The organism is Serratia sp. C2(1), assembly GCF_036352655.1.
Lineage (GTDB): Bacteria > Pseudomonadota > Gammaproteobacteria > Enterobacterales > Enterobacteriaceae > Serratia > Serratia inhibens.
The window spans coordinates 57,194-114,864 of record NZ_JAZFBA010000004.1 but is presented as its reverse complement, the minus strand read 5'-3'; the positions used below and the strand labels follow the sequence as shown (position 1 = coordinate 114,864).

Here is a 57,671-nt window from a genome sequence, read left to right as displayed (position 1 = left end):
GATCGCGCAGCGTTTTCGCCGCCCAACCGCCGGCCTGCCCGCCGCCGATAATCACGATGCCCGCCTGCACTGGCCGGCTCATAACGCCTCCGGTTTTTTCTGCTGGCGACGCGTGTCGTGGTCGATACCGCCTTCCACCGCCCACTCGGTGAACGACACCAGTGAGTGCTCCAATTCGCGCGGTTGCCAGTTTTCGGTCAGATAATCGTCGTTGGTGTAGTACTCGAATGCGCCGCCGGTCGGGCTGTTGACATACCAGAAATAGGCCGAGGAAATCGGGTGGCGGCCGGGGCCGATGAAGGTGCTCCACTTCTCTTTGTTCATGGCGATACCGCCGCCGATCACTTCGTGGATGTCGCGTACGGTAAAGGCCACATGATTGAGGCCACGCGGGCGATTGGGCAGTTTCAGCAGGAACAGGTTGTGATGGCCGCCGCGCGCCTGGGTCCGCAGGAACACCGCGCGATCGATATAGCGATCCGACACCTGAAAACCCAGCACGTCACAGTAAAATTTTTCGGTAGCGACAAGATCCTCGACGAAGAACACCACGTGACCGATGTTGATCGGTTGCGCCTGCGCATACACCGGGCTGGGCTGATCGATGCGGCGCACGTCGCCCCATTGGTTGATCGGCGATACCGGCAAATCGACATCGCGCTGTTGGCTGACGCTAAAGCGCAGCGTCATGCCGTTCGGATCGCGGCACTCCAGTTCTTCCCCCACCTGGCGGAAACCCGGCATCTGCGCCAGCAAGGGGGCCAGAGCCGCCAATTCGCTTGGGCTGTCGACGCCCCAGGTCATGCGGCGCAGGGTAGATCCGCCCTCGAACGCCGCCGGCAATGTTTCGCTCTGCAACGGATGCAGCACCACGCGCGCACCGCTCAGGGTAGTGAATTCGCGCCGGCGTTCTCCCCAATGCTGCTGCGCGGCCTGCAGGCCGAAGTCCTGCATGAATTTTTCGCAAGTTGGCAGATCTTCGACGCCAAATTCCAGCTTTTCGATTCCGGTTACGCTCATTATTGTGCCTCACGTTCTCACTGAATGCGTTTTTCAGGCATGATCGAACCCCGGCCCCCGATCGGTGTGGGCCTTATCCCTGCCTGAGTAAAAGAGTCGGTGCCGTCAGTTAACCGACGTTTGCCTGCGGCGGTGCGCCCAGGAAGCCGGAGATTTTCTCCGCTGCGTCCCGCACTTCCCTGCGTAGCCGCTCGCGATCCGCTTTCGGGATCTCATCGAACGGCACCATAATGCTGACCACGGCCTCAACCCGCTGCTCGCGGTTGAAGATCGGATAGACGATCGAAGAGATGCCGTGACGGAAAAACGACTCGCCGATCACATAGCCACGCGCCTTGTCCTGCTGGACCATCTGCCACAAGGTTTCACGATCCGCCGGGGTGCCCAGCCCGCTGCCCGGCAATTGTTCTTGCGGGTACAGCAGCTCGAACTCTTCGCGGGTGACGCTGGTCAGCAGCATGCGGCCGAGCGAAGTCTGGTGTACCGGCAGGCGAGTGCCGACGCTGACCTGATTGATTTGCGAACCGGCGGCGCTGACGCGGGCGATGTAGATCACGTCGCGCTCATCGCGGATCGCCAGATGGCTGCTGCACTGGCTGCGATCGCGCAATTGTTCGATCACCGGTTGGCCGGCCTGCGCCACGTCCAGCGAGGCGATATATTCAAAACCGAGCCGCAGCACCTTGATGCCCAGCGCAAAGGTGTTGGTGCGCGGGTTACGCTCCAGAAAACCCAGATGCTCCAGCGTTTGCACCACGCGGTAGGCGGTCGCCTTCGGCATATCGACCAGGCGATGTAATTCTGCAAAGGTCATTTCCTTGTGCTGCTCGCCAAACGCCAGCAGCAGCTGTAACCCGCGATCCAGCCCCGGGATCAGATACTTACACGCTTGATCGTCTGCCATGTGCTGCTCCTGGCTAAAATGTAGATTAGTTAAAGACAAAGCCGCCGTTGACCGGCAACAGTTGACCGGTCACGAAATTCGCCAACGGCGACAGCAGATAAAGCACCGTACCGTTCACGTCGTCGGGATGTTGCGCCCCGGCCAGCGCCCGGCCCTGTTCGTACAGTTGGTGGCGCTCTGCGGGGACATATTCGGTCGCTTCTACCCGCGTCAGACCCGGTGCGATAGCGTTGACGCAAATTCCCTGCGGGCCCAGCTCACGCGCCATCGAGCGGGTCATAGAGATAATCGCCCCTTTGCTGGCCACGTAGGCCATCAAGCGCGGTGCGCCCCACAGCGCGGTATCCGAAGCCACATTGACGATCTTGGCATGCGGGTTTTGCGCCAACAGCGGTACCGCTGCCTGGCTCACCAGCCAGGTACCGCGCACGTTAACCTGCATGACCCGATCCCACAGATCGATATCGTATTCCATCATGGTTTTACCGCCGACGCCGGTTGCCAGCGCCGCGTTGTTCACCAGCCCGTCGATCGTACCGCCTTCGGCAATGGCGCTGAACGTGGCGGCGATCGAAGCAGGCGACGCCAGATCGATAACCTGCGTTTCCACCTCGGCCCCCTGTTCACGCAGGTTGGCAGCGCTGTCCGCCAATTCATCCGCCAGAATATCGCACATCACCACCCGGCCGCCCGCCTGGGCGACGGCCCCGGCAAAGCTGCGGCCCAGACCGCGTGCCGCGCCGGTCACTACAATGCGTTTTCCCGTCAACAGGCCGTTCACTGCGCGACCTCCTGTTCGGCGAGGATCGCCAGCTGTTTTTGCGCCTCTTTCTGCATCATGCGGCGCAGGCGGGAAAGGCCGACGTCATGCTGATACAGATATTCACGGCCACGCGCGTTTGGCGCCATGTTCTCCAGCACGATGCGATCTTGTTCCAGTACGTCCCAATGCAGTGCTTCCAGACGGTTGCGATACATAAAGCGCCAGATGTCGCGCTGCCAGTCTTTGACCTTGCGGATACGCCAGAAGAACACCCGGCAATGATCTTTATCTTCCGGCACCACCATGCCGATGATCCAGAAGTGGCCACCCGGCCCAAAACGTTTTTTGTACGGGATCGACAGCCGCATCCAGTAGGCGCCGCTGCTGCCGAACTCTACCCAGTCAAAGTTAACGCCGATCTGGCCGTTCTTCTTGAAGATGAACCCGGTATCGGTCGGTTCCAGCGCCATATCCGCCTTGCGATCCCCTTCCGCCATCGAATGCGAAGAGGAGTGCAGGTAGGTGCCGTGCATCGGATCCATGACGTTTTCCAATGCATACTGATAGTTGCAGTCCCAGCTGGCGGTGCACAGGAAGTTGCTGTAGGAAACATCATCCGCCAGTTCTTCCGGGAAGGTCAGCTCCGACGGCGCTTCGTCGGCGGTGATGCCGAAATAAAGGAACACGGCGCCGTAGGCCTCTTTGGCCGGGTAAGAACGCAGGCATTTTTGCCCCACCAGCGGGCAGCGATCGACCGCAGGCACGTCTTTAACCGTACCGTCGCCGCCGACCTCCACGCCGTGATACCAGCAGGCGATGCGATCACCCAGATTCCAGCCCATCGAAAGACGCGCGCCGCGATGCGGACAACGATCTTCCAGTGCGTGGATCGCGCCTTCACCGTCGCGCCACACCACAATCTGCTGCTCAAGACGCGTAATGCCGACCGGATTATTGCCCACTTCCCAACTGGCCAGCACCGGGTACCACATGCCGCGCAGCCCCTGATCGAGATAGTCCTGCAAAGTCTGTGCGGAGGATGTTGTGTTTGCTGTCATTGCCTTCTCCCGGGCTGCTCAGTAACCGTTAACGTGAAGGAATTCGCGGAAAGTCGCCTCATTCCACGGCTGGCCGCTGCGATCAAACAGGCGGCGCTGGTTCAGCGCACTGACGATCTGCTCAAGCGCTTCCGCACCTTGCTCGAAGATCTCTTCCAACGCCGCGACCAGCGCGGTTTCGAAACCGTCCGGTACCCGGCTGCGGTTCTGCCAGATGACATTCTGGAACTGGCCCGGTTGGTGGATCTGACCGTTGCCGCCGACGCGTGCCGGGATCATCTGTTGGGTGTCCGGCAGCCAGGGATTGAAATCGGTGATGTGCTGCATGATTACTCCTCCGTGATAAAGGTGATTTGTATTTGATTGTCTATCACCCGGGTGGGATAGGTTTGCAGATCGCGGCCGCCTGGCTCACGCAGGCACTGACCGGTACGCACATCGAACAGCGCTTCGTGCAACGGACACTCGATCTTGCCGTCATCGACAAACCCTTGGCTGAGCAAGGCATAGGCATGTGGGCAAACGTCTTCCAGCGCGTAATAGTTGCCGTCGATCAGATATACCCCGACTTCTTTCCCTTCCACGTTGGCGGAGAAAGGAAAATCTTCTTTCACCTGAGACACTTCACAGACGTTCTTCCAGCTCATTGCTTCTGTCCTCTATCTGATTGTTTCATATATGAAACTCAGTTTCTTATTTAATACACTCACTATAAGTCTGGCGAAACTTTCGTCAAGGGAGCAAAGCGGCAAATGTTAATGAAAGGTTGTTTGAAAGTAACAAGTGTGGGAGGGATCACGAAAAAATGCACCGATATGAAAAACCGATATCAGGCGTGCGTTTCATAGTGAGTTTATATATTAGAAGGGGTGAATGGGGTCTGTCGTTTTGGTTGGCACGAGCAAGCCCCTAAAACAAAACGCCCCCGACCATCACGATCGGGGGCGTTTCATTATCGCTATTTAAACCTCACCCAGCGCGGCAGCTAACGGGGATTATTGACCCCTCAGCGGCCTTTCTTTTTGCGGCCGGGTTGGGCAAAGCGCTTGCGGGCAGCCGCATTGCCGGCGGGTTTCTCGGCGCTTTTCGGCGCACCGCCGGCCGGTTTTTTCACCGCAGGTTTGGCTTTCTTCGCCGGTTTCGCTTCTGAGGAAGAATCCTCAATCGATTTAAACAGTTCGACCAGTTCGTCGTCGGTTAAATCGCGCCATTCACCCGGCGGCAGCCCGGCCATGCTCACATTCATAATGCGAGTACGTTCCAGTTTCGTGACCTCATAACCGAAATGCTCGCACATACGGCGGATCTGGCGGTTAAGCCCCTGGACCAGCACGATGCGAAAAACAAACGGCGCTTCTTTCTTTACCTTGCACTTTTTAGTCACCGTACCCAGCATCGGCACGCCGGCCCCCAGCCCACGGATAAAATCGTCGGTCACCGGTTTGTTGACCGTAACCCGATATTCTTTCTCGTGATCGTTGCCGGCGCGCAGGATCTTGTTGACCAGATCGCCGTGGTTGGTCAGGAAAATCAGGCCCTGCGAATCCTTATCCAAACGGCCGATCGGGAAGATGCGGGTGCTGTGGTTTACGAAATCGACAATATTGTCTTTCTCGCCCTCTTCCGTGGTGCTGACAATCCCCACCGGTTTGTTAAGCGCAATGAAGATCAGGTTGTCTTCGTTGCGGGGTTCAATCAGTTGGCCATTGACCTTGACCACGTCCCCTGGAAACACTCGATCGCCAAGCGCAACGCGCTTGCCATTGATAAAAACGTTGCCTTGTTCGATATAACGATCGGCATCGCGGCGGGAGCAGATGCCGCTCTCGCTGATATATTTGTTAAGACGTATAGATGGTTTGCTGAGCATGGTTTCTCCGTAACCCCGGAATACACCCTATCGTTAAGGCGAACAGAAACCCGCTGTGTATGCCTTACTACGGTGCGATTAAGCGCGGCAGGCCAAAGTCAGCCCGCCGCTCAATAACATTATCGTCGTTTTAGGCGTGTTTCTTGGCCGCTTGCAGATACAGCATTTCCAGACCCAGCGTCGCCGCGGCCAGCGCGGTGATTTCGGATTGGTCATAGGCTGGCGCCACTTCTACCACGTCCATGCCGACGATGTTCAGCGACTGCATGCCGCGTACCAGTTTCAGCGCGCGATCGGAGGTCAGGCCGCCGATCACCGGGGTGCCGGTACCCGGCGCGAACGCCGGATCCAGGCAGTCGATGTCGAAGGTCAGGTAAACCGGCATATCGCCGACGATCTGTTTGATCTGCGTCAGCAGGTCGTCCACGCTGCGATCGTTAACCTGTGCGGCATCCAACACGGTGAAGCCGTTGTCGTGGTCGAACTCGGTACGAATGCCGATCTGCACCGAGCGGTTCGGATCAATCAGACCTTCGTTCGGCGCATGGAAGAACATGGTGCCGTGGTCGTATTTGCTGCCGTTGGCGTAGGTATCGGTGTGAGCATCAAAATGCACCAGCGCCAGTTTGCCGAAATGTTTGGCGTGCGCGCGCAGCAGCGGCAGCGTGACGAAGTGATCGCCGCCGAATGAAAGCATGCGTTTGCCGGCCTTCAGCAATTTCTCCGCGTGCGCCTGCAGCTTGTCGCTCATGTCCTGAGCGTCGCCGAAGTTGAACACGATGTCGCCGCAGTCAACCACGTTCAGACGATCGCGCAGATCAAAGCTCCACGGCCAGCGGTTGCCTTCCCACGCCAGATTGGTGGAAACCTGACGGATCGCCGCAGGGCCATGACGGCCACCGGCGCGGCCGGAGGTTGCCATGTCGAATGGAATGCCGGTGATGACCCACTCTGCATCGCTGTCATAAGGCATGAAATTCAGCGGAAAGCGCAGGAAACCAAAGGCGTTGGACACTAAGGAATTATCGGACTGATGGCCTAACGTGCTCATTGTAAACCCTCATATTTCAACGTGTCGCCGGCGGTAAAATCACACGGGCGTTGGCAAAAAAAAATCCCTCCCGCGTCGTTAGCCCGACGAGAAAGGGATTGATACGATGTCTGTTTCGGTACTGCTGATACGGCAGATTATCGCCGTATTTGGTTCGCGCTTCAAGCCCGCGCATCACTCCAACCACTCGTCGGTATCAGTATAGAAGAGTGGCGTGAAAGTACGGTGAACCACACCTTCACGCTCCCTTACTTACTCGTCTTCCAGATAGGTATAACCATACAAACCGGCTTCGAACTCTTCTACGAACTGCGCCTGCAGTTCATCGTCCAGATCGGTTTCTTTCACCTGATCGCGGAATTTGGCCAGCAGCGCGATCGGATCGAGCTGCACGTATTCCAGCATGTCGGCAACGGTGTCGCCTTCGTCGGACAACTCGGTTTCTACCGTACCGTCCGGGAAGACGAACACGTCAACCGAGGCGGTATCACCGAACAGGTTGTGCATGTTGCCGAGGATTTCCTGGTAGGCGCCAACCATAAAGAAGCCCAGCGCCGGCGGGTTTTCCGGATCGTACGGCGGCATTGGCATGGTGGTCGCCACGCCGTCGCCGTCGATGTAGTGATCGATAGTACCGTCGGAGTCACAGGTGATGTCCAGCAGCACCGCGCGGCCTTCCGGCGGCTTATCCAATCCTTCCAGCGGCAGCACCGGGAACAGCTGATCGATACCCCAGGCGTCCGGCATGGACTGGAACAGCGAGAAGTTGACGTAGAACTTGTCCGCCATACGCTCTTGCAGTTCGTCGATGATCGGACGGTGCGCACGGTTGCTTGGATCAAGCTGCTGCTGGATCTTGTTGCAGATGTTCAGATACAGCTGCTCGGCCCAGGCGCGCTTGGTCAGATCCAGCATGCCGTGAGCGTACTGGGTGTGAACGTCGTGCAGGTCCATTTGGCTGTCGTGCAGCCATTCGCGCAACGAGCGGCGGTTCTCCGGCTCGTTCATCTCCTGCCAGGTTTCCCACATGCTTTCCAGCGCACGCGGCGCATCTTCCGCCGGCGGCAGAGGCTCGCTGAATTCGTTGCGTTCAACGCCGATCACGTTGGACACCAACACCGTATGGTGCGCGGTGACCGCACGGCCGGATTCGGTAATCACCGTCGGATGAGGCAGGCCGTGCTCATTACAAGCGTCGCCGATGCCCCAAATCACGTTGTTGGCGTATTCGTTCAGGCCGTAATTCACCGAACAGTCGGACTGCGAACGGGTGCCTTCATAATCCACGCCCAAACCACCGCCCACGTCGAAGCACTGGATGTTAACGCCCAGCTTGTGCAATTCAACGTAGAAACGCGCCGATTCACGCACGCCGGTGGCGATGTCGCGAATATTGGCCAGTTGCGAGCCCAGATGGAAATGCAGCAGTTGCAGGCTGTCGAGGCGCCCCGCTTCGCGCAGGGTTTCTACCAACTTCAGGACCTGAATGGCCGCCAGACCGAACTTGGACTTCTCGCCGCCGCTCGACTGCCATTTGCCGGAGCCCTGAGACGCCAAACGCGCACGCACGCCCAGACGCGGCACCACGTTCAGGCGCTCGGCTTCTTCCAGCACCATGTTGATCTCGGACATCTTCTCGATCACCAGGTACACCTTGTGCCCCAGTTTTTCGCCGATCAGCGCCAGACGAATATATTCGCGGTCTTTATAGCCGTTACAAACGATGACCGAACGGGTCATGCCGGCATGTGCCAGCACCGCCATCAATTCGGCTTTGGAGCCGGCTTCCAGCCCCAGCGGTTCGCCTGAGTTGACCAGGGATTCGATCACGCGACGATGCTGGTTTACCTTGATCGGGTAAACCAGGAAATAGCCGCCTTCATAGCCGAATGACTCGCGCGCACGTTTGAATGCCGCGTTAATCGAACGCAGGCGATGCTGAAGGATCTGCGGGAAGCAGAACAGCGCCGGCAGACGCTGGCCGTCTTTGCGACGTTCTTTCACCAGTTCAGCCAGATCGACACGCGCCTGCGGGACGTCCGGATCCGGGCACACGCTGATGTGGCCCAGTTCATTGACGTCATAATAATTGTTGCCCCAGTAGGCGACGTTATAAGTGCGCAGCATCTTGCTGGCATCACGGTCATTCATGGCAACCTCCTGCATGGAGCGTAAAGATATAGGTTCGCCCGCGGCTGGCGGACGGTGAATCAACAGATCATCAGACATTACTCGCCTCACATCCCGTACTGACGATACAGTCAGCCACTATCGCAGCTACAACCCGCGAGAACAACCCAACAAACCGCCCTTGCGGCAGCGAATAAAACTGCCGTTCGCGGTCAGCGATCGGTTTATACCCAAAAGAATTCATGTTGCAGCTAGGCGGCAAGCGCGTAAATCCCCGGGAGCTCAGGTCCGCTGAGTGACTGGGGTGAGCGCGCGCAGGCAACAACGCTGCAGCGTGAAAGCTGAAGGGGATATCACTCATATAATTGTAAGACACCCTGTTCAAACCTCGTGAATCGGGTCAAGAAACATCCCACAGGAAGGCTGCAGGCTACCCTTGTTCAGTTCTTCAGACGACCGTTAACCGGCCCGAGAATCCTGAGTAGCGCCCAAGTGTTTATCACACCTGGAAGGTGGAGTAGAGACAAGACGGGAAATAGCAGAAGAATGTGCGCCAGAACGGCACTGCTGTTGAGAACCAACAACCGGTAGACAACGGATCATTAATCCAACCACCTCCACGCACGTCGCCCGGAATGAACGACTGAGCCTCTATTAATAGTGTAAGAACGTGACCGTTCTATGAAGCGGCGACGCCAAGCGTCGGCGTCTGCGGCTGACCATCAAAGCCATGAGCGGGAGCTTGCACATTTTGCTCTACGCTGTGCACCAAATGAGCCGCGCGCGCAGTTTATACCGATAACCTGGGGAAAATGCAAAATGAAAATTCGCCGGAAACTGTTTCAAGCGATGAAAATGGCGCCGGTGGCTTTGCGCAAAAGAGCGAAACGACAAAAAAATACTGGCAATCCGGCTAAAGCCTGACCTAAAATAGACGTCCAGATGTTAATCCATCTATACTGATTATTATGCCCTATGAATTTCAAGTCGCGGCTTGAAAGGCGACGGGCATGACTGAGAAACTGCTTAACGGCTTTGCCTGAGGGGCGTTGCAGGATGCATCTCGCGCCATCAGCGGAAGACCCTTCGCTTTGATGCCGGATCTCCAGCGCTGTGCAGTAATTTCTAACCCGTCTTATGCAAGGTAAAGAATACAATGGCTAAACACCTATTCACGTCAGAATCCGTCTCCGAAGGACATCCCGATAAAATCGCCGACCAGATCTCCGATGCCGTCCTTGACGCCATCCTGGAACAAGATCCGAAAGCGCGTGTAGCCTGCGAAACCTACGTGAAAACCGGCATGGTGCTGGTCGGCGGTGAAATCACCACCAGCGCTTGGGTAGATATCGAAGAAATCACCCGTAAAACCGTGCGTGAAATCGGCTATGTTCATTCGGATATGGGTTTTGACGCCAACTCTTGTGCCGTACTGAGCGCCATCGGCAAGCAATCCCCGGATATCAATCAGGGCGTTGACCGTACCGATCCGCTGGAACAGGGTGCCGGCGACCAGGGCCTGATGTTTGGCTATGCCACCAATGAAACCGAAGTATTGATGCCTGCACCTGTGACCTACGCACACCGTCTGGTGCAGCGCCAGGCCGAAGTCCGTAAAAACGGTACCCTGCCGTGGTTGCGTCCGGATGCAAAAAGCCAGGTCACTTTCCAGTATGACGACGGCAAAATCGTCGGCATCGACGCAGTGGTGTTGTCCACCCAGCATGCCGAAGATATCTCTCTGAAAGATCTGCAAGAAGCGGTAATGGAAGAGATCATCAAGCCGGTTCTGCCTACCGAATGGCTGAGCGCCGGCACCAAATACCACATCAACCCGACCGGCCGTTTCGTTATCGGTGGCCCAATGGGCGACTGCGGCCTGACCGGGCGTAAAATCATCGTGGATACCTACGGCGGTATGGCCCGTCACGGCGGCGGCGCGTTCTCCGGTAAGGACCCGTCCAAGGTTGACCGTTCAGCGGCGTACGCGGCGCGTTACGTGGCGAAGAACATCGTTGCTGCCGGCCTGGCCGACCGCTGCGAGATCCAGGTTTCCTACGCCATCGGCGTGGCAGAGCCAACCTCCATCATGGTGGAAACCTTCGGTACCGAGAAAGTGCCTACCGAACAGTTGACCCTGCTGGTGCGCGAGTTCTTCGATCTGCGCCCATACGGCCTGATCCAGATGATGGACCTGCTGCAACCGATCTACCGCGAAACCGCCGCCTACGGCCACTTCGGTCGTGAGCACTTCCCTTGGGAAGCGACCGACAAGGCAGAATTGCTGCGCGATGCCGCCGGCCTGAAATAAGCCTGCGCATCGACATGAAAAACGGCGAGCCTTGGCTCGCCGTTTTTGTTTTATCGGGTGGGTGCTCATGGATCAACGCGCAAACACCCCATGGGCGGGAGCAAAGCTCCCGCCGTTGAGTGGCCTTACCGTTTGGATTCGTAAGCCAAAATGGCCGCAACCTCCGTGTTGCCCGATCTGATACGCAGCTCACAAATCTTGCTGCGTGTTATCCATACCAATGATATTACCGTGGCACAAATAACGACCAGTTTTACTACACTCCGTTTGTCCGGCATCATGCCTCCTTCTCCTTGCCTCACGGCGGGTAAGAAGCTAACCTAACGTTGTCTGGCGTTAGAGTTGGCCTCGGGTTGATAAATATCGACTCGGGGCTTTTCTCTTTCTGTCCCTTGCTCAGGCTCAGGACGAAAGATCCTGAGCACCCGCACGCAGTATATTGATCTCCGTCTCAGTTCCACCGCCTCTTTCCGTTCTGAATTCCGTTTCTGCGCATTGATGCGCAACGCCTTGCAACAGCCTGAAAGCAGAAAAAAACCCAGCAATGCCATAATGCCGGTCACTTAAGCCTGACTGGCATTTTTTTATCCAATCTCTGTGCGTTCCGTGCAGGAGGAATGGCCGTAAATGCCCCGAATTTCTCTGCTACCACAATGAACGGCAATTGAAGGGGCCGAAGGTGCGGCCCCTTCACCCGCGCCCTCGCTTAACATCGTCTGTCCGCTGCGCGAATACCCCCGCTGCACCCGCGTTGCCGGGCGGGTCGGCTACGACAAACCTCCCTGTTAGTTTCGCTTCCACCGGGCAACGTGTCCCTTCCGTTTGATATTGCATTATGAAAGACAGTGAAAATAGTGAGATGAGCAGGGTGTTGGGCGCCCTTGAAGACGCCGAACGCAGGAGCGGCGCATAGGCGAAACCGCCATGGACGGCGGTTTCAGGCGAGACAGGCAGGGACGCCTGTCGTAGCCGGCCGTGATGCGCTGTAACGGAGGGAGGGGCGTTGGCGCAGCCAACCGTCTGACAGGGCAAAGGCGCGGGTTGCAAGGGGCCGCGGCTTACGGCCCCTTGCTCGGTCGAGGCGCGAGAATCTCATGGTACATCTCACCTTTATCGACCGAAAACTTCACAACACCTTCAGAAAAACGCTAACTGACCGGCATTACCGCAATGCTGAGCCTTTGATGGCAGAAACGGGCGTTGCAATGACGGTTACGAAGTTTGTTTACGCAGCAGGTAAACGAAATACGGCGCCCCGATAAAGGTCGCCAGCAGCCCGGCGGGGATTTGATACGGGAACATCACCATCCGGCCGCACCAGTCGGCGAACACCATCAGCAGGCCGCCCAACAGTGCGGCAATCACCATCTGCGGTAACGCGCGGCGGAAGCCCAGCATGCGCGCCATATGCGGCGCCATCAGGCCGATAAAGCTCAGCGGCCCCACGGTCAAGGTCGCCATGGCGGTCAGCGTGGCGGCCAGCAGCAGAATCACCACCCGCACCGGCGTCAGCGCAATACCCACCGAGCGGGCGGTCGCGCTGCCCAGCGGCAGAATGGTCAGCCAACGGCGGCACAGCGGCGCCAGCACTATCAGCGTTGCCGCAATGGCTGCGGTACGGATCGCCTGCTCCGACGTCACCGAATAGGTCGAACCGGAAATCCAGGTCAGCAGCCCGCCCATGCGCGGATCGCCGCTGGCCAGCAGCAGGAAAATGGTGGTGGTAAACGCCGTGCTGAGCGCGATGCCGGCCAACAGCATACGTTCGGTAGAAAAACCGCCGCGACCGGCGGCGACCATAATCACCAGCAACGTCGCCGCCGCCCCCAGGCTGCCTGCAGGCAGCAACCAGCCGAAGGCATCGCCCGGTACGATAAACAGCATCACCACCACGCCAAAGGCCGCGCCGGAGCTGATCCCGAGCACTTCCGGGCTGGACATCGGGTTGCCGGTCAGCTTTTGGATTAAGGTGCCGGCCACCGCCAGCATCATGCCCGCCGCCAAGGCGGACAACACGCGCGGCCAACGCCACGGCATCAATGACTCCAGTTCTGCACCGTAGCTCCAGTGCCAGCCAGCGGCGTTCTGCCCGAACATCAGCGCCACGGCAATACCAACCAGCAGCACAGCCCCCGCCAGCGTCACCCAGCTCAACAGGTGGCCGCGTTCGGCCGGTACCTTGTCGCCCAGGTTCATCGGCGGCGGCGTGGCGGCGCTACGCAGGCGCGGCAACAGCCACAGCAACAGCGGAGCGCCAAACAGCGCGGTCGCCGCTCCGGTCGGGATCTCACGCCAAACCTGCGTCAGCCAAATCATCACCTGATCGGTCAGCCACAGCAGCAAAGCGCCCAGCAACGGCGCCAGCATCATGCGGTGAGCCAGCCGACGCGCCCCCAGCATTTTCGCCATTAAGGGGGCAAACAGACCGATAAAACCGATCACGCCCACCGCATTCACCAGCATCGCGCTGAAGATAATCGCCACCGCCAGCGCGCAAAAACGCGCCATCGACAACCCCAGCCCCAAATTGCGCGCCACGCCGTCGTCCAACCCCAGCAACGTCAACGGGCGCAACAGCAGCAGCGCCAACAACCCGGCCACCGCCAGGCGCGGCAGGATAAATTGCGCAGTGCTCCAGTCCTGCTGGTTCAACGCCCCGGTGCTCCACAAGAACAATCCCTGCAGCTGATCGTAATTAAACAGCGCCAACAGGCTGTTGACCGCACCGCAGTACAGCCCCAGCACCAGACCGGCCAGAATCAGCGTCACCGGCGACATGCGTTTGCCCCAGGCCACGCCGAACACCAGCCCGCCGACCAGGATCGCCCCGGCCATTGCCGCCAGTTGGCGGGTCATCTCACCGCCCGGCAGCATCCACAAGGTGGCGATGGTCAAGCCGAGCTGCGCCCCGGCGGATACCCCCAGCGTCGCCGGCTCCGCCAACGGATTGCGCAACACCTGCTGGAACAGCACGCCGACCAGCCCCAGACCGGCGCCGGCCAACAGGGAGACCGACAGCCGTGGCAGCAGGCTGTAATGGAACAGCATCTGACGTACATCGTCGTGATTCGGCGCGCTCAGCGCCTGCGCCCACAACGCCCAAGGCAACTGTTGCAACAGGTTGCAGATCGTCAAGCCGCCCGCCGTCGCCAGCAATACCAAGATCAACGTCAGCGGTAATACCCGGATGCGCGCGCTCATGAATAGCTCTCCTGCGTCTGCTCCAGCAGATGGCAAAAACGCATCGCCGACAGCGTCGCGCCGTAGAACCAGACCGCCGGCACCTGCCGCAGTTGGTTCTGACGCACAAAGGGCAAAGCCTGCCACAGCGGTGTCGAGCTGACTTTTTCCATCATCGCCTGATTGCCGTGGTCGAGATAAATCGCCCGCGCATTTTTCACCGTAATCAAACGTTCAATGCCCACGACCGCCGTGCCCCAGAAGTTGGTTTCCCCTTCCCAGGCATTGTGGATGCCAAGCTGATCCATCACCTCCTGGAACAGGCTTTTCTGGCCGATAATCAGCACATGCCGCGTATCCAGCAAGGAGAACAACAACAGCGGCTGTCTGGTGTAAGAATGCAGACGCTGGCGTGCATCCTGAATAAACCGGTCGAACTGCATCAGATGCTGTTCAGCGCGCGCCTCAAGCCCCAGCCGCTGTGCCAGTTGCTGCAACGAACTCCGCCCCACCGTCAGGGGTTTTCCGCTGCCGTCGTTGAAGCCAAAACTCATCGTCGGCGCTATGGGAGCCAGTTTTTGCGGCGTTGGCCCGTAGCCCTTTGACAGCAGCATCAGCGAAGGCTGCAATTGCTGCAGCAACTCCAGGTTCGGTTCGGTGCGTTGGCCCACGTCGACCACCGACGCCGGCATTTTCGGCTCTTCCACCCACAGGTTGTAGTTATGGATATCCGCCACCGCCAGCGGCGTAACGCCCAGCGCCAGCAGCAGCTCAATCGGCAGCCATTCCAGCGCCACGATGCGCGTGAGATCGGGCGGTGTCACCGCCGCGCGCCCCGGGAGAGAAAACAGCAGCGGCGACAGCGCCATGGCGGTCAGCAGGCGGCGACGTACGGGATCGTGTTGAAAATCGGAGGAAGCGGACATCAGTAGACAAAACTCACCGGTGCACCGCCGCTCGGATGCGCCAGCGTGCCCATTGGAATACCATAAATTTGCTCCAGCACCGGGCCTTGCATCAGCTCCAGCGGGGCACCCTGCGCAATCATCTCGCCGCCGCGCAACGCCACCAAATGGTCGCAGTAGCGCGCCGCCATGTTGATGTCGTGCAGCACCGCGATCACCGTCAGGCCACGTTCATGGCTCAGACGTTGAATCAGCGCCAACACCTCAACCTGGTGCGCAATGTCCAGCGCGGAGGTCGGCTCGTCCAACAGCAGGCAACGGCTGTCCTGCGCCACCATCATCGCCAGCCAGGCGCGTTGGCGCTCGCCGCCGGACAGGCTGTCCACCAGGCGGTTGGCGAAGGGCTTCAGGCCAACCAGCGCTATCGCTTCTTCCACCTGTTCGCGGTCGTGCACGCCAAAGCGGCCCAGCGCGCCGTGCCACGGATAGCGGCCGATCGCCACCAGCTCGCGTACCGTCATGCCTTCTGCGGCAGGCAGTTGCTGGGGCAGATAGGCGACCTGACGCGCGAAGGCTTTGCTGTCCCATTGCGCCAGCGGGCGTCGGTTAAGCTGCGCGCTGCCGGCAGTCGGGTTCTGGTGGCGGCCAAGGATTTTCAGCAAGGTGGATTTGCCGGAACCATTGTGGCCAATCAACCCGCAGACTTTGCCCTGAGGAAAGGTCAGCGACAGCGGTTGCAACAGCACACGGCCGGGAACGGCAAAACTGACGTTGTCTAACGCGAAGGTGGCGTCGTGATCGAGGTGTTTATCCTGCATAGGCCCTATTCTGTTCGGAGCGGCGAGCCGCCGCCCCGATTATCCGGTTAGAAGCGGAAGGTTGCGGTGGCGACCACCTGACGTTCTGCGCCCCAATAGCAGGCGTAGTCGCGATAGCAGCTTGAAACGTAAGTCTTGTCAAACAGGTTGTTGATATTGACGCCAACGGATGAGCCCGGCAGGCCAAAACGCGCCAGATCGTATTTGATGGTCGCATCCACCAGCGTGTAATCCGGTACTTTAAAGGTGCTGTTGTCACTGTTAAAGGATGAGCTGGACCCCACATAGCGCACGCCGGAGCCCAACGTCAGGCCGCTGACGGCCGTTTCGTGGAAGCTGTAGTCCGCCCACAGCGAGGCCATATGTTTAGGGATCTCGGTGGTTGGCTTGCCCTGATAAGTGTTGTCCTTGGTGTATTTCGCGTCGGTGTAGGTGTAGGAAGCGATCAGGTTGACGTTGGCGTTCAACGCCGCCTTGGCCTCCAGCTCTACGCCGCGCGAGCGGATCTCGCCGCTCTGAACGCTGAACTGCGCGTTATCCGGGTCCGGCGTCAGGTTGTTGTTTTTGGTCAACTGGTACAGCGCCCCGGTCAGGACGACAGGACGATCCTTCGGCACGTATTTCACGCCGGCCTCATACTGCTTGCCAATCGACGGGATAAACGTCTGCCCGTTCGCGGAGGTGTCCAGCGTCGGTTCAAATGACTCGCTGTAGCTGAAATACGGCGTGATACCGTTATCGAACAGATAGTTCAGACCGCCGCGCCAGGTGAACTGGCCGTCCGAGCGTTCGTTGGTGTAATTATCGATGCGGTTATTGGCCGAGGTTTTGGCCCAGTCATAACGGCCGCCCAGCGTCAGCAACCATTGGTTCCACTCGCCCTGCTCCTGCACGTACAAACCCGTCTGTTCCTGACGGTTCAGGTAGTTATACGGGAAAGTCACGTTGGTGCCGTCGTTGCCGTATTGCGGATCGGTCATGCTCAGGCTGCTCGCAGAACCGAAGCCGGAGTTGATGTCATTGCGCATGCGCGAGTAGTCGACGCCAAACAGCAGGGTGTGGTCGACATCGCCGGTTTTCAACCGGGCCTGCGCCTGCGTATCCACCGAGAAGCTGTTCAGATGCTCCTTCGACTGTACATAGGCGCGGTTCAGCGTGGTCGGCGCCGTCGCGCTAACGCCGCTGCCATAGATGCTCTTCATGTCGCTTTCCAGCTGCATGTAACGCAGGTTCTGGCGCACCGCCCAGGTGTCGTTGAACGCATGTTCGAAGCTATAGCCGATCATGCGCTGCTTGCGCGCAAAGTAATTGCTCGCTTCACCGTCGTTGAAACTGGTTGGCAGCTTGCTGCCATCCGGCAGCGGAATTAGCGTGCCCTGCTTCGGCAACCAGCCGTAGAAGCCGGTGTAGGGATCGTTTTGGATATTGGCCAACAGCGTCAAGTTGGTCCTGTCATCCGGCCGCCAACTGAATGACGGCGCAATCGCATAGCGCTTCTCTTTCGCCATGTTCTGCTGCGCATCGCTGTCTTTCGCCAGGCCGGTCAAACGGTAGGAATAGACGCCGTTATCATCCAGCGCATCGCTGAAGTCAAAGCCGGTCTGGAACAGATTGTCGGTGCCCATTTTGAACTGAATTTCGTGCAGCGGTTCGGTGGTTGGCCGCTTGCTGACCATCGCCACCAGCCCACCCGGGCTGCTCTTGCCGTACAGCACCGATACCGGGCCGCGCAGCAGCTCCGCTCGCTCGAGGAAATAAGGATCGACCGAAGCTTCGCTATAGTTGTCGCCCTGCAGGCGCAGGCCGTCCAGATACTGGTTGGTATTCACCGCCGGGAAACCGCGAATGGCCACCGAATCATAGGTGGTGGAGCTGCCGCGGCTCGCATAAACCCCTGGCGCATAAGCCAGCGCGCCTTTCACCGTATCCGGCTGGCGCATGTCCATCTCTTCACGCGTGACCACGGAAACCGACTGCGGATTCTTTTCAATCGGCGTATCGGTTTTGGTACCGGTGGCGCTGTGCTTGGCCACGTAGGTGCCGACCGGCCCCCAGGCACTTTCCTGTTGCGGCTGGCTGCTGCCCACCACGGTAAGGGTGTCTTCCCTGGCTGGCGAATTGGCTTCGGCAGAAAATGCCGGCATCGCCAGCGTACCCAGCGCGGTAGCGATAGTGATCGCTAACCCACTAACGGGAGAACGGCCCTTCATGGCCCGTGATGAAGTTGGACGCTTGGTCGGCATAGGTGTTTTCTCTGATGAATTATTTGATAACGAATGTAAACGATAATAATTATTATAAGCGACGCATTTTATGCAGAAGCCAAATTAAACTGCAAGTCGAATTCAGCCAGTAAATAGGTGGGGATTCAGCATTTAGCCGCATTAACCGAATGGAAATAAAGCGCGCAAAATAAAAAAGCCCGCAACTGACGTTACGGGCCTGCAACAAAAAACCTTTCTGCCACGGGGATTAGCCGCTCGCCAATTTACTGCCCTTGGCCGAACATGTCCTTGATCCAGCCGGCAACGCCGTCACCGTCTTTTTGCTCACCCGCCTGTTGCTGCTGTTGTTGCTGCTGCTGCTGAGCAGCCTGGCTCGCCTGGCACAACCCTTGCGGATTATCAGTCCACACCGGGATGCTACGCCCACCGCCGCCACAGACAAAGTTACCGCCGGCGTCGATGCCAATCTGGTTGATGCCTTCCGGCGGCTGCAACATCAGCGGCAGCGGCGTCTGGTTTTCCAGGTAGCGGCGATAAAGCGTCAGCGCACCGTTGGCACCGGTCAGCTTGGCCGGGCCGTTGTTATCACGGCCAACCCAGGCGATAGCCACTTCTTTACCGTCGATACCGGCAAACCAGCTGTCGCGCAGATCGTTGGTGGTACCGGTTTTCGCCGCCAGGTTGTAGTTGGGGAACTTCACCGACAGAGAACGGGAGGTTCCGCGCGCTACGCCCTGTTGCATCGCGTACAACGTCAGGTAAGCGGCCTGAGCCGGTACCATGCGTTCCGCCTGCGGGAAGCTCTGGTACAGCACCGAACCGTCTTCCGCGATCACCGAACGCACCGCAGACAGCGGCGCACGGTTACCGCCGCTGGCGATGGTTTGGTATTCCTGCGCCACTTCCATCGGCGTCAGGCCAATCGCCCCCAGCAACATCGAAGGCACCGGATTGATTTCCGCTTTCGGAATACCCAGGCGCTGCAAGGTGGCGCTGATTTGATCCAGCCCGACCGCCATGCCCAGATTCACCGTCGGCACGTTGAGCGAGAAGGCCAGGCCATCCACCAGCATCACCTGTCCGCGGAATTTGCGATCGTAGTTGTTCGGTTGCCACAGGCTGCCATTCGGTTGTTTCAGCGACAGCGGCTGGTCCGCCAGCCAGGTATTCAGGCGGTATTTGTCCGGTTCGGAAAGCGCGGTCAAGTAGGTTGGCGGCTTGGCCAGCGATCCCACCAGGCGGCGCGCCTGCATCGCACGGTTAAAACCGGCGAACTGCGGATTGGCACCGCCGACCATGGCGCGCACCTCACCGCTGAAGCGATCGACAATCACCATCGCCGCTTCCAGATCTTTTACGTGGCGGGCGGCACGCAGCGCCGGAATGCCGTCTTCGACCGCTTTTTCCGCCGCATCCTGAGAAACCGGATCCAGCGTAGTGAAGATTTTCACTCCGGACAGGTCGTTCACCTTGTCGCCCAGCTTGGCCTGCAGTTCCTGACGCACCATCTGCATAAACGCCGGCTGCGGCGTGATCACCCCACCTTTCGGCTGCACGCCCAGTGGCCGTGCGCTGAGCATGTTGTACAGCTCGGCGTCAATCACTCCCTGGTTTTGCAACAGCTTGAGCACCAGGTTACGGCGCTCCAGCGCCAGCGTCGGGTTGCGCCACGGGTTATACAGCGACGCCCCTTTCACCATCCCCACCAGCAACGCTTGTTGATCCAGGCTCAGTTCATCCACCGGACGGCCGAAGTAATACAGGCTGGCCAACGGGAAACCGCGGATCTGGTCACTGCCGCTCTGGCCGAGGTACACCTCGTTCAGATACAGCTCAAGAATACGGTCCTTGCTGTAACGGTAATCTACCAACAGCGCCATATAGGCTTCGTTGGCCTTGCGCCACAGCGAGCGTTCGTTGGTCAGGAACAGGTTCTTCACCAACTGCTGCGTCAGGGTACTGCCGCCCTGCACCGCGCGCCCGGCGGTCAGGTTCGCCAGCACCGCACGGCCGATGGAGTACGGGCTGATGCCGTCATGCTCGTAGAAATGACGGTCTTCGGTGGCAATCAGCGTATCCACCAGCAGGTCCGGGAAACCGGCGCGCGGCACGAACAGACGCTGCTCGCCGTTCGGTGACTGCAACATGGTGATCAGGCGCGGATCGAGACGGAAGAACCCGAAGTTACGCTGGTTCTCCATGTTCTCGATTTTCGCCAAACGGTTGTTCTGGAAATCCAGGCGGGCGTGGATCTGCCCCTCTTTACCATCCGGGAAGTCAAACGGGCGGCGCAGCATCTCGATGCTGTTGGCCTGCACGGTAAATTCGCCCGGACGGGTCATACGGCTAACCTGACGGTATTGCATGCCCTCCAGCAGATCGACCATTTCCTTTTTGCTGTACGGCATGCCCGGTTCCAGGTTGACCATGCGGCCATAGACCGCTGCCGGCAACTGCCAGACCTTGCCGTCAATGCGGCTGCGGATCTGCGAATCCAGGTACACGCCGTAGATCGCCAACAGAACCGCGACCACCAGAATCAGTTTGATAAGCAGGCCAAGCCAACGGCGTTTTTTACGCGGCGGAGTCGCTTTTACCTTACGCGGCACGCTTTCCTCCTCGTCTTCATATTCATCATCTTGCTGCTCGTCTTCCTCGTAATCATCATAATCGTCGTCTCGGCGACGGCGCGGCGGCTTGCCCGACGCGGTGCGTTTCGGTTGTTTCCCTTTGCGCCCGATGGGCTCGCGGTCATCCCCAGCCATTGCTGTCATTCTCCAGACTTGGCGGCACTGCCGGCCATTATTAGTCGCTTAATCTGTCCCGACGCCAGGCCGCTGAACAGAAGAAACATCTGAATTCTCCCCCTAAATAATTGGCGTTGCATCACAACAAAACCAAGGGTTTTGTTGAACAGCGCCTGCGCTGGCCCCAACGGGGCGAGGCTGTGCCGAGTAACGCGGCAAGAGAGCTTATCCCGATGAGCTTACTCCAGTAAGTGATTCGGGTAAGCGACAAATCTGCCGGGAGCAGATTTGAACGCTGCTTGCAGCGGCCCCGTCAGGGGTGAGGCCCCTGGATGGGCCGAATAGCACAGCCAACACCGATGCGGCGTCAAGTATGACGGGGGTTACTGATATTTTTTCGTGCGCCGCGTGGGGGCGGTATTCGCCGGATCATCCGGCCACACGTGCTTCGGGTAGCGCCCTTTCATCTCTTTCTGCACTTCCCGGTAGGCACCTTGCCAAAACGCAGCCAGATCGCCGGTGATTTGCAGCGGCCGGTGTGCCGGTGAGAGTAACTCAAGCACCACCGGGATGCGACCCTCGGCCAGCATTGGGCTGCGCTGTTCACCGAACACTTCCTGTAAACGCACCGCCAGCGCCGGCAGTTTGCCGGCATCATAGCGAATCGGCAAACGGCTGCCGGTCGGCACAGTGTAATGAGTGGGCAACGCATTATCCAGCCGCTGCTTTTGCTGCCAGTCCAGCAGGCGCGCAAGGGCTTCGGCGATGTTGACCTGCTTCAGCCCGCGCATATCGCGTACGCCGCTCAGGGAAGGCAGCAACCATTGCTCCAGCCGATCCAGCAGCGACGCGTCATCGACCGGCGGCCAGGCGGCTTCCGGCAACCAATTTTGCGCACACTGCAAACGCAGACGCAGCTGTTCGGCGGCGGTATCCCAGTTGAGCACCGCGATCCCCTGAGCGCGAACCCAATTGAGCAACGCCAGTTGCAACTCTTCGTCGGCCGGTTTGGCCAACGGCTGCGCCCGCAGCGTCAGGCGGCCAATCTGCTGGCGTTTCCAGGCGCGCAACGTGCCCTTTTCTTCATCCCACTCCACCGCGGTCTGCTGGGAAACGATCGCCGGCAGTTGCGCCGCCAGCGTCTCAATCTCCACCGGCAGCGCCAGCAGAATGCGCGCATCGGGACTGTTGTGGCCCTGCAGCAGGCTTGGCGCGATCAGCCACGCCGCGCGCGACAGCGCCTCATCCTGATTCATCGCCGCCCCCATACCATTGGCCAGCAGGTAACGGCCGTCCTGACCCCGCCGCTGGGCGATGCGATCGGTAAACGCCAACGCCAGCAGGCGCGGAGCCATCTCGACGTCAATCTGCCCGCTGCGCAGCGGCAAACGCCGCGCTAACTGGGCGGCGCGACGCTGCCAATTCGGCTGCGGACGGCTCAGCCAGTAGCCGATATCCATCTGTCCGTTGCGCGGAGGCTCTTCCAGCAACGCCGCCAGCGCAGCAGCGGTCGCCAATCCATCCGCTCCCTGCTCGGTGCCGTAGGTCAGCATCGCCGCCAGCCGGGGTTCACAGCCCAGCATAGCCATCTGTCGGCCCCGAGCGGTTAATTTATCGGCGTCGTCGGTGGCACCGAGACGCTGCAGCAGCCTTTTTGCCGCCGCCAGCGCCGTTTCCGACGGCCGATCGAGCCAGGTCAGTTGCCCAACGTCATGGCAGCCCCACTGCAACAGCTCCAGCCAGAAACCGGCGAGATCGCTTTGCAGGATTTCCGGTTCGGCGTGTTCCGCTGCGCGTTCAGCCTGCTCTTTGGCAAACAGGTGCCAGCAAATACCCGGCTCCAAGCGCCCGGCACGGCCGGCGCGCTGGATCATCGACGCCTGGCTGATGCGCTGCGTCACCAGCCGCGTCAGGCCGTTACGCACGTCATAACGCGCCACGCGCTCCAGCCCGCTGTCCACCACCAGCCGAATACCTCCGATGGTCAGGCTGGTTTCTGCGATGTTGGTCGCCAGCACCACCTTACGTCGCCCGGCCGGCGACGGCTGAATCGCTTTTTGCTGCTGCGCCAGCGGCAAGGCGCCATACAGCGGGCACAGATCGGTATCGGCCGCCACGTCACCGTTCAGCCGCTCCAGCACCCGATTGATTTCCGCCACGCCGGGCAGGAACAGCAGCAGCGAGCCGCCCTGTTCGGACAGCAGACGTTTCACTGCCGCCGCCACACCGTCTTCCAGCCGTTGATGACTGGCCAATGGCTGATATTGGCGTTCGACCGGGAAGCTGCGTCCTTCGGACACCACCACCGGCGCTTGCGGCAGCAACTGTGTCATACGGGCGTTATCCAGCGTCGCCGACATAATAAGCAGTTTGAGATCGTCTCGCAGCCCCTGTTGCACGTCCAGCAATAGCGCCAATGCCAGATCGGCCTGCAGGCTGCGTTCATGGAATTCATCGAGGATCACCAGCGAGACGCCCTGCAGCTCGGCGTCCTGCTGCAGCATACGGGTGAGAATGCCTTCGGTTACCACCTCCAGCCGGGTATGCGGCCCGCTCTTGCTTTCGGCGCGCATGCGGTAACCCACGGTCTGGCCCGGCTCTTCTCCCAACTGTTGCGCCAACCGATACGCCACGTTTTTCGCCGCCAACCGGCGCGGCTCCAGCATGATGATGCGGCCCGGCAACCCGGCTTTCGCCAGGATCTGCAACGGCAACCAGGTCGATTTACCGGCGCCGGTGGGCGCGTGCAGCAACACCTGCGGGGCGGATTGCAGCGCAGTGAGCAATTCATCAAGAACCGCACTGACGGGCAGTGAAGACACAGAACTCTCCGTGGTGGTTAACATTGGGCGGCGCACATTGTAGCATTAGACTCTGCGTTTCATTCACTTGCCGGGTATCTATGTCCAGTTCGCGCCGCCTGTTTTTCGCCCTGACCTTGCCTGATGCGCTACAGCAACAGGTGATCCGCTGGCGCGCCGAAGCCTTCACGCCCGAAGCCGGTCGGCCGGTCGCCGCGGCTAACCTGCATCTGACGCTGGCGTTTCTCGGTGACGTCAGCGCGCAAAAGGAAACGGCGCTGAAAAAGTTGGCCGGCCGCATTAGCCAACCCGGGTTCAGCATGGTGCTGGACGATCTTGGCCACTGGCCGCGCCCTGGCGTAGTGTGGCTTGGCACGCGCCGCGCACCGCGAGGGGTCTTGCAGCTTGCCGAATTGTTGCGATCGCAAGCGGCCCGCAGCGGTTGCTACCAAAGCCCGATGCCGTTTCATCCGCATATCACCCTGCTGCGCTCTGCGACGCAACCGGTAGCCGTTCCACCCGCAACGCCCGGCTGGACCTTCAGCGCTGACGCCTTCGCCCTGTACCAGTCGGTATTTGAGAACGGCCGCACGCGTTATCACCCGCTTGAACAATGGCCTTTAGCCCATCAGGATACCCCATGATTTTCACCCCACCGCTGCGTTGCGCCACGCTGATTAAACGTTACAAACGTTTTCTGGCCGACGTGATCACCCCAGAAGGCGAAACCTTCACCCTGCACTGCGCCAACACCGGGGCCATGACCGGCTGCGCCACCCCAGGCGACACCGTTTGGTATTCCACTTCGGATAACGCCAAGCGCAAATATGCCCATAGCTGGGAGCTGACGCACACCCAACAAGGGGATTGGATCTGCGTCAACACCCTGCGCGCCAACGGATTGGTGCGCGAAGCCATTGAACGGAATTTAATCAATGAATTATCCGGTTACAGTAAAATCAGCGGCGAAGTAAAATATGGCAGTGAAAACAGCCGTATCGATTTGTTATTACAGGCAGAAAACAGGGTTAACTGCTATATTGAAGTTAAGTCAGTCACATTACTGCAACAACAACGTGGTTACTTCCCTGATGCGGTAACGCTCAGAGGACAAAAGCACTTGCGTGAGTTGCTCTGTGTGGTTGAAAGCGGGCAACGGGCGGTTTTGTTTTTTGCCGTGTTACATAGCGGAATCGGACAGGTCGCACCGGCACATCATATAGATGAGCGTTATGCGGCACTGTTGGCACAGGTTCGGCAGTTGGGAGTAGAAGTTGTTTGTTATGGGGCTAAATTATCACCTGACGGTATATCTCTCTGCGATAAGTTACCGTTTTTTATCGATTAGCGGCACCGGGCACCCATAATTCAACAACCGGTCATCGCGTCGCCAAATACGCCTTCCTTCACACCATTGTCAAGCAGGCGACAGGAATAATTGCCAACCTACCTCCCATCTGTTATTTATAGCGGCCTGTTTTTCCCCCGCATTGGGGATTCGATAGTGCGTGTGTATGTAGGAGAAGCAACATGCAAGAAGGGCAAACCCGTAAAACCTCGTCCTTGAGCATTCTCGCCATCGCTGGGGTGGAGCCGTACCAAGAGAAGCCGGGCGAAGAGTACATGAACGTCGCCCAGTTGAAGCATTTCAAGCTTATTCTTGAAGCGTGGCGCAACCAGCTCAGGGACGAAGTGGACCGTACTGTATCGCATATGCAAGACGAAGCGGCCAACTTCCCGGATCCGGTAGATCGTGCCGCACAGGAAGAAGAGTTCAGCCTTGAACTGCGTAACCGCGACCGTGAACGCAAACTGATCAAAAAGATCGAGAAAACGCTGAAGAAAGTAGAAGACGAAGATTTCGGCTACTGCGAATCCTGCGGCGTGGAGATTGGCATTCGTCGCCTTGAAGCGCGTCCGACTGCCGATTTGTGCATCGACTGCAAGACCCTGGCAGAAATCCGCGAAAAGCAGATGGCCGGCTAATACAGTTACTCTAAATGATTGGAGCTGCATCACGGCGGCAAGAATGTGCATCCCGATGAGCTTACAGAAGTCAAGTGATTTGGGTAAGCAGGCGTAGCCAACACAGAGGCAGTTTCAAGCATAACGAGTATGTTACCGCTGTGGCGCACGCTCCAACGTGCGCCGCACAGAGAAAAGGGAAGATTTCCCCTCTGATATGCAAGAACGTCATTATGTGGGGCGCTTTGCCCCATCGCCTTCCGGAGATCTGCATTTCGGCTCGCTGATTGCCGCTCTGGGAAGCTACCTCCAGGCTCGTGCCCAACGCGGGCAGTGGCTGGTTCGCATTGAAGATATTGATCCCCCGCGCGAAGTCGCCGGTGCGGCCGTCCGTATCTTATCCGCACTGGAACGTTATGGTCTCCTCTGGGACGGCCAGGTCATCTATCAGTCCCAACGTCACGAAGCCTACCGCGCAACCCTGGATCAGCTGCAACAACAGGGGCTTAGCTATTTCTGCAATTGCACCCGCAGTCGTATCCAGCAAATTGGCGGTCTGTATGACGGCCACTGCCGTGATTTGCATCTTGGCCCACAGAGCGCCGCGATCCGTTTACGTCAATCCGCACCGGTTTACGCCTTTCACGATCGCCTTCAGGGCGAGTTGCAGGCCGAGCCGGCTCTGGCGCGGGAAGATTTTATCATTCGCCGACGCGATGGGTTGTTTGCCTATAATTTGGCAGTGGTGGTTGACGATCATTTCCAGGGCGTGACCGAAATCGTGCGCGGCGCCGATCTGATTGAACCGACGGTGCGCCAGATTGCGCTGTATCATCAGTTGCAGGCGCCGGTCCCCGCCTATGTGCATCTGCCGCTGGCGCGGGGTGCAAACGGCATCAAGTTGTCGAAACAAAATCATGCGCCCGCGCTGCCCGAAGGCGATCCGCGCCCGGTGTTGATCGCCGCGCTGAAATTTCTGCGTCAACCGCTGCCGGAAAGCTGGCAAGATCTTGACCTGTCGTTATTATTGAGCTGGGCTATAGCACACTGGACGTTAGAAAATGTGCCGCGCCAGGTGGATGAAAACACATCGGCATTCTCAAAGGAGCCATGGTGAGCTATGATTAGCCGCTATTTTTTGTTAGCTCCATTTTTATCAGTCACTATCGAGGTGTACCATTTTTACCCGAGTAGCCAATTTCTGCCGTAAGGTACTAATCCGCGATGACAAGCTGCCCCGCGATGATGCGCCGGCCAGCGATAAAAACGTAGTCCGCGAAGAAAGCGTGGCCGCTGAACAGCCTGCCGCGCCGCAACAACATCGACGCGCCGAAAGCGGCAGAGAAACCCCTGCCCGCCGGCCGGCGCCGCGTAAGCGCCCTCCTTTTCCCGCTGCAGAGGGTACCGGCCCCATGACCGTGATCCCACGAGATCAGCATTCAATCTCACGCAAAGACATCAGCGAGAATGCGCTGAAGGTCTTGTACCGCCTGAACAAATCCGGCTACGAAGCCTATCTGGTCGGTGGCGGCGTGCGTGACCTGTTGCTCGGCAAAAAGCCGAAAGATTTCGACATCACCACCAACGCCACGCCGGATCAGGTGCGCAAGCTGTTCCGCAACTGTCGCCTGGTCGGCCGCCGGTTCCGTCTGGCGCACGTGATGTTCGGGCCGGAGATTATTGAGGTTGCCACCTTCCGCGGCCACCACGAGCAGCAAACGCCGGAATCCGACAAAAACTCGTCCCAGCAGGCCCAAAACGGCATGCTGCTGCGCGATAACATCTTCGGTTCGATCGAAGAAGATGCTCAGCGCCGCGACTTCACCATCAACAGCCTGTATTACGGCGTGGCGGACTTCACCCTGCGTGATTACGTCGACGGCATGCGTGACCTGCAACAGGGCGTGATTCGCCTGATCGGCGATCCGGAAACCCGCTACCGCGAAGATCCGGTGCGCATGCTGCGTGCGGTGCGCTTCGCCGCCAAGCTGGATATGAGCATCAGTGACGAAACCGCCGAGCCTATCCCGCGCCTGGCTTCGTTGCTGCATGAGATCCCGCCGGCGCGTTTGTTTGAGGAATCGCTCAAGCTCCTGCAGGCAGGTTACGGTTATCCAACCTATTTGAAGCTGTGCGAATACCAGCTGTTCCAGCCGCTGTTCCCACAGATAGCACGCCACTTTACGCCTACCCACGATACGCCGATGGAGCGTATTTTGGTGCAGGTGCTGAAGAACACCGATTATCGTCTGCAGAACGACATGCGCGTCAATCCGGCGTTCCTGTTTGCTGCTATGCTTTGGTATCCGCTGCTGGAACATGCGCAGAAACTGGCGCAGGAGAGCGGGCTGGCGTATTACGACGCCTTCGCGCTGGCGATGAATGACGTATTGGACGAACAGTGTCGTTCACTGGCGATCCCGAAACGCATCACCACGCTGGTTCGTGATATCTGGCAATTGCAGTTGCGTCTGTCTCGCCGTCAGGGCAAGCGTGCGCACAAGCTGATGGAACACCCGAAATTCCGCGCCGCTTACGATCTGCTGGCGCTGCGCGCCGAAGTGGAAGAAAACCAGGAAATGCTGCGTCTGACCGAATGGTGGGGCGAATTCCAGGAAGCCACGCCGGCGCGTCAGAAAACCATGTTGAGCACTTTGGGTGACGACCCCGCGCCACGCCGCGCGCGTCAGCGTCGCCCTCGCCGCCGGACGCCGCGTAAAGAAGGAGCATAATGATCCGCGTTTATATCGCGCTGGGGAGTAACCTGGCGCAACCGCTGCAACAGGTGAAAGCCGCACTGGAGGCGCTGGAGCATCTTCCGCGCACCCGGTTGATCCTCTGTTCGTCGTTTTACCGCACCAAGCCGCTGGGGCCGCAGAACCAGCCGGATTTTCTCAATGCGGTGGTGGCGCTGGATACCTTGCTGCCCGCCGAACAACTGCTCGATCATACCCAAGCGATAGAACGCAATCAGGGCCGCGTGCGCAAAGATGAGCGCTGGGGCCCGCGCACCCTCGATCTGGACATCATGCTGTATGGCGAACAGGTTATTCATACCGATCGCCTGACAGTGCCGCATTACGGCCTGAAAGAACGCGAGTTCATGCTCTACCCGCTGGCGGAAATCGCCCCCGAGTTGGTGTTCCCGGACGGTGAGTCGCTGGCCAGTTGCCTGAAACGCGTGCCGGAGAACGGCATGGAACTGTGGCATCAGCCCAAGCAAAAAGCCTGAATCGGGCGCAGCATGCGCGCCCTACAACATCACTTTGGCAATAAATCCGCCTTCTGCCCGATTGGCAAAGCCGATCTTCAGCCCGTGCAAGCCAGCGATGCGCTGCACAATAGACAGCCCCAGCCCGCTGCCGGTTTGCTCCTGACCCGGCGGACGATAGAAACGCTCCCCCAACCGCGCCAGATGTTCCGTAGTGACTCCCGGCCCATTGTCTTCAACCGTCAGCAAGCGCTCTGTAAGCCTCACAGTGACGGTGCCGCCCGCAGGCGTGTAACGCACCGCATTGTCCACCAAATTACGCACCAGCAGCGACAGCAACAGCGCTTGCCCCTGTAACGGCGCCGGTATGCCCTGCTGTTCGTAACGCAGTGCGACGCCGGCGGCATAAGCGTGGCGATCCTGCTCCGCCAGGGTCACCGGCACCAGCCGGCTCCAGTCGACCGGCTCCACATCGGCCAGATCCGACAGTGAATCCAGCCGCGACAGCGTCAGCAACTGATCGACCAGGCGGGTGGCGCGATCGATACTCACCGTCAGATTGTCGAGCGCATGCTTGCGCATCGGCTCGTCGTCACCGGCCAATTGCACCACTTCCGTCTGCACACGCAGCGCCGCCAATGGACTGCGCAACTCATGGGCGGCGTCTGAGGTAAAACGCCGCTCACGCACCAGCAGCGCGTTGATGCGCGTAAACAACGCGTTCAGTGCATCCACCAGCGGCCTGACTTCGGTCGGTACCTGACGCGCATCCAACGGCGTAGCGTCGTCCGGTGCGCGTTTGCGCAGCCCGGCGGCCACCGCGCGCAATGGCCGCAGTTCACGCCCCACCATCAGCGCGATCAACAGCATCAAAATCGGCAACGTCACCAGCCACGGCACCAGTTGCCCGGTTACCATGCCCAGCGCCATATCCCGCCGGTAATCCCACTCCTGCCCGACCACGATACGATAGCGGCCGTCCGGGCTGGTCAGCCACAGCAGCCGCCAGCTGTCGTCGTCGCCCCGCCGTTCGCCATCGGTAAAGCCTTCGCGCTCGCCGTCAAAGCGGAAATCCGCGCCGTTTTCACCGTCATTGAGCAACATCTTGCCATTACGGTCGAAGATGGCGAACGCCAACGCGTCGTCATCCTGCTTGCCCCGCTTGCCGTGATGCACCAGCTTCTTGGTTTTCGGCAGGCTACGCACGCTTTCGTCGGCCAGCAGATCGCCCAGATTGGCGGTCGCCAGGCGCTTGGCGAATAGCATCTGCTGGGTATCAAACACTTCATTGATGTTGTTGCGCGTCATCATCCACGCCACCAGGCTGGCGGCACACCAGGTCACCAGCGCCAGCAGGCTGAAAATCAGGATCAGCCGCAACCGCAAGCTGAGATGTTTCACGATGCCTCCCCCAACGTATAGCCCACGCCGTGAATGGTGCGGATAAAACCGTTACCCAACTTGCGCCGCAGGTGATGGATATGCACTTCCACGGCATTGCTGCTGACTTCGTCATCCCAGTTGTACAGTTTTTCCTGGATCAGCGGCCGCGCCAGCACCCGCCCCTTGTTGTGCAAAAACAGCTCCAGTACCGCCAGTTCACGCGGCGTCAAGGTTACCGGCTCGCCGTTGAAGCTCACGCTGCGCGTGGCGGAGTCAAACACCAGGTTGCCATGCACCAGTTGCGGCATCAGTTGGCCATGGCGACGGCGGATCAACGCCTGCAGGCGTGCCGCGACTTCCGCCAGGGCAAAAGGTTTGCACAGGTAATCATCGGCGCCGCTCTGCAAGCCGCTGACGCGCTGTTCCAGCGCATCGCGCGCGGTAAGGATCAACACCGGCACGTCATGGCCGGCCTGGCGCCACTGGCGCAGCAAATCCAGCCCATCCAGGCCCGGTAGGCTGAGATCGAGGATCACCGCATCGTAAGGCGCGCTTTCCAGCGCATTTTTACCGACCAGCCCGTCGGTAAACCAGTCCAGATTAAAGCCGAGTTTGGTCAACCCGGCCTTGATGCCGTCACCGATTAACTTGTCATCTTCTATCAGCAGAATTCGCATGCTCGTCCCTTTTTCGCTATTACATCACAAGGTTCTTAAGAACCCCTTAAGCTGCATGATCTGCGCTACCCACCCCGTTAGGGTTACAGTAGAATGACAGCACTTTTTTGCAGCCAGGGCCCTGCGCGTATCGCGCGGCTCTATTCAGGAGACGTAGTGATGAAACCCACCACCGTGACCCATTTGCGCCAGTGGAAACAGGAGCAACGCAAGTTTGCTTCACTGACCGCCTACGATGCCAGCTTTGCCAAACTGTTTGAAGAGCAAGGCGTTAAAGTGCTGCTGGTGGGCGATTCGCTGGGCATGACGCTGCAGGGCCACGACTCCACGCTGCCGGTCACCGTCGCCGACATCGCTTACCACACCCGGGCCGTACGCCGCGGTGCCCCGGCCTGCCTGCTGCTGGCTGACATGCCTTTCATGAGTTACGCCACCCCGGAGCGGGCCTTCGCCAACGCCGCCGAGCTGATGCAGGCCGGTGCCAATATGGTGAAACTCGAAGGCGGCAGTTGGCTGTGCGAAACGGTGAAAATGCTCACCGAGCGCGCCGTACCGGTGTGTGGCCATCTCGGCCTGACGCCGCAGTCGGTGAACGTCTTCGGGGGCTACAAGGTGCAAGGCCGTGACGAGCTCGCCGCCAAACAACTGCTGGAAGATGCGCAAAATCTGGAGCTGGCCGGCATGCAACTGCTGGTGCTGGAGTGCGTACCGACCGAACTGGCACGCAAGATCACCGAAGCGCTGTCCATTCCGGTGATCGGCATTGGCGCCGGCAACGTGACCGACGGCCAGATCCTGGTGATGCACGACGCATTTGGCATTACCGGCGGCCATACGCCGAAATTCGCTAAAAATTTCCTGGCGCAAAGCGGCGATATCCGCCTGGCGGTACAACAGTATATGCAGGAAGTGGAGCAAGGCGCTTACCCCGCTGAAGAACACTCTTTTAATTAAGCGATCGTTCCAGGAGCTATCAATGATAATTATCGAAACCCTGCCTTTGCTGCGTCAACAGATCCGCCGCTGGCGCCAGGACGGTAAACGCATCGCGCTGGTGCCGACCATGGGCAACCTGCACGAAGGCCATATGACGCTGGTTGATGAAGCCCGGGCGCGTGCCGATATCGTGGTGGTCAGCATTTTCGTGAATCCGATGCAGTTCGAACGCCCTGACGATCTGGCGCGCTACCCGCGCACCTTGCAGGAGGACAGCGAAAAGCTGACCCGCCGCAACGTCGATCTGGTGTTCGCACCTGCGCCGGCCGATGTCTACCCGCAGGGGCTGGGACAGCATACCTATGTCGACGTGCCGGGCATTTCCACCATGCTGGAAGGCGCCAGCCGCCCCGGTCATTTCCGCGGCGTCTCCACCATCGTCAGCAAACTGTTCAATCTGGTGCAGCCGGATCTGGCCTGTTTTGGCGAGAAGGATTATCAACAGCTGGCGCTGATCCGCAAGATGGTGGCGGACATGGGGTACGACATCGACATCGTCGGCGTGCCGACCGTGCGCGCTAAAGATGGCCTGGCGCTCAGCTCGCGCAACGGCTATCTGACCGCAGAAGAGCGCAAAATCGCGCCTCAACTCAGCAAGATCATGAACGCATTGGCAGAACAACTCAGCAACGGCGAACGCCACGTCGACGATCTGCTGGAACAAACCGCCGCGCACCTGCGCGCCGCCGGTTTCACCCCGGACGAACTGTTTATCCGTGACGCCGACAGCCTGCAACCGCTGGGGGTCGAAAGCCAACGCGCAGTGGTGCTGATGGCCGCCTGGCTGGGCAAGGCGCGACTGATCGACAACCAGCAGGTTGATCTGACACTATAAGTTACTTTTTGTGCAATCGTCACCGTTGTAGCCCACCCGAAAGTAGACAAGGATGGCGTTATCGGTGACGATAAACACCGGATGGATGTTCAACCCCAATCGCCTGTATAGACTCCAAGTATGACGAATACAGGCGGATATTCAGTTAGGTAAAGTTATGATACGTACTATGCTGCAAGGCAAGCTGCATCGGGTGAAAGTGACTCAGGCCGACTTGCACTATGAAGGCTCCTGCGCCATCGATCAGGATTTCCTGGAGGCCGCAGGCATTCTGGAATATGAAGCTATAGATATTTATAACGTTGATAACGGTCAGCGTTTCTCGACCTATGCCATCGCCGCCGAACGCGGTTCGCACATCATTTCGGTCAACGGTGCGGCGGCGCGCTGCGCCTGCGTCGGCGACAAACTGATCATCTGCTCCTACGTGCAGATGAGCGATGCCGATGCCCGCCAGCACCACCCGAAAGTCGCCTACTTCGAAGGTGACAACACCCTGCAACGCAAAGCGAAAGCCGTGCCGGTTCAGGTCGCCTGAAAGTAAAAACGGGCGCACTCGGCGCCCGTTTCACTCGATACGCTAAATAGTTCGAGTTGCATCGCGGCGGCAAGGGAGCGAGGCCCGATGAGCTTACTGAAGTAAGTGATTCGGGTGAGCAAGCGTAGCCAACAAAGATGCAGCTTGAAATATGACGAGTATTATTGCACCACCACAGTTCCCGGCTTGTTGGCTATTCTGTCTGCCATGGTCTGAATGGAATCGGTGCGCAAAATATACAACCGCTTCAGTGTATACGGATTATCCCCCGGCTTTACCTTACCCTGCACCGTGGTCACCGCCATATGGAAACCGGCGTCTTTCGCCGCCTGTATTGCCCGCTGGTTGTAGCCTCCGAACGGATAGGATACGTACAATACATGCGGATTAAACTGCGACAGCGCGCGGCGCGAGCGCTCAAAATCGAATTCGATATTATGCAGTGAACGGCTCAGCAGAATAGGCTGGCGGTTGCCGTCAGTACGGTGCAGGAAATGCGTGTGTGACTGTACGTCGAACACATCCTGGATCTGCTTGAGTTCTGAAATGCTCATAAACTGCAGCGAATCCGGGTTCCATTTCTGCGGATGCCGTTTGATGCGTGAAGAAATAATGAACGCCGTTGCGCGGAAACCGTAGTCCTTCAACACCGGGTAAGCATAGCGATACACCGACTTCAATCCGTCATCAAAAGTCAGTACCACCGCCTTGCCCGGCAGGTTGATCTGGTTCTTCAGGTAGGCTTCCAACTGGTACAGGGAAATGGTGTCATAACCCGCCTGTTTCAGATAGGTCATCTGGTTGCTGAACGCCACGTCCGAAGTGGTGGTCGAGGTATGGCGGAAACGCTTGTTCTCTTCGTTTTTCAGCAAATGGTGATAGGTCAGCACCGGAACACCGGTATCAATCTCGCAGTCCAGTTCGCTGATATAACCCAGACGATCGCCAATATTGATCTCATACCAGGTGTTGTTCAGCCGATCCTTCAGTTTGCCGATGATCGGGTAACGCAGGTTCTCTTCCAGCACGCCAAACACTTCGCTGGCGTTATCCGCTGCGGTATAGACGTTGATCGCCTTCTGAGTGATCAGATTCTGATTGGTCAGCGGTTTATTCAGTTCGCCGAGATCGTCTTGCACCTTGCGCGATTTTTTGAGATTGCGCACATCGTCTTTATCGATAAAACCAATGCCGTGGCCAAACTTGAATTCGTAATACTCCGCATCCGCCGGGAACACCTGAATCAGCTGCCCCTGCTTCACTTCACCGACCGGGATCACATGTTCGCCAATCAGCGAATAAACTTCGCTGTCGCGTTGCGCTTCCATATATTCAGATTTAACAGCGCTGTCTTCCGACAATAAATTTGCCAGCGTCGCCGGAGAGGCGAGTGACATCAGGATGCCGAGTAGCCCAGCCGCTATCTTGTGTGTAGACCGCATGGTTATGTTCTGCTTACGAGTGCGAATACCCGTCGCCTTTCAAGCCGCAGCGTTGTTACCTGCACTCAGTTATGTGGCCCGTCCATGGGCCACCCCCCTTCGGGGCCGCTGCTAGCAGCGTTCAAATCTGCTCCCAGCAGATTTGTCACCCCAGTTACTTACTAAAGTAAGCGCCTGAGGATGAGCGAGTTGGCCGCCTAGCTGCAACTTGAAATTCATAGGGTATATAACAAAATGGAGAAAGTGTGGAGCGCCAGCATAGCACGATTTGAACATCGGGGAGAAAGAGGTTATGTGGGCAATTCTATTGATTTATGTGATGCAAGCTTCAAATAAATCAAAACGCCCCCGAACGGCTGTTCGGGGGCGTCAGCGCCTCAGGTGCGCAGGCCGCGGCCACGCTCTATCAGGTACCAGGACAGCAGATAGAACACCAGGATAAACGCCACCAGCACCGCCATGGTCAGCACCAGCGGCACATCACTGATGCCGAGGAAACCGTAGCGAAAACCGCTGATCATATAGACGATCGGGTTCAGCTTGGACACCGCCTGCCAGAACGGTGGCAGCAGCGTCAGCGAATAGAAAACCCCACCGAGATAGGTCAGCGGCGTCAGCACGAAAGTCGGGATCAGGCTGATGTCGTCAAAGGTGGTGGCGAACACCGCGTTGATCAGGCCCGCCAGCGAGAACAGGATTGCCGTCAGCAGCAGCGTGACCACAATCACCCACCAGGCATGCACCTGCAGCGGCACAAAGAACAGCGAGATCACCGTCACCAGCACACCGACGCAAATACCGCGCGCCACACCACCGCCGACGTAACCGGCGATCACCACATGGGTCGGCACCGGCGCCACCAGCAGCTCTTCGATATTGCGCTGGAACTTGGCGCTGAAGAACGACGATGCGACGTTGGCGTACGAGTTGGTGATCACCGCCATCATAATCAGGCCGGGCACGATAAACTGCATGTAATCAAAACCGTGCATATCACCAATCCGCGAACCAATCAGGTTGCCGAAGATGATGAAATACAGCGTCATGGTGATCACCGGCGGCACCAGGGTCTGGATCCAGATACGGGCAAAACGGTTAATCTCTTTGGCCCAGATACTCTGTAAAGCCACCCAATACAAACGCGTCATGCTTTTTCTCCATTACCGTTAACCAGGGTGACAAACAGCTCTTCCAGCCGGTTAGCCTTATTCCGCATGCTCAATACCTGGACCCCCTGCGCGCTGAGTTGAGCAAACAAGCCGTTCAAGCCCTGCTCGCGCATCACTTCCACTTCCAGCGTTGAAGTATCCGTCAGGCGGTTGCGATAGCCATCCAGCTTCGGCAAGGGGCTTTTGGCCGCCAGATCGAGGATAAAGGTTTCGGACTTCAGCTTGGCCAACAACCCTTTCATTGAGGTGTTTTCCACCAGTTCACCGTTCTGGATGATGCCGATATTGCGGCACAGCATTTCCGCCTCTTCCAGATAGTGGGTCGTGAGGATGATGGTGGTGCCCTGGGCGTTCAGCTCTTTCAGGAAGCCCCACATGGAGCGGCGCAGTTCGATATCCACCCCAGCGGTCGGTTCATCGAGGATCAGCAGCTTTGGCTGGTGCATCAAGGCACGGGCGATCATCAAACGGCGTTTCATGCCGCCGGACAACATGCGGGCGCGTTCATCGCGCTTGCCCCACAGATCCAATTGGGTCAGGTATTTTTCCGCACGCGCCAACGCCTCGCGCCGGGTCACGCCGTAGTAACCCGCCTGATTGACCACAATCTGCATGACGGTTTCGAACGGGTTAAAGTTGAATTCTTGCGGCACCAACCCGAGCTGACGCTTGGCGTTAACGATATCTTTATCGATGTCGTAGCCGAACACCCGCACGCTGCCGGTCGTTTTGTTCACCAGCGAGCTGATAATGCCTATGGTGGTAGATTTACCGGCACCGTTCGGCCCCAACAGGGCATAAAAATCCCCCGCTTCGACGTTAAGATCGATCCCGCGCAAGGCCTTGACGCCACCCGCGTAGGTCTTGGTCAACTGCGCTAATTCCAGTGCATAATTCATAAGTTAGAGAGTACCTTGTAGCGATGAGTATGCTGCCGCGTATTGTAATAGAGATGATCTTATCATCGGCAGCGATTTCACTGAGGCGAATCCGTGCGGAAAAAGCGTAACGGTTCCGATATCCAAATTGTGACGCTTGTCCTATATTAGCCCAACGCAATCTGTTTGTTACAGGTCAAAAAACCCTCCATGAAAGAAATCGAAACGCTTATCGCCAACAACAAAGCCTGGTCGGCCAATATCAACCAGGAAGATCCCGACTTTTTTGAACGTTTATCCCAGGCGCAAAAGCCCCGCTTTTTATGGATAGGTTGCTCAGACAGCCGCGTCCCCGCAGAAAGACTGACCGGGTTGGAACCTGGCGAACTCTTTGTCCATCGCAATGTGGCAAACCTGGTGGTTCACACCGATCTTAACTGTCTGTCGGTGGTGCAGTATGCGGTGGATGTGCTGGAAGTTGAACATATCATCATCTGCGGCCATCTGGGTTGCGGCGGTGTTCAAGCTGCGGTCGAGAACCCGGAGCTGGGGCTGATCAACAACTGGCTGCTGCATATCCGCGATCTGTGGTACAAGCACAGTTCACTGCTGGGTGAACTGGATCCGGAACACCGTCTCGACGTACTGTGTGAAATCAACGTGATCGAGCAAGTCTACAACCTGGGCCACTCCACCATCATGCAGTCGGCCTGGAAACGCGGCCAGAAGGTGACGATCCACGGGTGGGTGTACGGGATTCAGGACGGACGCCTGCGCGATCTGGAAGTGGCTGCCACCAGCCGCGAGAGCCTGGAAATGGGGTATCGCAAGGCAATGGCCAAACTGCAGCAGGACAAAGCATAAAAGCTTGGACGTTTATCCTGCTTTAGGTGTGGGCGCGGGCAAAGCCGCGCCCCCGCCGATTACTCGTCCAGCAGCACCACTTTGCCGACGTACGGCAAATGACGATAACGCTGAGCGTAGTCAATACCATAACCCACCACGAACTCGTCCGGGATGGAGAAACCGACGAACTCCACCGGCACGTCCACCTCGCGGCGTTCAGGCTTGTCCAGCAAGGTACAGATCGCCAGAGATTTCGGCCCGCGCAACGCCAAGATTTCGCGCACTTTATTCAGCGTGTTGCCGGAATCAATGATGTCTTCCACGATCAGCACGTCCTTGCCGCGGATATCCTCATCGAGATCCTTGAGGATTTTCACGTCGCGGGTGGTGGACATGCCGCTGCCGTAGCTTGAGGCGGTCATAAAGTCGACTTCGTGCGGCACTTCAATCGTGCGGCACAAATCGGCCATGAACATGAAGGAACCGCGCAGCAGCCCGACCAACACCATATCACTGCCGCTCTCGCGATAATGTTCGGTGATTTGACGGCCAAGTTCGGCGATACGGGTCTTAACTTCCTGCTCGGAAATCATTACGTCTACAGTGTGTTTCATAGGTTTCAGGTCAGTTGCCGGAAGAAGGGCGCAGAGTTTAGCATAGCCTGAAGCCGGTGGCGACGCGAGCGCGCCGCCACTTCTGCTCTAGTCGCTTACGGTAAAGCCCAGCATCATGCCGGTATCCTCATGCTCCAACAGGTGACAATGCGCCATATAGGCATGTTCACTGTTAGCCGGATGATCAAAACGCACCAGCACTTCGCTGCGCCCCCCCTCGACGCGCACCGTGTCTTTCCAGCCACTGCGATGAGCCGCCGGCGGCTTGCCGTTCTCCGACAGGATGCGGAACTGGGTGCCATGAATATGGAACGGGTGCAGCATCATGTCGCCTTCGCCGGAAAGGGTCCATTTCTCGTACTTGCCGCGTTTGGCCTCGAACGCCGGTTTGGTCATATCAAAGGCCTTGCCGTTGATCTTATTGCCGTGGCTGAAGTCGAAAGGCTTGGCATCATGATCCGTGCCTTTCATGTTGCCGTGATCCATACCTTTCATGCTGCCATGATCCATTTCCGGCATATTGCCGTGATCCATGCCGGCCATGTCGCCATCGTTATTGCTCATACCGCCATGATCCATGCTCATCCCGGCCATCGCCTGATGACCATAGCGATCCATCAATGCCTGCATGCCCAGCTTGTCCAACTGCGGGTCCATCATCAGTTGCAGCCAACGCTCCTGAAGCCCGGCCAGCGGTGGCAGTGCCGGCAGTTTCACCAGGCTGTCCGGCATCGTTTTGATGCCCTGCGCCAGCGAAGGCTGAATGCGCAACACCGGCAGCGGTTGGTCGAACGGTGCCAGCGTCATGCCCATCTGTTTGACCGGCAGCGTGACGATGTCGAACGGTTTGCCGTCCGAGGCATCCACCAGCACTTCAAAGCGCTCGCCCATCAGCATCGGCAATTCGGTCAGCTTCACCGGTTCGCCCAGAAAACCGCCGTCACTGGCGATAACGTATAACGGGCGGTTATCGCTGGCCGCCAGGCTTAGCGACCGCGCATTACAGCCGTTGAGAAAACGCAGCCGTAACCAGCCGCGCGGCGCGACGTGCTGCGGATATTGGGTGCCGTTGGTAAACATACGGTCGCCGAACCAGCCAACCGCAGCACTCATCACATCCAGTTGGTATTCAATTTGCGCGTCTTTATCCAACCGTTTGTCCTGCAGGATCACCGGAATATCATCCTGCCCCCAGGTCTTGGGTAGCGGCAGTTTACCGCTCTCGTCGTCTTCCAGCAGCACCAGCCCCGCCAACCCCATCATCACCTGATGGCCGGTTTTGCCGTGGGTATGCGGATGGAACCAACAGGTGGCCGCGGGCTGTTCGACAGTGAAACTCACTCTGCGCGTGCTGCCCGGCTGAATCAGCGCCTGCGGGCCACCATCGACATCGCCGGGAATTTCCAAACCGTGCCAATGGACGGTGCTGGCTTCCGGCAAGCCGTTTTTGATATCGACCGTCACCGGTTTGCCGCGCTGCAGTCGCACCGCAGGCCCCAGCAGCGCCCCATTGATGCCCCAGGTTTGGGTGGTTTTGCCCGGCAGCCAGTTCATTTCACCGGTTTGCAGCGCCAGCGCGATTCTTCCCTGCGCGTCCGGCGTCAACAGTGGCGGGATGGGTAAGGTCGGCAACTCAGCCGCCCACACGCCTCGGCTCCACAGCGGTAAGGTGCTTGCTGCGCCCAGCGCAGCGGTCAGTTTGATAAAATCACGGCGTAACATCGCTGACTCCCTTTTCTCAGTGATATGTATCCTATGGCTTTCAAGTTCCTGCTCGTTCATCCCCAGGTACGGTAGGGGCCCTAATACGGGCGGCTTGAAAGATGACGGGTATGACTTACATGCCAGACAGCCTAAACCCTCCCCTTAGCGGAAGGTCAAGCCTTTGCTGCCGGTTATGTTATCCGCAGGTAATAAAATTTGGTGCCTTTACAGGCAAGTGTGATAACGTCTGCTGACAACAAACAGGTCTATTTTCATGATGAAAAAAACAACGTTATTGGTGCTGTTGCTCGCCATGCTGGGGTTCTCCAACGCCAGTCTGGCGCTGAATGAGTCTGAGGCGGAAGATCTGGCCGATCTGACGGCGGTATTTGTTTACCTGAAAAACGATTGCGGCTACAACGACTTGCCCAACGCGCAAATCAAACGCGCCATCGTTTACTTCGCCCAGCAAAACCGTTGGGATTTGAGCAACTATAATAGCTACAACATGAAGGCATTGGGTGAAGACAGTTATCGCGATCTCAGTGGCATCGCCATCCCTACCCCCAACAAATGCAAATCTCTGGCACGCGACTCACTGAGTCTGCTGGCGTACGCCAACTAATCCCTCCCGCCTTCCGCTACCTCTGTTTGAAATTCAGCCGTGCATCATCAGGCAGAGTTAGCTATGATGTTGCGCCAATTTTTCATGGCCGTTATTACGGAGTTCCCGCACATGACCCAGAAAGAAATTTGGTATGAAACGCTGCATGCCGGCTTCGGCCAGTACTTCTCGGTAGAGAATGTGCTATACCGCGAGAAGACCGAGCATCAGGATTTGGTGATTTTTGAAAACCCGGTGCTGGGGCGCGTGATGGCGCTCGACGGCGTGGTGCAAACCACCGAGCGCGATGAGTTCATCTATCACGAAATGATGACCCACGTTCCGTTGCTGGCACATGGCCAGGCGAAGAAGGTATTGATTATCGGCGGCGGCGACGGCGGCATGCTGCGCGAAGTCAGCCGCCATCGGGGCGTAGAGCAGATCACCATGGTCGAGATCGACGCCGGGGTGGTGGAATTCTGCCGCCAGTACCTGCCGAACCATAATGCCGGTTCCTACGATGACCCGCGCTTCAAGCTGGTGATCGACGACGGCGTCAACTTCGTCAATCAGACCGATGAAAAATTCGATGTGATTATCTCTGACTGCACCGATCCCATCGGCCCCGGCGAAAGCCTGTTCACTTCGGCATTCTACGAAGGCTGCGCACGCTGCCTGAACGAGGGCGGCATTTTTGTCGCGCAGAACGGCGTCTGTTTCCTGCAACAAGACGAAGCGGTCAACAGCCACACCAAATTAAGCCAGTATTTCAACGACGTCAGCTTCTATCAGGCGGCGATCCCAACCTATTACGGCGGCATCATGACCTTCGCCTGGGCGAGCCAAAACCCGGCGCCGCGTCAGCTCGATTTATCCGCCCTGCAACATCGCTTTAATCAAAGCGGCCTAAACTGCCGTTATTACAACCCGGCGATCCACGCGGGCAGCTTTGCCCTGCCACAGTATTTGCTCAACGCACTGAACGTTACACGTTAAGCGAGAAGATAAGGAGGTGAACCAAATTGCAAAAGCTAAAACTGCACGGCTTCAACAACCTGACCAAGAGCCTGAGTTTTTGTATTTACGATATTTGTTACGCCAAAACCGCGGATGACCGCGATGGCTATATCGCCTACATTGACGAGCAATACAATGCCAACCGCCTGACCGAGATCCTGAGTGAGACCTGCTCGATCATTGGCGCCAATATTCTGAACGTCGCACGTCAGGACTATGAGCCTCAGGGTGCCAGCGTCACCATTCTGGTCAGCGAAGAGCCGGTCGACCCGAAAGATGTGGATACGTCGGAGCAGCCTGGCCCCCTGTCGAAGACGGTGGTTGCGCACCTGGACAAGAGCCACATCTGCGTTCATACCTATCCGGAAAGCCACCCAGAAGGCGGGCTGTGCACCTTCCGCGCCGATATTGAAGTGTCGACCTGTGGCGTAATTTCACCGCTGAAAGCGCTGAATTACCTGATCCACCAGTTGGAATCTGACATCGTCACCATGGATTACCGTGTGCGTGGCTTTACACGCGACGTAAATGGCGTGAAGCATTACATCGATCATGAGATCAACTCGATCCAGAACTTTATGTCTGATGACATGAAGGCGCTGTATCATATGATGGACGTCAACGTTTACCAGGAGAACATCTTCCATACCAAGATGCTGCTGAAGGATTTCGATCTGAAGCACTACCTGTTTAACGCCAAGCCGGAAGCCCTGAGCGAGGCCGAGCGTAAAGAGATTACCGATCTGCTGTGGAAGGAGATGCAGGAAATCTATTACGGCCGCAATATTCCGCACGTTTGATAGCCTCCGCTTAGCCCTGTGAATTAAATCAGGGCTATTCCTTCAAACGATTGCCACTTCCGTTACGATTTATCTACCCGCAATAGCGCAAATCCGTCCCAGCCTTTTTCACCCACCGTCTGCAATGCTGTCCCGGTCAGCTCTGGATATTTTTTCACGGCTTCCAACGTCTGACAGATCCCTTCGGCATGTATATCACGCTCCTCACTTATAATCGCGCCACCACGTATCACATTGTCCATGATAATAACGCTGCCGGTCCGGCTTAGCCGAATGGCCCACTGAAGATATATCAGCGCATTCTGTTTGTCGGCATCGATAAAAATCAAGTCGAACGGAGCGTGTTGCTGTAACTCCGGCAGCAAAGCCGCCGCTTCTCCCACCTGGATTGTCACCTTATCCGCCAATCCGGCTCGTGCCACATTTTCACGGGCAATCGCAGCATTGGTCGCTTCTTTCTCCAGCGAAATCAAACTGCCGTCAGGCGGTAACGCCCGTGCCATGAACTGAGTGCTAAACCCCCCCAAGGTTCCAATTTCCAACACTCGCTGTGCGGCGCTGATTTGTACCATCAACATCAGGAACTGCCCTTGCAGCGGTGAAACATCATGTGGCGGCAACCCCTGGGCAGCATTCGCCGCCAGTGTTTGCGTCAAATTGCGATCCTCTTTCAGCAACTGCCGCTTGAGATAATCATCTACTTGCTGCCATGCTTTCTGCATTCTGTCTCTCCCGTTGGTGCGCCGGTAACAGTATAACGCAAAGATAAAAACTAGCCGTTCAGCCCCAAATGGTCGCGCAAAGTGCGCCCTGTATAATGTCGGCGAAACAACCCACGTCGCCGCAATTCTGGCACCACCAGGTTGATGAAGTCTGTCATTCCCCCCGGTAACCAAGGTGCCATAACGTTGAATCCGTCGGTCGCACCAGTCAGGAACCACTGTTCCATTTCATCTGCGATTTGCTGCGGCGTGCCAATCAACTGCCAATGTCCCCGGGCTCCTGCCACATGACGGTACAGTTGTCGGATAGAGTATTTTTCCCGTTCTGCCAATGAGAGCAATAACTCGCGCCGGCTCTGGCTGGCATTACTGATAGGAATCGTCGGTAACGGTCCATCAAGATCGTAGCCGGTAAGATCAACCCCTCCCAATTGAACCTGCAATAATGCTAACCCAACCCGATCGTCAATCAACGCCTGGAGGTGCTCAAACTTATCCTGCGCTTCTTGTTGGCTACGACCAACAAAAGGGAAAACGCCTGTCATGATCAACGGTAAATGGGCTCGACCGACCTGTTGTGCTCTTTGTTTTACATCCTGATAAAACTCTCTGGCCGTTTGCACTTCGTGCTGAGCAGAAAATATGACTTCGCTGGTACGCGCCGCCAGGTTGCGTCCTGCTTCGGATGATCCAGCCTGTACTATTACAGGAGCCCCACCGGGACAAGGCGGCACGTTTAGGGGGCCCTTGACCTGGAAAAAATCACCTTGATGATTCAGTACATGCATTTTGTTTACGTCAAAAAACACACCGCTTTGCTTGTCATAACAGAAGGCGTCACTGTCCCAGCTGCGCCACAACCCCGCCACAACGTCGACAAACTCTTCGGCACGCTGGTAACGAGTGTCATGTTCAGGATGACTGTTCAAGCCAAAATTGTCAGCTTCAAACGGGTTCTGTGACGTCACCAGATTCCAACCGGCGCGCCCCTGGCTAAGATGGCCCAATGACGCGAACTGTCGGGCCAAATTATAAGGATGGTTATAGGTGGTGGTTGCTGAAGCAATCAAGCCGATACGTTCAGTGAGTGCGCTCAGTGCGGAAAGCAATGTCAGTGGCTCAAACTGCCCCACATAACGATGCGCCCCACGACTCAACTCGCCCCAGTCATTCCCTTTTACGGCCAGGCTATCGGCAAGAAAGAGGAAATCAAAAGCTGCACTTTCAGCCATACGGGCAAATTCTGCGCAGTGCTGAAAGTTGATACCCGCATTAGCCTGAACATCGGGGTGTCGCCAGGCTGCAATGTGGTAACCCGTGGGATACCAAAAAGCCCCCAACTTCATCATTCTATTTTGCTCAACCATCCTGATTCTCCTCTAACATCATTCCGGATGGCAATGCCGCCCTTGCCAGATAAGCTTGCAGTTGTTCAACTTCATCATCACTGAACAGGCCACAGATGCCGAGCAGAAACGTCCCAGCGGGGGTGGTTAACATCAGGTATTTTTTGTGGCGCCTTAGGCTAATCGCTTCGCAGCGCGCATCAATCAGCAACGCATTGATCGCCATACCCCGATGCAATGCGAAGTTGATGGCCGATGGTCGATCCAACAGGCTGAGGAAATTTAGCCGCCAGCCTCCCTTTTCACAGGCACGATCTATTGCCTGACGCACACGTTGCTGCCACGACAGGGGTATCGATCTGTCGCTCCCGTGAATATTCTGAGCCAGGCGTTTCAACAATGGGGGTGGGGGTTGCCGATATAGCTGAAACCCCGCCAAGAGTTTGTCCACCTGTGGCAACAACTGCGCTTCAGCAAGCTCATCATAAAGTATTTGTGGATCGATGGTGGCAGCCATAAACAGGCAATGGCCGTCATACAGATCGCGTAACATGCACTCGGGACGTGTCGCCAGCTCCATAAAGAAAACTTTCAGCATCATGCCAATATCCGGCACACATAAAGGCATCCCAGACAACTCCCGTTTCACCGCATGAGGTTCCAGCTCGGCCCAATCAATCAAGTGGCCGTGGTCAACAGCAAATTGCCCGATATGTAACTCCACGCCGCCATCTTCCAGGCCTTGTTCAAAAATAAAACGCGCAACACCGCACCATTCGCCGGTCTCGGGATGCAGATAGAAGCGGGCCATGAAGGGGAGAGAGAACCCGCTAAGGAAGAGTTGCGTGGCAAAGTTGCAGAATGCAGGCAAATCCCGCACGACAATATCCAGATCCTTGGCAAAACGCTCGCTGCACTCCGGGTACAGCAGTTCGTGGCCAAATCCTTTCATCAGCATGGCCTGAGTTTCATTACTGCCAAACTGCAAGGCACGGCAAGCCTCTAGCCAGCTATTGCGTTCACACCGATGCGCGGCCAGGATATCTTCCAAAGGCGGCGTCAATGGCCGAGTGCTGACGCGGTGATAGTAACTCGCCACCAACGGCAGTATTTTGTGCCGCACCGCAGCCTCAAGACATGCCTGCCATTGCTCTTGTGAAAGCCTTTTGCCAAGCTCCACTCCTCGCGAGCGATCAAACAAAAAAATCGCTAATAGATCATCGTTTTCCATTAAGTCCCCCGTCATCTGAACAAGATGTCATGCATTGTCGCAAACGCGCCAATCGCGCTGGCAATAAGGGGATACTCAGCCGTAATAGGGTCGTCATCTCCTCGCCACCTTGCCAACAGAGATGGTTCTTGCCTTTGACACCTCTCGCCTCCAACGCCGAGCCCATTTCAGGAGCCAGAAACAAATAAGGCAACGCACTGCTGGCCGCCAATATGGGCTGGCCCTCAAATAACGCCAAGGCTTGCTGCTTGTGGTGGGCAATTTGCACCCGCAGCTCTGCGGTAGAATCACCTAAAGCCAGAATGTTAGCGGCGATACGCAGTGACAACGAAGCATTGAGCAATGGCGGCAGCGTCTGGCGAACCTTGCCCTGTAACTCGCTGGAGCAAAGGCACAGACCCACGCGCAATCCACCAAGCCCCCATCCCTTCGACACCCCGCGCAGAATGATCAGATTCGGCATCTCACCCAACAAAGTCACCGCACTGTAGGCCGGCGAACAATAATTAGCGTTAGACTCGTCGATCAATAACAGCATGCCGTGTTGTGCCAACACCTGACACAAACCTCTAAGTTTGACGAGATCGCCATAATCATCAACCAGTAACCCCGGCCGCTCAAGAAACAACATATCGGCGCCAACAGCGCACATACCGGCATAAATTTCCTGTTCACTTCCTGCCAACAGCCGGTAGGATTCCCGTCCGTTCTGCCGAAGCCACCAGGGAAAATCCGGATAAACATCCCCGATGATGGCCACGCGCTGCCTTTTCGAAAGATGTGTCAATGCCGCCAACAACGAGATCACTCCCGCGCCACAGGACAAAGAGAAATGGTCATGCGCGAGTGAAAAATAATGTTTTACCGCCGGACGCAGCGTGGTTTCCCCCCAGGGATCGGTGACGGCATAGCGGTATATTTCGGGTAAACCCGTCTTAGCTTCTGTTTGCAGTATCTGCTGGATTACCGTGCTGATGTCAGGCCGAATAAATAACCTTTCATCCTGAGTCCAGGAGAGGTTGAGCCGTGTTGGCGTATCATCCAGCGTGACTATGTCCTGATAGGAATCTATCGCTCTGGTAATCATTGGCACTCCCACACAGCGTAAGGCACTGACATTTCTTGTGCTTGCAGTGATCCATGTTCATAGCGATAGGACGGAGGGGCGATAAAACGCTCCTGTTGCGCAATCACTAACAGGTTACCAATACGCTCCGCCCCTAAAGCGGGAAACAATGATGCTCGTGGAACGACCCAAGCTGCGTCACCCAATGCAGCCGCCAAACGCCGCTGCAGCGCGTCTTCATGTTCTTGCGCGACATAAAACCAGCGAGTGCGTCCCGCCCCGCCCATCACCGCGCCGAACTCGTCGCTAATCCGCGCTATCGACTGCGCAATATCGGGATCGTTGTGTGTCGGTACCAAACCATGGTCGGCATAGGCAATCACATCACACCCCTGATTCACCAAACGCTCAGCCAAAGGCTCTAATCCACGGAGGAATGTCTCTACGCCATCGTCATAACCGTGCAGATGGATATACTGATCAATATCGATAAAACACCATAGCAAGGTCGGGGCTGCGCCGTTTAGCCTCTGCCCGACAGCCTGTTCCAAACGGGCGATCATCTGTGCGGGCCGCGCCAGTGGTAAGCCGGTATAAAAAGGACAGGGATCAATATGTGCGACACCAGAAAGCAATGCGCGCGTCCAGCTACCCTGTATGGGTAGCAGATCACCCGCAATCGCCTGTGGGGTATAGCCATAGAGGTAACAGTCGGTAAACAGATTTTCTGTGGGGGGCGTAATTGCATCGCCCTGATAATCACAGATGTTGATGAATGTTTGCCGAGCAGGATCGGGCCGAAACACCACGCCGGGAACGCCATGCTGACTTATGCCCTGCCCGGTCAGGCTACTCAACCAACAGGTTGCCGAGGTGGAAGGAAATATTGCACGCCATTGTTCCTGATAGGCGTAACGCCAGCAGCGCTGTGCCAGGTCAGCGTAAATGCCGTCGACAGCAAAGATCACCTGATGACGCGGGCGTGCTTGTCGTTGTTGATGCGCCATGCGCTCTGCGATGCGCGATCGGAACTGGCGTAAACTGTCCACACCGTCTTCAACTTGTAGCCTCATACCCACTGAGTCTCCTCTGGCTGCTTTACCTGCTCTTTTAACGTTTGCAGCATCTGCGCCGCCCAACGATGAGCCACATTTAGGGCCGCACTGTTGGTTCCAGGGCGAGCGGCTGCGTTCTGAAAGAAACAGACGCCTTCTGCCGGCGCACCAAGAAATGTCAGACGAGTTTCTACACTAAGATCACATGCACGTGGGTGAAATTCGGCCGTCAGCATCAGTCCCCCCGGTACAAAACTTTCTCCTCCCGGGACACGGTTTTCCCATAGCCGAATCAGCCCTTCACGCAACATCATCGGATACAGCGGACGCTGCTGATGGCGGGCATCGAACGGGTGCAAACGTGCGCAAGCCAGATGGTCTATCTTCAGCCTCTGACCCCGTCCGCGTAATTTGAAACCTCTTTGCGAACACGCAGAGCTGATGCGCATGCCGGCCGGTGCCAAGACAACGCGCCCCTGACGAATCAAGGCCGCCATTTTCTGCATCGCCTCAACCCCAGCGCCATTCGACAAGCGGTTGTAATAAGACATCCACAATGTCGAAAATTCGCGTTGAGACGTTGGCGTTAACCCGCCAAAATCCGTAACAGCAGAGAAAACCGCGCGTAAATCACGCCAAACACCGTCGCAAGCCGCCTTCAATGGATTAAGTCGATTCCCCTGGCTGGCAGCGGCCACATCTCGTTCTAACCAACGCAGTACCTGGCGTCGACGTTGAGACATACTGCGCGTTGGCTGGTCGGTGAAAGGCTCAAAAATTCGCGACCAGTCAAACCTATGCGCAGCCAGATGGATCGAGTGCCCCCATTTCACTTGCCGACGCTGCAAAGAGAAAAGCGCGGGAAGGATCCGTTCTGGTGCCAACTCCTGATCGGTGAGAGTGCGATAAAAAGCCGTGGCCTGGCCAATAAATGCGTTATTACTGTCGTTACCGTTTGCATAAAACGCTTGGAAATCCGCCACCGCCTGGTCAAATAACCGCTGTACCGGCTGCAGTAAAAGATGGATATCCCGCTCACCGTCATGAGGTGCAGGAGACAAAAAGGCCCGGTAGGCCGGTGTCGCCGCTTCAATCAGCCATTGGCTCCACGCCTCACCTAACAACGTGCGGTAATAGACCAAAGCCATTTCCAGTACCACCAGCGGAAATATGTCACGCCGAAAATCAAGTTGTCGCTGAAGAGAACCATCAGGCAAGGTAACCCTGCGTCCGTGATTCTGACGCAGTTGTTCAACAGCAACTTCGCTGAAAAATTCAGCGCGGTGCAAATGTTCCGGCATGACCTTGGCATTAACCGGGCGTGTTGAGTACATTTTGCCACTTGGGCTAAGTGCCACTATCTGAGCTGGCTCGTCGCCACTTTGCAGATAATGCAGAACCCCATCCCCGCCAGAGATAAACCGGCCACCGCGCCCTTCTGTCAGGTACAAACAGACGTCAATCGCCGTTAGCCCCATACCCAGCAGCCCGATTCGGCTCCCGGCCCTCACCTTTTGCAGTGGGAAACATTGTTCAAGTGGATAGGAATAAGGAATATAGCGCCGGTTGCGTCTATAGCGTGCTTCATCCGTCCCGCGCTTTGGCCGACAAGGAGTGTGACCGGTAATGAATAAGATATGGTCGGCCTGCAAACATGCTCGTCCACTGGCAAACCACAGTTTGAAAGCAGCAGCGTGCTTACGTACTCCTGTCACTTCATCATGATGGGCGATAACTTCCACCCCAGGTAATTTATTCAGCAACGCTGCGTAAAGATTAAAATGGTCACGCAGCGCCACACCATGCAGATATCGGTGCGGTACGTCATGCCCGGCAAGATTAAAGCGTTCATCGCCCGTTTGTTTAAAACGTTGTTGGCACCATTGATGAAAGGTCATTCTCAGTGGTAAAGGTAACAACACCGAAGTGGCCAGGACGGATTCATCAGCCGCAAAAGCAATTTGGTCAACACAGCGATTGAGATAACTACAAACAGGCTGTTCATCGCTATGTGCAACGCCTGCGCCAATCCGGCCATGTGACTCAAACACATGAATACTCAATGATCCGGGAAACGGTTCTTTCTGGAGCAAGGCCAATAGGCGCTCGAGAGCATAAACCGATCGTGGGCCCCCACCCACGATCGCCACCACATATTTATTCAACGGGTCTCTCCTGCCAGCGATCGTCAGCTTTGCGTTTTTTTATGCCAATGCAGCCCTTGGATCGTCATCGAGTCGTTATCATTGGCAACGTCGAGCAGAGACTGGGCCCAAAGACGCAGACGCTTGCGGTTATCCCCTTTTTTAAAGTTGAGCATGAAATCCATATCTTTAAAATCTTTGAATTTCTCGCCAAAAAAAGCCGGAAACGAAGAGTAATGCACAGTAATGGCATCCATTCCGCTCTGTTGGGCTATATCGAGAAATTCCGGTTTCATGTAGCCGGCAATACTGATACGACCATGATTCAAGGTCTGACGCAGCGATTTCAACATACCTATCAAAGCCGGATGATTGTGGCGATCGTAACCACTGCCACGGCTGGCACCAATGGTCAGGCTGCTGAGGTCATTCATACCCACAAGAAAATGCTCAATACCAAGTTTTTCGATATCCTGTGCGTGCCAAAACGCCGCCGGGGTTTCCATCATGCAGGAAATTTTATTAGGAAACGCAAAGCGGCGGGCATAGTCCATACCGAACTCTATTTCAGCCATTTCGCAAACATACGGAAAAATGATATGCAGATTGGGGTGTTTCTTCGCCAATTGTGTTACCACATCGAATTCAATTTCGAAGGTATTGGTTAACTCCATGGCTCTTCGCATACCACGTAAACCTATAGTAGGAAATTCTTCCAGTACATATTCGTCATATCCTTCCAGCATATTGATTTCATTTGCGGGTGCATCAATAAAACGGTACCAGACATCTTTATCGGGAAATATTTTTAGCACGTTTTCAATATAGTCAATCATCAGTTGGCGCCCATCAGGCGCCGTAAGATACTTCCCTGCACGGCGGAAAATATATTCACCACGTAACAGCCCGATCGCTGAGACTTCATGATAAATGCGCGGGTCAACCCACTCTCCACTTAGGGAAACTTCAATTTCCATGATATTCGCCTCGTCAAGGTTAGGGATCTTTAGCAAACAAAAAGGTGCCATCAACAGGTTGAGCGGCTAAATAGTTTTCCACCCCGCCACACAATGCCCGGAAGACCTGTTCAGGAGCCTGACGACCATTGACCCGGGTCCAACTTTGTTCGCAAGCATGGCGGGATAAGATGCGATAGACCTTATTCATATGTTCCAGGAAGCGCTCATCACTGCATTCCAACTGGTTGCCACATTCATAAGGGGCATGGGTATCGCCATTCTCACGTCTCCATTTGATAATCGTGTCGGGTTCTACATCCAGAAACAGCGTAAGATCAGGAGGCGGAAATACGCCGGTCAAGTGCGTTAGCCAGGTTTCGCTCAGTCCCAGAGCCATCTCAGTCGCAATGTGTTTTTGCCAACCACCATCAAGCAATACGATTTCATCGGCACGCGGCGGAGTATGGCAAAGCTGGATAGCGAAAAGGTTGAACAGAAAAAGAGCCCTGCTCTCATCACGCATTTCAGGCAAAATTTCATACATTAACGTACGGTAGCTGCAGCCAAAATACCGAGCTTCAGGGTATTGCTCGACTTGCAGGGCATCCCGTTTGGCAAGCGTGCGCACCGGCAGCCCCGTGGTTTCTTCCAACCAAGGGATTAGCCATTTCAACTGCGTTGATTTTCCTGCCCCATCACAGCCAAGAAGATTGATCAGCATGAAAAAACCTGTATAAAGCGATGAAATCCCCTACCGAAATACTGCAGGGCCCGTTGCATTATTCTTCGGTGCGCAATATTTCCTCAGATTGCTCATCAAGGCTTTTCCCTCGCGAATCCTTGAGCATTTTCTGGAATTTATGGCGCAAGGCCAGCGGCACCATTCGCTCGACATAAAATCCCAATTGTTCATCCAACTGGTATTCAACCGGATCCTTCGCAGCCAGTTCCGATAGCCCGCGAGCCATTTGCTCAGGGAACCCCGGATAGCTCGATTGCAAGGTATAAATCACGCTGTAATACAAATTACGTCCCAGCGAGAAACACGGATAACGCGCCTCATAATTATCGAGGGAATATTTAGGGAAACAACCATCGATAATGCGCTTCGGGCACATCCACAGAGGCATCACCAGCGTCATATCGCCAATCTTGCGCGCCGGTGAAGATGCGGGCTTTAAGCCGGTTGAGACTCGGTAGAGGTTTTCGCACAACACATCTTCCAGATTGAGACCGGTACTGATGAAACGGGTGCCCAGTTCACGCGCGTAACCGGTCAACGACAGACGAATCAACAACGTCCCCAAAAACTCGAAGTCGTCACCCTGGAAAGTGCGTTCAAAACGATCTATCAAACTTTCACCGTCGGCAGGGATACCGAGCAGGGATTTAACCTCATCTTCCTTGATAATTTTCAAATCCAACTGATAGTTACGGCACAATTCCTCTGCTCGCGGCACGCCTTTATCCCAATCAGGGATACCCATAATGATCACGGGGTGCACATTGACGTAATCGCGTATAAGGCTCAACCCATGCAACAGCGAATTACTGTCGCCACCACCGCTGACACCCACGACCAGATCGGCCCCCTGAGGCAAATGCTGTTTGATGGTTTCAGCGACACGCGCGGCAATAATGTCGCGGCATTCTTCTGGTGAAAGTTTTTTCAGGTAGGATTGTGCACTCGCATCGGCATTTTTCAGATCCTGATAAATATACTCCGTTGATTCCGAATCCTGATCTGCACTTTTGACTACCTGGAATTTTTCTGGCGAGAACTTGAACGGGTTCACATTGCGATTAAAGTAGAGAAAAAGCTGGTCGGCATCAAATTCCGCCATGGTTTTTTCCAACCCAGAACACAAAGACACAGCTTCTTCACCGTCGCGGCGCTGATAAATAGATACCGCAGACCAAGGCACGTTGTTTCTGCCTAACACATCAATCAGGCGCTCATCTGGGCGGCTGGAAAGCAACTGTCGGCCATGCGCCGTCACTACGGAAATTTCAGGTCCAACAGAATTTAACGTCGACTTTGCAGACATAACTTCACCTTAGGATTCATCCTGATTTTTATATATATGAGATGCACCATTCACTGAGATAAGGCCACATGCACTATGTGGCCCAAAAATAGATTATTGCGCGCCTGTTTCGCAGCTTGCACCGCAAATGGTTTCGATACCATGACGTGAGGCGGGAATGAATGCACGTTCAGCGCGCATTGATTCCAGTTCACTGACTGAGATATCAGAATATTTTACGTCAGCGCCATTACTGATGAGATTAACGGCTTCGTTCTTCAGATTAAAATTACTGCTCGGGTTTTGTTTAAGTGCGTTATTCATAATTACGTCCTCAATAATAATTGATATTCGGAAGTATATTACATGTGCAAAACTCAAATAAAACGAACATGCAACCAAGCCAGTTTTGAAGCACTTGCCATTTTTGTCAAATTAGCCAATTTCAATGTACTCCTGCACGATAAAACCTCCACCAAGGAATTAATGTTTTGTTCTACAAAGAAAAAACAGAACCACAGCGCGAGTAAAAAAGATAAAAATCATTAATTTCAAAAAGATAACAACAACACAAAAAAACCATGACGTAAACATGGTCAACTCATTGAATGCAAAGCCATTAGAACGTTTGCCCACACCGACCACTTATAACCAAATGGATTTATTAAATCAAAAACAAGCAGATAAAATTATAAAAATGATTAGAAAAACGTTATGATCAAAGAAAGAATAGTTTCAAAGTTAAATTATTTTACTATTTTCATATCTTTGTAATTCGTTAAAAAAAACAAATAACCATATAAATCAAAGCAATAAAAAACAACAAAAGACACAACACTGTGTTTTTCATTAACTTTAACACTTAAGCAATCGGCAACAATCTAGCAACTTTTCATTGACACGAACTGACGCTGTGCTAAGACTTTATTCGTTGCCAATTTTCGCTATGACAGATTGCGCAGCATTCCGGAAAACGTTAATCACTTTTAATGGAGAAATTAACATGAAAGCGAAAAAACTGAAGAAAGTACGTCGTATCAGCGTTGTTCTGTAATATTTAACAACGCTCAATGGTGCAGACTGTTGCACCATTGAGCGTTATCATCCATGCAGCACTGAACTTAAACTCTGACTCTATTAAGGTATTTCCAATGATTTCTTTACCTGACTACGTTCATATTAAAGAAAATGGGAAGGATCGTACTCTTCAGTTGTCAGTTTTTTTACAAACGCATGAAATCACTTTCGACGATGATGAAAAATATCGCAATGCATTAGAGAAAATTAAAGAATTAGCAAAGGGGAATATCCTCCCGTCTCAGGCCCTCAGCCAAGAGGATACTCAGTTCTATGAGTATCTGCTCGAAAACCATCTGGCGTATGAATCTCAGGTACAAGATCCCGCGATCAGTGAACAAGGCTGTTCTGGCGTTGCGTTCTACAACCGGTTGTACAACCTGGTCAATAACCAATGGGCGCTTGAGCGAGGTGAAACAACGCTGGCGCAAGCTATGCTTGAACCGGAAAAATACCGCATACTTCTGCTCGGTTGGACACTGGAGTATTTCCACGTAACCCGGTTAGCGGTTTCATCATTGGTAGGCATTCTTGCCGATCAACTACCAGCAGCCTTGCAGACCTTGGCTCAGGAGTTTGTGAAGGAAGAACTGTTCCACGAACGCATTATGGCCAAGGCGTTCAACGATACTCCCTGGCGAGAAGAGCAACTGTATGCCTCAACCCCGTTGCCTTCAACATTGGCTTATATGGATCTTCTGAAAGACATGGCGCTCCGCAGGCCGCATTCATTTTTTGCCAGCCTGTTTTTCTATGAAGGTGACGACGACGACCTGATGGAATTCTCCGAACGTATTCCAGACACGCCGGAGTTTCACAAAATCCGCGATAGCCACCTCAGCCATGCGCGCATTAATGTGCAGGGAGAACATGCAGATTTCACCAAGCGCTATTTCGAGCTGATCCCTCTATTATCAAATCAGCAACAACAAGAAATTATTGACGATATGGCCTACCTCAATTTCCTTTATTACGACCTGCAAGATGAAATCGTTGCCTGCTATCAACACGAAAACGATTTGGAGAGCCGCCTATGTGCCAATCAATGATGTTTAAACTGGTCAGCTTGGGTGTCGCTATGAGTGGTGAACCTTTGATTGATCTGCGCAACTTTTGGAAAAAAATGACGCTGCAGGAAGGGATCAATGATGAATTGAGCCATGCACAACGCGCATTGGTCATTCGCGGCCGAATTCTGATGCTGGAAGGACAGGAGCGGTTTTTTTCTTTTCTACAATCTTGTAGTAAACATTTACCCGCCACGCAGTCAACAAAGGAGTTGGACAAGCTTCTCAGTGCTACCCCGTTGCCCATCTATTTGGAGGATCAAACATTTATCCGACATTTTTACCGGATGGATCCTGCTCTATGAATCTACTTTTACTGATTACCGCTCTCAAAGCCATCTCTGAGAAAATTATCTATTTCGTCCTGCCGCTGTGGGCTTTCCAATTGACGCAGTCGAACGACCTGATGAGCCATGTACGGCTATTCGAATACCTTCCTTTTCTGGTTCTGGGCTTTGTCATCGGTACTCTGGTCGACCGTATAGGCAGCCGAAAAGGGTTTATCGGGGGTACTGTCGGGCAAATAGCGGTAGTCATACTACTGGCGTGGAACGGCGTCCATTCGCAACATCTATTATTCTTGTTGGTATTCATGCTCATGGGCATGACTTACTTTGCCAACAACGCCTTGATCGTCCAGTCAAAAGTGGCTTTACCGGAAAACCGATTAATCACCTATAACAAGTACAATAATATGGTGACGAATGTTTTTGACAGCGCGGGCCCCGCCATTATCGGCGGAATTCTGTTGCTTCTCACTTATACCCAGACACTAAGTCTTTCCTATATGTTGTTGTTTATTGCGCTACTGTTGAGTTTATTCAGCTTTCGACGCACGCCCCCCGCGGAAAGTAAGCCCTTTATTCCCGATATCATTTATGGGTTCAAGGCGTTGTACCGGCTACGTAACTTATGGATACTTTCCTGGTGGACATCCTTTGCCAATGCCATTGTCGTCGTTTCTGAAATCGCCGTGATGTATTACGCCAAGTCCCAGCTCAATCTTTCCGATTTTCAAGTCGGCCTGTTGTTTGCCGCAGGTGGCATCGGAGCAATCATCGGCTCCTGGTGCTCCGATCGCGTTGAGAAACGCTTCGGCGTAATCCAGGTGCTGGTCTATTCCATCCCCCTCGTCGGGCTTACCTACATACTGATCAGTATTCATATCAATACTGTAACGCTGGGGATACTGCTGTTTTGTGAATCTTTTCTGTTCTCCATCTATATCGTCTGCGTTCGCACTTATCGATTGGTGATAGCTCCAGCGAAGGACCTGGGGAAAATCAATGGGATAACCGGCAGTATTTTCAAAATGTTCATTCCCTTTTCTCTGGCCGCTTATGGCGCCTGGGGTAGCTCCATCTCCACCAACGAAGTGCTGCGCATCATGGGCGGACTGTTCCTGATAGGTTCCATCATACTGTCTGCATCCAATATGCTGAAAATGAAAGAAAAACTTTCCGACAATTACTGAAATTGAGAGCAGCATATGTTAACCGCCCAACGAGTGGCATGGGTGCTGCAACACAGCAGCACATCGCGCCTTATGCACCCCATTGAAGCTTTGGGAAAATTTGACCGCTTTCAAGCTTCACTAGGGATTGAGCAAGCGGCGCAATGGGTTGCGACGGCCGCCCGGCAACGTGGTTTGATGCCGGTGGACACGCTGCATTTTCCTGCTGATGGTAAGCAACAGTGGTGGGAGTTTACTGCACCACTAGCCTGGACACCGCTACGGGCTTGGCTGCGGGTGTCTGAAGCCGATAACCTATTGATTGATCATCAACAACAGGCTTTTGCCATTGCCACCTATTCTTGCGCCGTCACCAGGCAACACTTCTCACTGGTTACCCCCGAGGAAACTCAATGGCAGGGTAAAATTCTCGTTATCCCCAGCGTTCAGTTTTCCCAACAAAATTGGCCGGATCTCTTGGCTCAGAGGGGGGCTGCCGGTTTTATCACTGATGCCCCCGCCCGCCACGATCCACAAACAAAACAGACTTTCCGCGGCCGTATTGAGTTACCGGCGGATAGCCCACTGTTTGCCTTTAGCGCCACCCCTGAGGAGCTGACGCGTCTCATTGCCGCTGCTCGCCAGCACGGCAAGGCACAAGTGGAAATATGCCTGGATCATACGGCCACCATGCCCGTAGTTACGGCCTGTATGCCAGGTTGCGACACCACACAGGAGATCTGGCTGACAGCCCATCTTTGCCATTCACGCGCAGGCGCCAACGACAACGCTTCGGGGATTAGCGCTCTATTGGAAACTGCGACACTCATGGCTCAACTGCAAAAAGAGAGAACCTTCCCCCCTTTGCGTTATAGCCTCCGATTCGTTTGGGGGCCCGAATTTTTGGGCGTTGCTGCATTACAACACCATTATCGTCATCATCCCGCACCACTGGCGGTGATCAATCTCGATATGGTCGGAGAAAATCAAACTTTATGCGGCTCGCCACTGTGTATAGAACACCCGCTGCAGCGCCTGTCTTCACCTCTGGGCTCGTTAGCA

Annotated in this window: 52 protein-coding genes (2 of these 52 running past the window's edge); 18 read left to right on the top strand and 34 right to left on the bottom strand. The window is 55.9% G+C overall.

Features of this window, described 5'->3' with window-relative positions; translation table 11 throughout:
* The 10 genes from V2S86_RS20305 to speA all read right to left on the bottom strand — a co-directional run.
* Positions 1-82: the beginning of an NAD(P)/FAD-dependent oxidoreductase gene (locus V2S86_RS20305; RefSeq protein WP_330763885.1), read on the bottom strand. The gene continues 1,130 nt to the left of window position 1, outside the view; 82 of the gene's 1,212 nt are visible here — the first part of the coding sequence; it begins with the start codon at positions 80-82; the stop codon falls past the left edge of the window.
* Positions 79-1,020 carry a VOC family protein gene (locus V2S86_RS20300; RefSeq protein WP_330763884.1) on the bottom strand — a complete coding sequence of 314 codons (942 nt, stop codon included), beginning with the start codon at positions 1,018-1,020 and terminating at the stop codon, positions 79-81. Before V2S86_RS20300 ends, V2S86_RS20305 begins: the two co-directional genes overlap by 4 nt.
* A 109-nt stretch (positions 1,021-1,129) precedes the next feature.
* Positions 1,130-1,924, bottom strand: a complete 795-nt coding sequence (locus tag V2S86_RS20295; protein ID WP_330763883.1) for an IclR family transcriptional regulator — start codon at positions 1,922-1,924, stop codon at positions 1,130-1,132.
* A 25-nt stretch (positions 1,925-1,949) separates the two neighbouring features.
* Positions 1,950-2,705 (bottom strand): SDR family oxidoreductase, encoded by a 756-nt coding sequence (locus V2S86_RS20290; RefSeq protein WP_330763882.1) that lies wholly within the window; start codon positions 2,703-2,705, stop codon positions 1,950-1,952.
* A complete protein-coding gene (locus V2S86_RS20285) occupies positions 2,702-3,745 on the bottom strand; it encodes an aromatic ring-hydroxylating dioxygenase subunit alpha (protein ID WP_330763881.1) in 1,044 nt (347 codons plus the stop codon). The genes V2S86_RS20290 and V2S86_RS20285 overlap by 4 nt, the downstream gene beginning before the upstream one ends.
* Before the next feature lie 18 nt (positions 3,746-3,763).
* Complete coding sequence (locus tag V2S86_RS20280; RefSeq protein ID WP_330763880.1) at positions 3,764-4,072, bottom strand: recombinase-like helix-turn-helix domain-containing protein; 309 nt, start codon at positions 4,070-4,072, stop codon at positions 3,764-3,766.
* A 2-nt stretch (positions 4,073-4,074) separates the two neighbouring features.
* A complete protein-coding gene (locus tag V2S86_RS20275; protein WP_330763879.1) occupies positions 4,075-4,392 on the bottom strand; it encodes a non-heme iron oxygenase ferredoxin subunit in 318 nt (105 codons plus the stop codon).
* A gap of 359 nt (positions 4,393-4,751) precedes the next feature.
* Entirely contained in the window at positions 4,752-5,615 is an 864-nt protein-coding gene (rluF, locus tag V2S86_RS20270; RefSeq protein WP_330763878.1) for a 23S rRNA pseudouridine(2604) synthase RluF, read from the bottom strand.
* Between the two features lie 130 nt (positions 5,616-5,745).
* A complete protein-coding gene (speB, locus tag V2S86_RS20265; RefSeq protein ID WP_004947828.1) occupies positions 5,746-6,666 on the bottom strand; it encodes an agmatinase in 921 nt (306 codons plus the stop codon).
* Between the two features lie 252 nt (positions 6,667-6,918).
* Entirely contained in the window at positions 6,919-8,895 is a 1,977-nt protein-coding gene (gene speA, locus V2S86_RS20260; protein WP_330763877.1) for a biosynthetic arginine decarboxylase, read from the bottom strand.
* A gap of 1,057 nt (positions 8,896-9,952) precedes the next feature.
* Here speA and metK point away from each other — a divergent pair.
* Positions 9,953-11,107 (top strand): methionine adenosyltransferase, encoded by a 1,155-nt coding sequence (gene metK, locus V2S86_RS20255; protein ID WP_330763876.1) that lies wholly within the window; start codon positions 9,953-9,955, stop codon positions 11,105-11,107.
* 125 nt (positions 11,108-11,232) lie between these two features.
* Here metK and V2S86_RS20250 read toward each other — a convergent pair whose 3' ends face one another.
* From V2S86_RS20250 to hrpB, 7 genes are all read right to left on the bottom strand, one after another.
* Positions 11,233-11,385: a Hok/Gef family protein gene (locus tag V2S86_RS20250; RefSeq protein ID WP_013814445.1), complete on the bottom strand. Its 153-nt coding sequence runs from the start codon at positions 11,383-11,385 to the stop codon at positions 11,233-11,235.
* A 934-nt stretch (positions 11,386-12,319) separates the two neighbouring features.
* Positions 12,320-14,308 carry a Fe(3+)-hydroxamate ABC transporter permease FhuB gene (fhuB, locus tag V2S86_RS20245; protein ID WP_330763875.1) on the bottom strand — a complete coding sequence of 663 codons (1,989 nt, stop codon included), beginning with the start codon at positions 14,306-14,308 and terminating at the stop codon, positions 12,320-12,322.
* Positions 14,305-15,213, bottom strand: coding sequence for a Fe(3+)-hydroxamate ABC transporter substrate-binding protein FhuD (gene fhuD / locus V2S86_RS20240; protein ID WP_330763874.1), 909 nt, complete (start codon positions 15,211-15,213; stop codon positions 14,305-14,307). Before fhuD ends, fhuB begins: the two co-directional genes overlap by 4 nt.
* Positions 15,213-16,010 carry a Fe3+-hydroxamate ABC transporter ATP-binding protein FhuC gene (fhuC, locus tag V2S86_RS20235; RefSeq protein ID WP_330763873.1) on the bottom strand — a complete coding sequence of 266 codons (798 nt, stop codon included), beginning with the start codon at positions 16,008-16,010 and terminating at the stop codon, positions 15,213-15,215. The genes fhuD and fhuC overlap by 1 nt, the downstream gene beginning before the upstream one ends.
* A 47-nt stretch (positions 16,011-16,057) precedes the next feature.
* Positions 16,058-18,253 carry a ferrichrome porin FhuA gene (gene fhuA / locus V2S86_RS20230; protein WP_330763872.1) on the bottom strand — a complete coding sequence of 732 codons (2,196 nt, stop codon included), beginning with the start codon at positions 18,251-18,253 and terminating at the stop codon, positions 16,058-16,060.
* 245 nt (positions 18,254-18,498) lie between these two features.
* Positions 18,499-21,000: a bifunctional glycosyl transferase/transpeptidase gene (gene mrcB / locus V2S86_RS20225; RefSeq protein WP_330763871.1), complete on the bottom strand. Its 2,502-nt coding sequence runs from the start codon at positions 20,998-21,000 to the stop codon at positions 18,499-18,501.
* 365 nt (positions 21,001-21,365) lie between these two features.
* Positions 21,366-23,828, bottom strand: coding sequence for an ATP-dependent helicase HrpB (gene hrpB, locus V2S86_RS20220; protein WP_330763870.1), 2,463 nt, complete (start codon positions 23,826-23,828; stop codon positions 21,366-21,368).
* A gap of 56 nt (positions 23,829-23,884) precedes the next feature.
* On the opposite strand from hrpB, the gene thpR reads away from it, so the two are divergent.
* From thpR to folK, 6 genes are all read left to right on the top strand, one after another.
* Positions 23,885-24,427 carry an RNA 2',3'-cyclic phosphodiesterase gene (gene thpR / locus V2S86_RS20215; RefSeq protein WP_006321061.1) on the top strand — a complete coding sequence of 181 codons (543 nt, stop codon included), beginning with the start codon at positions 23,885-23,887 and terminating at the stop codon, positions 24,425-24,427.
* Positions 24,424-25,131, top strand: coding sequence for a DNA/RNA nuclease SfsA (sfsA, locus tag V2S86_RS20210; RefSeq protein ID WP_330763869.1), 708 nt, complete (start codon positions 24,424-24,426; stop codon positions 25,129-25,131). The genes thpR and sfsA overlap by 4 nt, the downstream gene beginning before the upstream one ends.
* 182 nt (positions 25,132-25,313) lie before the next feature.
* Positions 25,314-25,769, top strand: coding sequence for an RNA polymerase-binding protein DksA (gene dksA / locus V2S86_RS20205; protein WP_006321065.1), 456 nt, complete (start codon positions 25,314-25,316; stop codon positions 25,767-25,769).
* Positions 25,770-25,965: 196 nt separating this feature from the next.
* A complete protein-coding gene (gene gluQRS / locus V2S86_RS20200) occupies positions 25,966-26,865 on the top strand; it encodes a tRNA glutamyl-Q(34) synthetase GluQRS (RefSeq protein ID WP_330763868.1) in 900 nt (299 codons plus the stop codon).
* A gap of 61 nt (positions 26,866-26,926) precedes the next feature.
* Positions 26,927-28,480, top strand: a complete 1,554-nt coding sequence (pcnB, locus tag V2S86_RS20195; RefSeq protein WP_430306275.1) for a polynucleotide adenylyltransferase PcnB — start codon at positions 26,927-26,929, stop codon at positions 28,478-28,480.
* A complete protein-coding gene (gene folK, locus V2S86_RS20190; protein WP_004947882.1) occupies positions 28,480-28,980 on the top strand; it encodes a 2-amino-4-hydroxy-6-hydroxymethyldihydropteridine diphosphokinase in 501 nt (166 codons plus the stop codon). The genes pcnB and folK overlap by 1 nt, the downstream gene beginning before the upstream one ends.
* A gap of 21 nt (positions 28,981-29,001) precedes the next feature.
* Here the strand turns inward: folK and qseC are convergent, their stop codons facing one another.
* The gene (qseC, locus tag V2S86_RS20185) at positions 29,002-30,360 is read right to left on the bottom strand and encodes a quorum sensing histidine kinase QseC (RefSeq protein WP_330763867.1); all 1,359 of its coding nucleotides are present in this window, start codon (positions 30,358-30,360) and stop codon (positions 29,002-29,004) included.
* The gene (gene qseB, locus V2S86_RS20180) at positions 30,357-31,019 is read right to left on the bottom strand and encodes a quorum sensing response regulator transcription factor QseB (RefSeq protein ID WP_330763866.1); all 663 of its coding nucleotides are present in this window, start codon (positions 31,017-31,019) and stop codon (positions 30,357-30,359) included. The genes qseC and qseB overlap by 4 nt, the downstream gene beginning before the upstream one ends.
* Before the next feature lie 159 nt (positions 31,020-31,178).
* Between qseB and panB the strand changes: the two genes are divergently transcribed.
* From panB to panD, 3 genes are all read left to right on the top strand, one after another.
* On the top strand, positions 31,179-31,973 hold the full coding sequence (panB, locus tag V2S86_RS20175) for a 3-methyl-2-oxobutanoate hydroxymethyltransferase (protein WP_311995343.1): 795 nt from the start codon (positions 31,179-31,181) through the stop codon (positions 31,971-31,973).
* Positions 31,974-31,995: 22 nt separating this feature from the next.
* Complete coding sequence (gene panC, locus V2S86_RS20170; protein ID WP_330763865.1) at positions 31,996-32,850, top strand: pantoate--beta-alanine ligase; 855 nt, start codon at positions 31,996-31,998, stop codon at positions 32,848-32,850.
* A 157-nt stretch (positions 32,851-33,007) separates the two neighbouring features.
* A complete protein-coding gene (panD, locus tag V2S86_RS20165) occupies positions 33,008-33,388 on the top strand; it encodes an aspartate 1-decarboxylase (protein ID WP_330763864.1) in 381 nt (126 codons plus the stop codon).
* Between the two features lie 161 nt (positions 33,389-33,549).
* Here panD and V2S86_RS20160 read toward each other — a convergent pair whose 3' ends face one another.
* The 3 genes from V2S86_RS20160 to V2S86_RS20150 form a co-directional block, all read right to left on the bottom strand.
* A complete protein-coding gene (locus tag V2S86_RS20160; RefSeq protein ID WP_330763863.1) occupies positions 33,550-34,830 on the bottom strand; it encodes a polysaccharide deacetylase family protein in 1,281 nt (426 codons plus the stop codon).
* Positions 34,831-35,207: 377 nt separating this feature from the next.
* Positions 35,208-35,978 carry an ABC transporter permease gene (locus V2S86_RS20155; protein WP_006321086.1) on the bottom strand — a complete coding sequence of 257 codons (771 nt, stop codon included), beginning with the start codon at positions 35,976-35,978 and terminating at the stop codon, positions 35,208-35,210.
* Positions 35,975-36,898, bottom strand: a complete 924-nt coding sequence (locus tag V2S86_RS20150) for an ABC transporter ATP-binding protein (RefSeq protein WP_212557372.1) — start codon at positions 36,896-36,898, stop codon at positions 35,975-35,977. The genes V2S86_RS20155 and V2S86_RS20150 overlap by 4 nt, the downstream gene beginning before the upstream one ends.
* A gap of 189 nt (positions 36,899-37,087) precedes the next feature.
* On the opposite strand from V2S86_RS20150, the gene can reads away from it, so the two are divergent.
* Positions 37,088-37,741, top strand: coding sequence for a carbonate dehydratase (gene can / locus V2S86_RS20145; RefSeq protein ID WP_330763862.1), 654 nt, complete (start codon positions 37,088-37,090; stop codon positions 37,739-37,741).
* A gap of 59 nt (positions 37,742-37,800) precedes the next feature.
* Here the strand turns inward: can and hpt are convergent, their stop codons facing one another.
* Complete coding sequence (hpt, locus tag V2S86_RS20140; protein ID WP_330763861.1) at positions 37,801-38,337, bottom strand: hypoxanthine phosphoribosyltransferase; 537 nt, start codon at positions 38,335-38,337, stop codon at positions 37,801-37,803.
* Positions 38,338-38,424: 87 nt separating this feature from the next.
* Positions 38,425-40,059 (bottom strand): multicopper oxidase CueO, encoded by a 1,635-nt coding sequence (gene cueO, locus V2S86_RS20135; protein WP_330763860.1) that lies wholly within the window; start codon positions 40,057-40,059, stop codon positions 38,425-38,427.
* A gap of 259 nt (positions 40,060-40,318) precedes the next feature.
* Between cueO and V2S86_RS20130 the strand changes: the two genes are divergently transcribed.
* From V2S86_RS20130 to speD, 3 genes are all read left to right on the top strand, one after another.
* Positions 40,319-40,666, top strand: a complete 348-nt coding sequence (locus V2S86_RS20130; protein ID WP_006321105.1) for a YacC family pilotin-like protein — start codon at positions 40,319-40,321, stop codon at positions 40,664-40,666.
* 111 nt (positions 40,667-40,777) lie between these two features.
* Complete coding sequence (gene speE, locus V2S86_RS20125; protein ID WP_330763859.1) at positions 40,778-41,641, top strand: polyamine aminopropyltransferase; 864 nt, start codon at positions 40,778-40,780, stop codon at positions 41,639-41,641.
* Between the two features lie 26 nt (positions 41,642-41,667).
* Positions 41,668-42,462, top strand: a complete 795-nt coding sequence (gene speD, locus V2S86_RS20120; RefSeq protein ID WP_330763858.1) for an adenosylmethionine decarboxylase — start codon at positions 41,668-41,670, stop codon at positions 42,460-42,462.
* Positions 42,463-42,524: 62 nt separating this feature from the next.
* On the opposite strand, the gene V2S86_RS20115 is transcribed toward speD, so the two are convergent.
* From V2S86_RS20115 to V2S86_RS20070, 10 genes are all read right to left on the bottom strand, one after another.
* Positions 42,525-43,184 (bottom strand): O-methyltransferase, encoded by a 660-nt coding sequence (locus V2S86_RS20115; RefSeq protein ID WP_330763857.1) that lies wholly within the window; start codon positions 43,182-43,184, stop codon positions 42,525-42,527.
* 50 nt (positions 43,185-43,234) lie between these two features.
* The gene (locus V2S86_RS20110) at positions 43,235-44,551 is read right to left on the bottom strand and encodes an LLM class flavin-dependent oxidoreductase (RefSeq protein WP_330763856.1); all 1,317 of its coding nucleotides are present in this window, start codon (positions 44,549-44,551) and stop codon (positions 43,235-43,237) included.
* A complete protein-coding gene (locus V2S86_RS20105; RefSeq protein WP_330763855.1) occupies positions 44,544-45,761 on the bottom strand; it encodes a nucleotidyltransferase family protein in 1,218 nt (405 codons plus the stop codon). The genes V2S86_RS20110 and V2S86_RS20105 overlap by 8 nt, the downstream gene beginning before the upstream one ends.
* Entirely contained in the window at positions 45,748-46,848 is a 1,101-nt protein-coding gene (locus V2S86_RS20100; protein ID WP_330763854.1) for an aminotransferase class I/II-fold pyridoxal phosphate-dependent enzyme, read from the bottom strand. Before V2S86_RS20100 ends, V2S86_RS20105 begins: the two co-directional genes overlap by 14 nt.
* On the bottom strand, positions 46,845-47,900 hold the full coding sequence (locus V2S86_RS20095; protein WP_330763853.1) for an alkaline phosphatase family protein: 1,056 nt from the start codon (positions 47,898-47,900) through the stop codon (positions 46,845-46,847). The genes V2S86_RS20100 and V2S86_RS20095 overlap by 4 nt, the downstream gene beginning before the upstream one ends.
* On the bottom strand, positions 47,897-50,047 hold the full coding sequence (locus V2S86_RS20090; RefSeq protein ID WP_330763852.1) for an FAD/NAD(P)-binding protein: 2,151 nt from the start codon (positions 50,045-50,047) through the stop codon (positions 47,897-47,899). Before V2S86_RS20090 ends, V2S86_RS20095 begins: the two co-directional genes overlap by 4 nt.
* A 23-nt stretch (positions 50,048-50,070) precedes the next feature.
* Positions 50,071-51,003: a putative PEP-binding protein gene (locus tag V2S86_RS20085; protein ID WP_330763851.1), complete on the bottom strand. Its 933-nt coding sequence runs from the start codon at positions 51,001-51,003 to the stop codon at positions 50,071-50,073.
* 19 nt (positions 51,004-51,022) lie between these two features.
* Entirely contained in the window at positions 51,023-51,706 is a 684-nt protein-coding gene (locus V2S86_RS20080; protein WP_330763850.1) for a dTMP kinase, read from the bottom strand.
* Positions 51,707-51,764: 58 nt separating this feature from the next.
* Positions 51,765-53,033, bottom strand: coding sequence for a hypothetical protein (locus tag V2S86_RS20075; RefSeq protein WP_330763849.1), 1,269 nt, complete (start codon positions 53,031-53,033; stop codon positions 51,765-51,767).
* Positions 53,034-53,126: 93 nt separating this feature from the next.
* Positions 53,127-53,336, bottom strand: coding sequence for a hypothetical protein (locus tag V2S86_RS20070; RefSeq protein WP_330763848.1), 210 nt, complete (start codon positions 53,334-53,336; stop codon positions 53,127-53,129).
* An 827-nt stretch (positions 53,337-54,163) separates the two neighbouring features.
* On the opposite strand from V2S86_RS20070, the gene V2S86_RS20065 reads away from it, so the two are divergent.
* The 4 genes in view from V2S86_RS20065 to V2S86_RS20050 are tightly spaced (at most 15 nt apart) and all read left to right on the top strand, a layout consistent with a single transcriptional unit that may run on beyond the window.
* On the top strand, positions 54,164-55,138 hold the full coding sequence (locus V2S86_RS20065; protein WP_330763847.1) for a hypothetical protein: 975 nt from the start codon (positions 54,164-54,166) through the stop codon (positions 55,136-55,138).
* Complete coding sequence (locus V2S86_RS20060) at positions 55,135-55,461, top strand: hypothetical protein (RefSeq protein ID WP_330763846.1); 327 nt, start codon at positions 55,135-55,137, stop codon at positions 55,459-55,461. The genes V2S86_RS20065 and V2S86_RS20060 overlap by 4 nt, the downstream gene beginning before the upstream one ends.
* Positions 55,458-56,630, top strand: a complete 1,173-nt coding sequence (locus V2S86_RS20055) for an MFS transporter (protein WP_330763845.1) — start codon at positions 55,458-55,460, stop codon at positions 56,628-56,630. The genes V2S86_RS20060 and V2S86_RS20055 overlap by 4 nt, the downstream gene beginning before the upstream one ends.
* A gap of 15 nt (positions 56,631-56,645) precedes the next feature.
* On the top strand, positions 56,646-57,671 hold the 5' portion of the coding sequence (locus V2S86_RS20050; RefSeq protein WP_330763844.1) for a DUF4910 domain-containing protein. Its footprint extends 612 nt past the window's final position; only the first 1,026 of its 1,638 coding nucleotides appear in the window; the start codon lies at positions 56,646-56,648; its stop codon lies beyond the right edge, outside the window.

Bases quoted from the DNA above. Each gene is read 5' to 3' on its own strand.
- panC (WP_330763865.1), top strand. From the start codon at position 31,996: ATGATAATTATCGAAACCCTGCCTTTGCTGCGTCAACAGATCCGCCGC.
- hrpB (WP_330763870.1), bottom strand. From the start codon at position 23,828: ATGTTAACCACCACGGAGAGTTCTGTGTCTTCACTGCCCGTCAGTGCG.
- gluQRS (WP_330763868.1), top strand. From the start codon at position 25,966: ATGCAAGAACGTCATTATGTGGGGCGCTTTGCCCCATCGCCTTCCGGA.
- mrcB (WP_330763871.1), bottom strand. From the start codon at position 21,000: ATGGCTGGGGATGACCGCGAGCCCATCGGGCGCAAAGGGAAACAACCG.
- V2S86_RS20060 (WP_330763846.1), top strand. From the start codon at position 55,135: ATGATGTTTAAACTGGTCAGCTTGGGTGTCGCTATGAGTGGTGAACCT.
- rluF (WP_330763878.1), bottom strand. From the start codon at position 5,615: ATGCTCAGCAAACCATCTATACGTCTTAACAAATATATCAGCGAGAGC.
- V2S86_RS20075 (WP_330763849.1), bottom strand. From the start codon at position 53,033: ATGTCTGCAAAGTCGACGTTAAATTCTGTTGGACCTGAAATTTCCGTA.
- fhuD (WP_330763874.1), bottom strand. From the start codon at position 15,213: ATGTCCGCTTCCTCCGATTTTCAACACGATCCCGTACGTCGCCGCCTG.
- V2S86_RS20100 (WP_330763854.1), bottom strand. From the start codon at position 46,848: ATGATTACCAGAGCGATAGATTCCTATCAGGACATAGTCACGCTGGAT.
- panB (WP_311995343.1), top strand. From the start codon at position 31,179: ATGAAACCCACCACCGTGACCCATTTGCGCCAGTGGAAACAGGAGCAA.
- V2S86_RS20275 (WP_330763879.1), bottom strand. From the start codon at position 4,392: ATGAGCTGGAAGAACGTCTGTGAAGTGTCTCAGGTGAAAGAAGATTTT.
- metK (WP_330763876.1), top strand. From the start codon at position 9,953: ATGGCTAAACACCTATTCACGTCAGAATCCGTCTCCGAAGGACATCCC.
- dksA (WP_006321065.1), top strand. From the start codon at position 25,314: ATGCAAGAAGGGCAAACCCGTAAAACCTCGTCCTTGAGCATTCTCGCC.
- cueO (WP_330763860.1), bottom strand. From the start codon at position 40,059: ATGTTACGCCGTGATTTTATCAAACTGACCGCTGCGCTGGGCGCAGCA.
- V2S86_RS20070 (WP_330763848.1), bottom strand. From the start codon at position 53,336: ATGAATAACGCACTTAAACAAAACCCGAGCAGTAATTTTAATCTGAAG.
- can (WP_330763862.1), top strand. From the start codon at position 37,088: ATGAAAGAAATCGAAACGCTTATCGCCAACAACAAAGCCTGGTCGGCC.
- speE (WP_330763859.1), top strand. From the start codon at position 40,778: ATGACCCAGAAAGAAATTTGGTATGAAACGCTGCATGCCGGCTTCGGC.
- V2S86_RS20150 (WP_212557372.1), bottom strand. From the start codon at position 36,898: ATGAATTATGCACTGGAATTAGCGCAGTTGACCAAGACCTACGCGGGT.
- V2S86_RS20065 (WP_330763847.1), top strand. From the start codon at position 54,164: ATGATTTCTTTACCTGACTACGTTCATATTAAAGAAAATGGGAAGGAT.
- V2S86_RS20155 (WP_006321086.1), bottom strand. From the start codon at position 35,978: ATGACGCGTTTGTATTGGGTGGCTTTACAGAGTATCTGGGCCAAAGAG.
- folK (WP_004947882.1), top strand. From the start codon at position 28,480: ATGATCCGCGTTTATATCGCGCTGGGGAGTAACCTGGCGCAACCGCTG.
- V2S86_RS20285 (WP_330763881.1), bottom strand. From the start codon at position 3,745: ATGACAGCAAACACAACATCCTCCGCACAGACTTTGCAGGACTATCTC.
- speA (WP_330763877.1), bottom strand. From the start codon at position 8,895: ATGTCTGATGATCTGTTGATTCACCGTCCGCCAGCCGCGGGCGAACCT.
- qseB (WP_330763866.1), bottom strand. From the start codon at position 31,019: ATGCGAATTCTGCTGATAGAAGATGACAAGTTAATCGGTGACGGCATC.
- sfsA (WP_330763869.1), top strand. From the start codon at position 24,424: ATGATTTTCACCCCACCGCTGCGTTGCGCCACGCTGATTAAACGTTAC.
- V2S86_RS20085 (WP_330763851.1), bottom strand. From the start codon at position 51,003: ATGGAAATTGAAGTTTCCCTAAGTGGAGAGTGGGTTGACCCGCGCATT.
- V2S86_RS20295 (WP_330763883.1), bottom strand. From the start codon at position 1,924: ATGGCAGACGATCAAGCGTGTAAGTATCTGATCCCGGGGCTGGATCGC.
- V2S86_RS20250 (WP_013814445.1), bottom strand. From the start codon at position 11,385: ATGCCGGACAAACGGAGTGTAGTAAAACTGGTCGTTATTTGTGCCACG.
- fhuB (WP_330763875.1), bottom strand. From the start codon at position 14,308: ATGAGCGCGCGCATCCGGGTATTACCGCTGACGTTGATCTTGGTATTG.
- hpt (WP_330763861.1), bottom strand. From the start codon at position 38,337: ATGAAACACACTGTAGACGTAATGATTTCCGAGCAGGAAGTTAAGACC.
- V2S86_RS20095 (WP_330763853.1), bottom strand. From the start codon at position 47,900: ATGAGGCTACAAGTTGAAGACGGTGTGGACAGTTTACGCCAGTTCCGA.
- V2S86_RS20130 (WP_006321105.1), top strand. From the start codon at position 40,319: ATGAAAAAAACAACGTTATTGGTGCTGTTGCTCGCCATGCTGGGGTTC.
- V2S86_RS20280 (WP_330763880.1), bottom strand. From the start codon at position 4,072: ATGCAGCACATCACCGATTTCAATCCCTGGCTGCCGGACACCCAACAG.
- V2S86_RS20055 (WP_330763845.1), top strand. From the start codon at position 55,458: ATGAATCTACTTTTACTGATTACCGCTCTCAAAGCCATCTCTGAGAAA.
- V2S86_RS20115 (WP_330763857.1), bottom strand. From the start codon at position 43,184: ATGCAGAAAGCATGGCAGCAAGTAGATGATTATCTCAAGCGGCAGTTG.
- thpR (WP_006321061.1), top strand. From the start codon at position 23,885: ATGTCCAGTTCGCGCCGCCTGTTTTTCGCCCTGACCTTGCCTGATGCG.
- V2S86_RS20105 (WP_330763855.1), bottom strand. From the start codon at position 45,761: ATGGAAAACGATGATCTATTAGCGATTTTTTTGTTTGATCGCTCGCGA.
- speB (WP_004947828.1), bottom strand. From the start codon at position 6,666: ATGAGCACGTTAGGCCATCAGTCCGATAATTCCTTAGTGTCCAACGCC.
- V2S86_RS20300 (WP_330763884.1), bottom strand. From the start codon at position 1,020: ATGAGCGTAACCGGAATCGAAAAGCTGGAATTTGGCGTCGAAGATCTG.
- V2S86_RS20110 (WP_330763856.1), bottom strand. From the start codon at position 44,551: ATGGTTGAGCAAAATAGAATGATGAAGTTGGGGGCTTTTTGGTATCCC.
- fhuA (WP_330763872.1), bottom strand. From the start codon at position 18,253: ATGCCGACCAAGCGTCCAACTTCATCACGGGCCATGAAGGGCCGTTCT.
- V2S86_RS20080 (WP_330763850.1), bottom strand. From the start codon at position 51,706: ATGCTGATCAATCTTCTTGGCTGTGATGGGGCAGGAAAATCAACGCAG.
- V2S86_RS20160 (WP_330763863.1), bottom strand. From the start codon at position 34,830: ATGCGGTCTACACACAAGATAGCGGCTGGGCTACTCGGCATCCTGATG.
- fhuC (WP_330763873.1), bottom strand. From the start codon at position 16,010: ATGCAGGATAAACACCTCGATCACGACGCCACCTTCGCGTTAGACAAC.
- panD (WP_330763864.1), top strand. From the start codon at position 33,008: ATGATACGTACTATGCTGCAAGGCAAGCTGCATCGGGTGAAAGTGACT.